Genomic DNA, 57,671 nt, shown 5'->3' on the forward strand with positions numbered 1-57,671 from the left:
TTCCAGCAGTTCCAGCACCAATTACAACAATTTTATAACTTTCTCTGGTCTTCATTATCCTCCTCCTACCTGAAATTAGTTTTCAATTTAACTCATCGGAGTAATAATATTATTATAAGTTAAAAACACTCTTGTTTTATCTGATTTAAATGAATATTTTGTTAATATTACCCATCGACATTACTATATGGGGTAGCACCACATGGTCATCAACTTAAAAAATTAATTGTCACCCAAAACGAAAAAAATGAGACGAATTCTTATAAATAACTGTAAAAAGGTAGAATTCTCGTTATGGAGATGTCTAAGAATATCAGCTTGATGGGCATGGCGTGCTACCACAAGATTCAAAAATATTAACAAACTGAAAGAGCATGTTTTTAAAAACGTTTATTAAAAACATGCTCTTATTGTATTAAATGGCGAACTTTTTCACTTCTTATTGAACAGCTTCGTTCAATTTATTATTAAAATTTTTTCTCTAACGCCCGATATTAATCTGCAATTCTTGTTACCACTAAAGATGGATTTCCATAAGAAGAAACTTCACCTTGTGCAACATCAATTATAATACTTAATGAATCATTTGCATTTAATCTAATTAATACTGTTTTCCCGATGGTATACGCATTCAAAACGTTTGCAGGGACATCTGTACTTATAGATGTCGTACCTTCAAATTCACTTTCTTGAACAGGTGTAATGTCATTAATATATAACCTAAATTTTAAAACTGTATTTGCAGGGGTTAAATCACGATTAAAGACTCTTGCTGTTAAATCCATATTAATTTCATATATTCCACCACTCAACACTTGGATACTATTATTTAATAAATCTAGATTTGTTCCCAAAGATGGACCAAGATTCTGGAAAACTACTTTTTGGCCTACATTTGCTGTACGAAGTGTATTAGATCTATCATACAATGCTCCATAAGCTACAGTACTTCCAATTCCTGTTGGTCCCGTTAATCCGGTTTCTCCGGTTGATCCAGTGAATCCTGTAGGTCCTGTTATTCCAGTCGGACCAGTAGGACCTGTAGTCCCAGTCGAACCAGTGGGTCCTGTTGGCAATGTAAAAGGCGGGATAGGTGGCAATGTAGGACCCAGTAAGTTCGGATCAAATGCTGCTCCAATCAAAAATTCATTTTCTTTATTCATGCACACATCTCCTTATGATGCTTGTACTTACCATAATTATTAAATGCTCATTACTAGACAAATGATCTTCACATAAGCGGAATTTCTCCTTTTTATTTTACAAAATATGAAAAAAAGCTTGTAGCTGGATTTATTATGCTTGGTCTAAATCTTCCGAATTGGATGTACGGAGGGAATTTCCTTTTTACAGATGGATGGTGATATGAAAGATGATGAATTTAATAAATATATAGAAACTATGAATAAGGTAGTAAAATAATTGATTTAGAATGGTGGTATATGGAGTACCGCCACATGCCCATCAACTTAAGAATTTTATGACATCCAAAAACGAAAATTTGCCCCTTTTACAGTTATTTATACAATTTGGCTCATTTTTTTCGTTTTGGTGAACAATTAATTTCTTAAGTTGATTGCGATATAGTGATACCCCAAAATACAAAAATCTCCTTCAAAAAAAGGCACCTACGCACCTTTTGTAATCCACTTGTACTTTATTCTGCATCCAAAATCCCTTCTGAATCACTTTAATGCATCATTGTACGGACCTAATTGCTTTTTAGAAAAATAATAATTTGTCTCCTTACTTTTCAGTAACATATTTCCTTTTATAATTAAAAAATAGGTAGCTACTAGAAAATAGATTATCCCTAATATCCAATCCAAATTTGTAGCTAAATTGTGTAAAAGAACATATCTCATATATGCATAACCAATCGGAACATGTAGTAATACAACCGCACCTAATCCTGGGTTGTATATTGTTTTAGCTTTTATATTCGCAAAAATACCATGCCATATGAATTGAAAAAATCCCATTAAAATAGGGGCCAACCCAAGCCATATAATATTTGGAAAGAAAACCGGAAGTAAATAAAAAACATACGCAATCAAAATATTTATTACCATAGCAGATTGTGTATTTAATGGATAGCGATCTGGTATATCACTTTTAAATATAACTACATTAAACAGACCAGCAAAATAACCTGGCCAACGATACTCTTCAAATTGATGCACTAAAATGGCTACAAAACTTAACGCTAACAGTACTTTTATTTCACTCATTTCTCCAAAATTGGTGACCAAACAACCTACGACAACAATTGCCATAACTAACCCTACATCACACCAATGCTTTCTAAAGAAACTAATCATCTCTATCACCCACTATCTCAATTTTTATAAAAATAGCGTTCAAATAGGAAATCAATTTGCTTTTCTACAGGCAGTATTCTTATATCTGCCCCTGATTCAAGAATTGGCATCATTAATGCTGGAAGAAAAATGGATCCGAATATTTGCACTGTCATCATCATTAAAATTTCCTGATCCGTTTCATTTGTTATTTCACTCAAAATATTCTTCACTTTACTAAAACCGAGCCTCTTCAAAAAATCTCCATATTCGTATTGAGATGTAAATACCGTAGTTCCCATTGCAATAATTTTCCTAACTAACTCGGGGTATTGCCGAATTACTAGTACATAATCAAGTAAAAATATTTTTAATCTTTCTTTTGCTGGCACTTTAATATCATCTAAAATAGAAAAAGTGTATTGAAAGCTAATTAATAAGACTTTAATTGTTTCACTAATCAACTTTTCTTTTGAGCCAAAATGGTAATTGATAAGCGCAATATTAGTATCTGACAATGCCGCAATTTTTCTTATTGTTACACTTTCGAAGCCTTTGTCTTTAATTAACTCTAATGTTGTATTTAAAATCTTTTCTTTCGTAGATATGTTTTCATTTCCCCTCAACTTATCTCCTCCTCTAAAATTTATCAATTAAACAACGTTTTAAACATTGTTTAAATTTATAGTATCACCTTCAATTTTTAATATCAATTTAATCCTTTCGACATTTCCGATTCCCTATTCTTTTTTATCTTTGTTATTAAAGTTTATATATACATTTGAGAACGTCTTTGTTGTTTTCCAGTCCCTCCATAATGTGAGCAGTCAGTAATTTTAATAATTGAACTGTTGTGTAAATAATCAAATAAATTAACATTATTTTCCTTAACTAAAAAAGATGAACACAATTTTTTATACATCATATTTGTTGGTATCTAGTGTATTACTAAGACCTAGCTTGGACTGAATCCCCTTGTTGTAGATTTTTATTTTATTATTAATAATTACGGTATATGAAATTATTAATAATAAAATAAAAAAAAGCTCCCCTGAAAGGAGCTCCTCACCTTACAAAACATTTAAGAAATCCTTCTATTACCAGCTCTACTTAAGATTTGGAGCATGGTTATAACTTATTCATCCCTGTTTGTTACGATAAATCATTGATCGAAGACTATTCTTTTTCTGTGTATTATTTCAAGCTCTTTAGATGTTTTCTTTTTGTGAAATTTACCTCAAAACAAATTAACTAGATAACAAAACGTAAAATAACAATGCTGCTGCCTCTTGTCGTTTCATACTTTGTTTTGATAGATAATCTGCTGATCCATCTTCATTATATATAACCTCAGGCCCTACTAAACGATGACCTACAATGTTTTTCACGGATTCTATTGCCCAAACATCAGTTTCTCCTTTTAATGTTGCATCTGCAGATGGCGCTCCTAACATTTTTAAATACTGCCAGGTAATCCATGCTGCTTCTTGTCTAGTAATTGCACGGTCTGGAGAGAATTGTTCCCCTTCTTTTTCATATAAAATACCAAATTCATATAACTTTTGAATATGTGGTGCATACGGATGATTTTTCACATCAGAAAACACTGGTTCTTTTTTTGAAGGTGGTGAAAAGTAAGCAATTTGAGATAACCAATATGCAAATTCTGCCCGTGTAAGAGAAGATTCTGGATTGAAATTCCCCTCCTTATTTGCTTGTAATACCTCGTATTGATGTAAAGGATTTATAAACTTAGCATACGGATGATTTTCATCTACGTCTTTAAATCTCTCGGGCTCACTTAACTTCACTGCTGAGCTGCCAGAGTTCCAATGTATCATTTCTTTCACAGTACCATCTTTGTGAAGTTTAAATGCCATATAATTCCCTTTTTCATCCTCAAATAGTAAAGGGTCTATTTGTTTTAGCTCCTGTTTACCATATACTTTATCACTTACATATAACTTTCCTTCACTTATGGTTACATGTGACATTAGGTTTTTTAATCTCAAATCACGATAAACACCTTCAAATTTCTTTAATTCTTCTTCATTAGGGGTTAAATATTCAGGCTTTGTTTTATCTGGAAAATAGTGATTCATAAAATCATCAAATACTTCAACAGGAAGTGCTGAACTATCTTTATTTGTAACAACAAAAACTCCAATTTTATGCTCTGGAATTAACCACATTAAAGATGAAAAACCTGGTATATTTCCACCTTTACCGAACACATATTGCCCATTATGACTTTGTGGTGAAAAGAACTCAAATCCGTATGTCATGTTAGGGTATTTGGGATGTAAAGCAAATTTTGTTTTTTGCATATCTTCTACAGTTTCTTTTTGTAGTATTTGGTTATTTTTAAATTTACCATCATTCAATTGAGCAATCATGAAATTGGCTACATCACTCCCTGTAGAAAACATACTCCCTTGTGGCATATCTGTTGGTCTAGTTTGGTAAAATGGGATGGCATTACCTGTAGCATCATATCCTGTTGCTAACTTTTCTTTAATAAAATTAGTCATAACAAAACTACTATTATGCATTTCTAGAGGGTAAAAAATATTTTTGGCCATATATTTATAAAAAGGTGTGTTTGTCAGATTTTGAACAATATACCCTTGAAGCATAGAAGCAAAATTATCATATGTATATGTATCTCCTGGCTTTCTCACTACAGTGGGCATATTATCTTCTACATAATCTTTAAGCATTGTATAATCATTTTCTTGATAATGGATGTCCTCGGGTCTAGGATCTACGTAATCAAACCCTGTTGTATGGGTAAGTAAATGCTCCATTGTAACTGGTTCACCCATGTTATTTTGGTACTTTAATCCCCCCATATAATTTACTATATCTTTATTTAAATCAATTTTTCCTTGTTCAACTAACTGCATGACAGCACTAGCAGTAAAAACTTTTGATATTGACGCTAATCGAAAAACTGTTTTTTTAGGATCGATGGGAGTATTCTTTTCTTTATTGGAAAATCCGAATCCCTTTTGAAATAGAATTTGATTATCCTTTACAACGACAAGAGCTACACCAGCCGCGTTTTCTTTTTTCATTTTCTCTGGGATTACTTTATTGGTGAACGCTTCTATATCTTTAGGATTTAATGTTATTGGTGCAACAGTTTCGGCTTTTGAATAATTGCTCCCCAAAAAAACTAACAAAAAACAAACACTTACAGCTACTAACCTTTGAAAATAAATTTTCATTCTTTTGTTCCTATTCCCCAAATTATTTCCCCCTTTAAAACTAGATTTATTGATTATTCATCTATAGGTTTACCAACCATATTCTACCATTATATAGGTATTTTTTCTAATTTTATTTCTATTCTGCTATTTATTAACCGTTCCGCTTTTGAATTAGTATATATATATCATTAGGTCTTAGTTGTAGAGTGTGCTATAGCATACAAAAATGCGGGATAGTCTTTAATGTAGACTTTCATCGACAGTTTTTTCATAACATCCTATATGAAGAAAACACCCATCCTCTATAATCAATAAAATTGGATGGGTGTTTTATAACGCATTACTTATTCTATTCTTACTGGGTATTAAGATATCTAAAATGATATTATAGTTTTTCAATTCTCATTTAAAGTCTATTGACTGTATATATCTTTCTCTATATTCTTTAACAACATTTCCAACCTGTCCCTAGTAACTTGATTAAAATGTGGATTTAATTCCTTTATTATGAATTCAAGTAACTCATAGCTTATGTATTCACCCAATTCCAGTGAATATTGTTCAGCTAAAAAAGACTTTAATTTTTTAGAGATAACAATCTTATCCTTTTTACTAATCTTTATCTCCATTCGATAACAAACCCCTCTTAGATTAATCTGAAAAGCTAATTAAAATAACTTTTTATTACTTATGAAAATATGTTCTTTACCACCTTATTGTATATACAACAAGGCATTCTTTTCATATCATGACATTCAATCACCTGAAAACTGTTCACTATTGCATATCATTTTTATTTTTGAAGTAACTCTGATTTCTATATTACACATTACAATATATAAAACAAAGCCCAAATACGGAATTTTTAACTTTATCAATTTTTTTAGAGATTCCACATAATATTACCTTTTTCACATTATGAAAAATTTTTTCTATAAATTTTTCATACTTTCTACTTTTTTGGTACTTTCATTACTGTAAGTTGAAATTTTCCTCATTTTTAAAATAATACAACCTAGACTAAATGCAAAAAGAGAAAATATCCCAAAAGTAACAGTGATAGTATTTAATGATAGACTCCAGCTAATTAGGAAAGATACTAATGCCCCCCCTAAACTGGCCGATGCAATAAATAGACTAGTCACTTGATCAATATTATTTTCCATAATACGGGAAGCTAGGATTAATGTTATTGGAAAAACACCCGCTATGACTAAACCAATAATAAAGATGATAAACAAATACATACCTGTACCTCGAACAAAGGGAAATAGAGATAAAAGAATCACTAATGTAAAGCAACTATATGTAATGTATGTCCAATAATTAAATTTATGGGCTAGCTTACCTACAAGTAATCTTCCTATAACTATTGCTAGCCAAAAACAAGATATACTTACTGAACTGATTAATTCATTATTGGTAAGAATCATTATTGTAGATAAAAAATTTGCAAGATTAGTTTCTATGCCTGCATATAAGAATGCAAAAAGTGAAATAAATAATATAACTGTAATCTTTTCACTTTTAAATTTTAGAGTAAATGAGGAAAGGGATACTCCTCCCTTTTCATTATTTTGAGGAGAAAAATTCAGAAATTTTGTACGTCCAAACATGTACCAAACAAATAGTGTAAAAATAAAGAATAGTAATATCCCATAAAGAATAAAATACCATTCATAAAATTTTATAATATAATTAACTAGTAACGGAAACCCTAGCGCCCCAACCCCAAACCATACTTCGAGAATGCTAAATTTAGCAGCACTATTCCTTTCTGCTGAAATAATAAAGGAACCCACCGTAGTTTCTAACAAACCTGCTCCATAGCCTAATACAAAGCAAATAACGGCTAAATATGCCCATTCTTTAATATATATAAAACCTCCTAGAACAATGGACATTACTAAAACACCTAATGTTATAGTTTTAAAATAATGATACTTTCTTACTAGTATGGGTGAACTTAGAACACCGAATAAAAAACCTGTGAATTGAAAAAATATTAAAACACCTAATTGATCAGGGGTTCTTCCATAATATTGTATTAATGAAGGAATTAAACTACCTATGCAAACATGTATTATTCCTACAATAAAATAAAACAAGCAACCATAATAAAACATTAACCGCATCTTTTCTCAACTCCAATCCAAAATAAAAACAGGGATTTAAGTAAATGTTCTAAACCCCTGTTTTTACCATAAAACTAAATAGTTGCTACAGATCGTTCTTTATTACTACTGCTCTTATCAAAAAACATATCCAATATAACTTGTGAACGAAATCCATCTTCAAATGTTGCTACAGACTTTTTAGGTCCACCTTCCGCAGCCTTTGCCCATTCTATAATTTCACTTCTAAAAGAATCAGACCATTCAAAAATCTCATTTTCTGGATCGACTAGTAAAGGTAATGGTAATGGGATTTCATGTTTTTCCAATCCATCAAAGAGTACATATTTATTTGGCTCTTTAGAAGAATACTTATATTCTTTCTTCGTACCTATTACCTCTATACTAAAACCACAATCGTCAAGAAACGAACTTTTAGATGTTGTAATATTAACAAAAACCTTATTTTTCAATTGGCCATACACCTCAGCATAGTCATCAACAAATACTGGTTTGCTTTCTTTTTCCTTAACATTTGTTTTAATTTTAGTACGAACGGTATCCTCTCTAAAATCACTCTCGAACAAAAACCATAGTAAGTCTATTAGATGGATCCCCAAATCTCCCAAGGCCCCACTAGTTTTATTACTTTGAAAATCATCTCGCCAAGTAAACGAAGTTCTTCTAAAAGCGCTATTCTTTTTAAAATGCAATCTTATCACTACTATATCCCCTAATTCTTCATTTTGAATTAATTGTTTTAAAGCCTTTACATAAGATAAGTAGCGATAGTTAAAACCCATTGAAGCGACTAAATTAGTATTTTTTGCTATTGTCATCATATATTTTGCTTCTTCACAAGAGATTGCCATTGGCTTTTCACATAACACATGTTTGTTTTTTAATAGCGCTTGAACAGCTTGAGATTTATGACAAAAATTCGGGGAAGATATTATTACCCCCTCAACTACTTCTAGTAACTCTTCATAGCTATTAAAAACCTTCCCACCAAAATCCCCTATCAATTTATCGGCATTCTCATAATTAACATCATACACTCCAACTAATTTACAATTATCAACAGTTGATAATGCTCTAGAATGAGCTCTTGCAATACTTCCTGCACCTATAATTCCAATATTCATTATATGAACATCCCCTTTTAATTAATAATGTGCTTTAGAGTATTTAAAATTCCAATCGAGTATTCACCTTGAGCTAACATTGAGTGTATTTTTTTAGCCTCTTCTGTTGCATTTTCTACTAAATAACCATGTCTTACAGCTTGTAGCATTCTTAAATCATTCCCACTATCTCCAAAAGCTATTGCATTTGTTTTATCTAGTTCGTACTTGTCTAAAATAAATTTCACTATCTCATCTTTACCTGTTCCAAGTGGAATAAAATCTACATCATAGCAATTTTCTGGATCACCAGCTAATGGATTACATTTGTTAATATTAACTCCAACTTGGAATATTTCTCCGATTTCTTCTATCTTTTCTAAATTCTTTGCATCAATAAATTCATTTTGCTCTTCATAATAAAAATTAAATTTGTACTTAGAACTTCCTAATTGTGTCTGAGGTCTTAAAAAAATTTCATATTTTATTTCTAGCAATTTAAGAATTCTTTCAATCTTTGAAGAATCAAAACCACCCTCTATAATTCTCCCTTCCCAAATTTGATCATCTATAGTAGTCCCATTACTATCAAAGTACGTTATTTCTGTACCTAATCCACTCGCCACAAAATGAGGGAAATACTGCATACCACCCTTTTTCATTTTTTCAACAATTGATTCTAAACTACTTCCCGTTACCCAACCAATTACTAAATCCCCTTTACTTCCGTGTTCATACAAATACTTTTCTAACAATTTCATATTGCTTCTTTTAGAATCATCCATGTTATGAGGATAATAAGTTTCATCAAAATCACAGAACACTACATATTTAGGCTTTTTAACCTGCGGTAGTCTTTCAAAATTTAAAGACTTTAAAACTTCATTATTTATTGACATTGAATAATCCCTCCAAAACGAAATTTTGCTCTTCTAACATCATGTTTGGGTGTAAAGGTAAATGTAATATTTCTTTATGAACTTGCTCTGTATTTAATATATTTTTTTGCAAATCATTTTCCTTTACCCACTTAGTATTTTGTTTATGAGATAATACCGGATAATAAATATCTGTTTCAATGTTATACAATTGGTACAATTTATTTTTCAACTCGTCTCTTCTTCCATTTTCAACTCTAATCGGAAAAAGGTGCCAGACATTATCTTCTGTCATCTTAGGTAGCTTAATTAATTCTCTATCTTCTAATTCCTTTAAATCACGTATATATCGTTGAGCTAAATACGCTCTTTTTAAATTGTTGTATGATAAATACTTAATTCTTTCCAAACCAATCGCTGCTTGCAAATTATCAATTTTAGAATTGAATCCAAAGTCTAATACCTTTTTATTTTTTTTATCAATTTCAAATCCATGATAACTATATTGATTGCAACGTATTGCAAGAGTTTCATTATCGGTAACTATTGCACCTGCCTTACCACATACACCAAAATTCTTATATGGGTTAAAACTAAGAACAATAATATCTCCATATTCTCCAAGATTTGAAGAACCAATAGCTTGACATGCATCTTCAATAACTCTTAATTGATATATATCCGCGATTTCACGAATTTTTTTCATTTCACATTGTTTACCATACAAATGTACAGGCAAAATGCATTTAGTTTTTTGGGTGATAGCTTCTTCGATTTTAGAAGGATCAATACAATAACTCTTCTGATCTATATCTACAAATATAGGTTTTGCTCCGACTGCTAACACAGCATTTTCAGTAGCAGCAAAACTATTAGCTGGCATAATTACTTCATCCCCCGGCTGGATACCAATAGATAACAATGACACCATAAGAGCATCTGTGCCACTACTTGTTGCAATTACAAACTTTTTATTTAAATAACTTCCGATTACTTCTTCTAGTTTTTTTGAAAATGGTCCACTTGTGAATTGACCTGTCGGTAAAACATCTTTTAAAACCCCTATAATTTTTTCAACCTCATCTTGAGAAATCAACCGATTAACTGGCATAAATTCTATTTTCTGTATATTTTTTCTGCTATAATTGAAAATATCTTTTTCTATATCAATATCTATTTTCAATTTGTTTTCCCTAAATAATTTCTCTTTCATCTTGTGATTCGGTAATATATTACTAATTTCAAATTCTTTTTCTTTTGTTTCCCCCTGGAGGCACTTTAATAAAGCTAAATTGTCTTTACTATGTCCAGAAATTGTAGTAAGAGTTTTCACGTTAAATCACCTCTAAGAAATTATTTTGAAAATCATGAGTAGACTATATTTTATGTTATCGATTACATGTCAACATATTTTTTACGGAGGGTTTCTCTATGGTAACAATTAATGAAATAGCTAAATTATGTAATGTATCAAATGCTACGGTTTCAAGAGTTCTAAATAATCATCCTTATGTAAATTCAGAAAAACGTGAGAAAATAATAAAAGTAATGCAAGAATTCAACTATACTCCTAGTTCTATTGCAAGGAATCTTAGGATAAATAAGACACAAACCATTGCACTATCAATTCCCAATATAGATCATCCCTTTTTCGGAAAATTAGCTAGAGAAATTTCTAAAGAATTATTAAAGCATAATTACAAATTGCTAATTTATCAGACTTTTTATGAGAAAAAAATTGAACTTGAATTACTTTCCTTACTAAAGAATAAAGCTGTAGATGGTGTAATTCTCGCATCCCTAGAAAATAGTTGGGAAAATATAGAGCATTATTTAGCATATGGGCCCATAATACTTTGTAATGAGTATGAGGAAAATGCACCTATTCCGGTAATTTGTTACGATGAATTTGAAGCTGGATACAAAGCTGTTAAACATTTAATAAGCAAAGGTCATAAAAAAATTGGCTTTTGTTTTGATTCTCTTAATAGTCAAGCACAATTAAAACGCCAACAAGGTTATCTGCATGCCTTAAAAGAAAAACAATTACCATTCAATAAAAAATGGCTATTTGGAGATGCAATTACTATTAATGATGGGTTTAGAATTTTTGAGAAGCTAGATAAATTAAAAGATAAACCTACTGCATTATTTACAGGAAATGATCAAGTTGCTGCTGGAGTCATTAAAGGAGCTACTATTAAAGGATATTCTATTCCAACTGACTTAGCTGTTTGTGGTTATGATAATCAATTAATTTGTACAGTTACAACCCCAACAATTAGTACTATTGATATTCCAATTGTTAAACTGAGTAAACGAACCGTTAACGAGATACTACTATATATAAATACAGATGAATCTATTAAACGTAAAATTATCGAATATCCTACTAACTTAATTATTCGTGAATCTACATAATTAAAATAAATGTTTCTGCTTAAATTTATCTATTATATAAAAAGAGGACGTAAATAATAATGCGTCCTCTTTTTATATTAAGCTAAAACAATCCATTAAAATGCTTTTCACGAAGCCAAATATATAATGTTATTAAGAAAGAATGGGAATATGTTGTCGAATACGCTGAATTATTTGCTACAAAATGTAGACAATTAGAGAACCACCAAAAGGTAAGTGACTATTTCCATATTTGTTACCAAGCAAGAAGAAAATCAATTGAAAAAGGAGTGTTCAAATAATGAAAAAAATCAGCCTATTATTATCAGGTGTTGCTTTTATTGGGGTTCTAACGGTGGGAATTTCTCAGTTTTCTAAAACAGATCAGCTTGCTACCCATGGGCATTATCCTGCTCCTTCATATAGTGTTGGCGATCATGGTGGTGCACCACAACAAAATTAATATAAGTGTATTTAAAGACCCTCCATTTGGAAGGTCTTTAAATATCAAAATATGTATTGTTCTTTTTGGCTACGCCAAACCAAAATTCTTCTCTCATCTATCATCCAGCACTCTCTTAAGACAGGAGAGCTCTTTCGGAAAATCCGTTAAATAATAGAAATAGACTAACTATTATATCTACCAACTCTTCATATGCAATATTACATGCGAAGAGTCTTAAATATTTTGTTATACTATGTATGTGGATTTTTCATCCAAAAATCCTCTTAAACGCATATTTATGTATATGCCACCCTAATTGATGAAAGTGAGAAAAATGTGTATCATTTTTCTCACTTTTTTTATTTAAATTGTGGTCTTGTACTTGATTCTTTAGTTATTTTATATGATAAAAACTCAAAAAGAGAATCCACTTTTCAAAATCATCCTATCGAATCAATTATTGTCTAATAATACCACATCATCTTTATCAACTCATTTTAGAATATTTGAACAATAATTTTATATACAAGATCTGCATAAATTATTCATTTTCATTTATATAAGGCCTACATTTTCACTTCTGATAAATTCTTGAACATTGAATTATTATTCACAAACCAAAAAACACGAAGTATTTTGTAGAATTTTGTCTATCAATATGTATGTACACCCTTATGTAGTGGATATAGACTGTGAGGTGTAAGGAGGTACCTTGCAAAATAATGAAAAGGAGATTATAAAATGATTAGATTAACAAATTTCTCAAAGTTAGCATTTGCAACTTTAATTGTGGGAAGTAGTTTAAGCGTCTTTGTGTCGTCACACAGTGTACAAGCTGACACCTTAGATCATAATTACCAAGACACTATAAGTTTCATACCACCTTCTAGTGCTAGGCAAACATTGGAACAAAAAAACACTATTGTTCCAGAATCAAAAGTTATTAAAAACCATTATGTAAAATACTCTAAAACACATTTCCAATCTAAAGAAAGTATACCAAAAGAAATTTATTATTCTTCAGAAGGTTTTAAGGGCTATATACAGGCAAGTACCGTTTTGGATATGGGAAATCATTTCGTAACGCTATATTCTGGAACCGTTATTCGATGTTAGATTTTTAATCCTACCTCTTATAATGATCAATAGCGCACTGCCAATACTGTAATATCTATTGTTCAAAAAATAAACCACAAAATCTTTTGATTTCATGGTTTATCAAATATAAAGATAATGCTAAACGAATACTCTAACATTACCTTCCCCAAAGTTAATTATAGAGTATTTTCCCCAAAAAGACACTCTTGTAGTGTCTTTTTTATAATATTTTGATTTACTCTCATCTTACTTTTGTTAAATTAAGATATGTAATAATACATATTATTTCGATTGCATATTATGATATACTTTCGTTGTGAGCTGATACGTAATTTCTTTAAATTAAAAAACTAAAACCTCATTTACCCAATTGGGGGCGCCTTATGGCGTCTTTTTTTATTCTCTTGAAGTAAAAAACAGGACCGTAATATCATTGTTCAAAAAAATTGTATACTTTAACAAGAATTCCACCTACTAACACTTATTTTGGGGGCTAAATATTTGTTTCAACATAATAATTTTCCATCTCGTATATGCAATAAACAATGATAGCTAAACTCCAACTGACACCATAATAATCATGTGTGTAGAAGTCATAACCTGCCTTAATACCTTTTTCTATTACAACCAACGTAAATCCTAATGCCATCCATTTGTTAATTTTCATCTTAATAAACGTTTTAGCTATAAGTATTAAAAATAAAATATTTATAAGGCAGTTTATCATTAGCTCATACTTTTGAATGTATACTGCCATTATACAAGCAGTGATATTAGTCGCAATACCAAAGGCAACCACGGCTCCCCAAATCCTGTCCGAAATTCCCACTCCTGATTCAGTCCCTTCCCTAATAACATTACATTCTTTTCCTTAATTCGTTCCTACACCCTATTCAAGGTATGCTGTATTATCCTTGTCTGATGAATATCTATTTATCTTTTCATATAGTGCAAACAAAATTTCCTCTCATAATTTTCTCTTTATTAGGCAAACTAGGTTTAAGCCGTTTGAACTAGCGGCTTCACTCTTCTGATATGGGGTTGCAATTTATAGTAATTGACTAACTCATTCAGTCCATTGGCAATGGCAGGCAACAAAATTGTTGTCTGCCATTTTCATGTATACTTTTTCTAATTTCATTCCAAACCATACGTTTGCTTTACTGATTTTGAAAAGGACGGAATTTGATTTTGAATAAGTAAAAAAGATAAAGCTCAGTCCACTTTTGGTATAGGACATTTTCTTTTTACATATACTATTTTTGAGCCTTTTTACCATTACTTGTCCTATTGGTGTCTTAAATTCCTCCTAAAAAAGGGCGGCAGATACGACTGCATGCCCTTTTTTATTTATATTGCTGTTCTCTATCCAATAAACCAAATGAAAACTAAAAATGTACTATTACATATTCTGTTCAGTCCAGATTATGTTAAAATTTCTTATGTTGTTTATTTCATAGTCGAATTATGGTTTTGTATCTAATTCAACAATATGTGAGCTGTATACCAAAAGAAAAGACACCCGAAAGGTGTCTTTTCTTCTTATAATCTAAAAACATTTTTCTTTTTCAGGAAGATTCAATGATCTCACAAACCTAAACCTCTTATTTAAAGACATTTTGATCAGTATGCTTAAGAATTTTCATCAATTTCAACATGTTATTAGTTCACTTCCAAATCATATTTCCACTACTATATTTGCTTTCTCAAAGATTTTCTGTCTTGTTCTTAATTTTGTCAAAATCCTCATATAGCTATACAAAAAATATATGCTATTATGTTTTTAAGAAACTATGTGTTCCCTTAACCCTGTATCCGGCCCTGTATTTTTTACAGGGTCTTTGTTGATTTTATTTACTTTCATTGGCTTATAAGAGTTAATACACACGCAATTTCAATTAAAATCGTTTAAATCTTAGTTAAAATTTGAAATGATAAATCTATTAGCTTTTTTGAAAATTGTAATCTAATACTAGATATCTCAATGTATACTTCACTAAACACCGGTTAACACTATAAGCATAGTGTTAACTATCTTAATTGAATATTAATAATAGTAAGTATAAACATTATCAATTTACTATATCTTACATTTATGTAAAAATAGATGTATGTTAAGCTTTTTCAAAATCTTTCCCCTAATAAAGATTTGAAGTAGCATTTCATGATTCTCCTTACAGTTAATATGCCTTGAAAAAGAACCCTATAGGGTTCTTTTTCTTCTTATTACATCTACAGCAGTTACTTATTTAACATACAAAAAGGACTGACAATTACTTGTAGTCCTTTTTGTACCTAAATATACACTTGTCTTAAGTACTTAATCCTTTATTTTATTATGCATTATTATTAACTAAACATGTCATTATCATTTAGAAATATAACACTTCCAAATTTAGAAGTACACAATAACAAATCTTTCCCAGCTTCCAGCTACATAACTATTAGCTGTTAATTCTCTACCACCATTTGCTGATATAAATCTACCATTACTTAACGCTTGTAATACATATATCCTATTGTCTCCACCATTATATAAAATAAATTTTTCCCACGCCCCAATTGATGTACGATCTGCTACTACTCTACCATTTGGCTCAAACGAAACGTACTTTCCATTACTTTTCGCTTTTAAAGCAAACGTATATAATTCCCCAGTCGGAATTAATTCAAATTTCTCCCATTCATTAACTACACTACGATTTGCTACTACATTTCCCGATGGCTCAGCAGACACATATTGTAAATTTGCAGCTTGTATAGCAACAGTCCAGCTTCCATTAAATAGATTCACACCTTTTAGTGAACTTGCATTTGATTGGTTGGCTGCCGATGCATCATTCGATGGGGTTATCATTATTATCATTAGAACCATTGGCAACACCATTAAAACCAACTTTTTAAAGATCTTATTACCATTTGCATGAGTTATGAACCTCTTCATTCCCATTCCTCCCTTAATATATAACACTCATATACATCATACCAAATATGTAAAATATTGTAATACAAGAAAGTCTTTATCAACAAATACCTTATTATTCTGTTTCTTTTTTCTCAAATCTATAGCACCTAAACATCACTCGGTCCTCAAACATATTTTTAAAATTAATTTCACTTTATTTTAAATAAAAGCCAAATAGCCGTTCATAATGAACGACTATTAAGCATCTAACTAAAAATTTGAATATTTTTCATGTTAATCTATTTTGTTTAATCCCGTTGAAGTAACTTGATAGATTCTTTTTTTGCCTATATATTCTTGCTTATTATTCTCAAGGTTAGTAAGTGTAGCCCAAGTCTTTTCATTCACTGCTTCCCCTTCTATATGGGTAAACTCTTATAATCTCCCATTTTGACTGACACAGTTTGGCTTTCAGCCGTTTGCTGTCTATTTCCCACTATTTCTTTATTGTACACAACACTACCGGATGAATTCTGTACTTTGATACTCGCATACGTATTATTAAAATAACAAACTATTATGTTTTGATTTAACACCCTTAACTCCCATCTAGTTGTATTAATATATTAATTTTGCGAAATAAGTAAATAAATTTCAACATTTAAAGCTTATAATCTAGCGAAAAATTCATAAAAGTTTTTTAACTTCAAAGGTTTAAATAGTTGCAACCACTTTTATTTAAACTTCCTCAACTTTTTTCTAAGCTATTCTCTAAGAATCCTATTATTTATTGTAAATAAACCAGGTTGCTACTCTATATGTAAAAGAAAGGTGGAATTTTTAATATGACTCCGCCTTTTTTGATATAAAAAGCATCTAATTCTATTTGAATTAGATGCTTACATTTAGTTCTTAAACCAAGCATTCTAAACTACTTATGCCCCTGTAAATCTTTTTTTATTACATCCCATAGTGAATTATCTTGACGTATCGGTTTATCCTCTTCGTCCCATTTTATTTTTCCTGTTCCCAATTCATAATTCATTCCCGTCCATGTGTCTTCGCGGAATGCATAGAATGATTTATGCCAACCTTTTTGGTTGAAGATAGAAATAAGATCTTGCATGTATTGGGTAGCTCCTGGAACGGTACGGTTAATTCCAAACTCCTCTGCAATAATTCGATTAGATGGTACATGATTTTTCTTAGACCATTGTTGAATCGGCTTTAAAAATTTCTCTAATCCATGTTTATTCCACATTACAGGTTTCTCTAAATCCCCTACTTTTACTAATCCTGGATATTGATATTCCTTATTTTGTTTTTCACCTTGACTCGTTAATTCATATGGTTCATACATATGAAATGCGTAAAGTGTTTTTTTATCCTCTACTGGGTTTAAATATTTAAAGGCCCATGGAGTAGCATATAAACCTGAATCTAAAATAATCGGTGTTTCTTGGTCCACTTCACGGATAGAATGAATCACCTTTTCATAAAATTTGTTTAAATCTGCTGTCGTTCCTTTCACTTTTGCATACCAATTCTCGTAATCTTCCGTCCAAAAGTCATTATATCTATTATTTTTAGCTGTTTCTGGATGCGGTTCATTTATAATATTATAACCCACCACTGCAGGGTGATCTTTTAGCACCAATGCAAGGTCTTTCCAAAATTGACTTGCTTGATCTTGATATTTCTCTTCTTCCCATATTCTGTCGTCATTCTTGTTATTATTAAATTGGCGCCATCGATCACCAGGCAAGGATAACATTGTAAGAACAACTTTCATTCCCTGCGATTGCGCAGCATCTAAATCCGCTTTTAATTTTTCTAAATCCTCCTTTACTAATCCCTGATAGTTATCTGCATTCCCTATCAGAAAATCCTTTCCAGAGGTATCTGGTTTATCCTCAAATAAAAAATCTTTATCCTTTGCCCATTTATCAGGTGCTAAACGAACATATTCAATATTAGCTTCTTTTGCACTTTTATAGTTCTCAGGTAATGACGTACTATTCATGAAATTAGTACCCTTCCTTTTTGAATCCCAAAAACTAATTTTTGAATCGCTCTTGTAATAGGTATCAGCTCTTACATTCATTTCCTGTACTCCAAAACTCATCATGCCTAACAACGCAACAATTGGTAAAAATTTTTTCACAACTTTTCCTTCTTTCTCTTTATATTTTACACACATAACATACCTGTGTTTTGTTACAGGAATATGGCAATTTTCCAAAAATATCTTTTATGTTTATAAAACGGAAGGTCATTCACTCATAAATAAATAAGAAATAATTAAGAAGTTGCATCATTTTCTAAAAAACAAAAAAGAATCCTTTACGGATTCCTTTTTGACTTGCACTCTTTTTCAAATAGTGCATTTTTGCACCTACTTTTAGTATATCTTACAATTCTTATAAAATAAATAAGATTAAATAAATTTTATTTCTATATTTTCAAAAAATGTCATATTCCCTTATAATTTTACAAATAAAATAGCGTATTATTAAAACTCATCTCTTGAACATTCCTTTAGTTGTTCCATAGCAATTTTACGCGCATGTTCCTCACTATCTATCAGAGTCAATCCTTGTGATATATAACTCCAAAATTCATAACCACAATCCTCCATCCATCTATTAACTTCTGTTGTATATAGCCCATCTTTTCTTCTAATGATTTGAACCTTATAGTTTTTACCTGGAGAAAAAAACTCTTGTATAACCTGCTCCATTTATGAAATATCCTCCTTAAATCTATGTGAAATTATTTTTTTACATAAACTCGTAATCGCAACCTCTTTTACGATAAATTACTGTAACTTTTTGAAAGGATAATATACCTTACATACTCCTATCATTTTCTTACTGTACTACCTAATATAAATGATACAGTTTATATCCTAGAAATTCCAAAAACATTAGGCTGTTACTTCTCTCTGTCGTTCAACATATTTCTACTACATATAATTAAATATTTTTTCAAAAACCACTTCATAAAAGAACATAAGTTCGTGTATAATAAGAACGAGAGCGAGAACAAATGTTCTTGTTATTATTAGGAGGAGTTATAGTGTATGACTATTCAATTTTACCGAATAGAATCATTTTATATGTTGATCTTCGTAGCTTTTATGCTTCTGTTAGTTGCATCAAAATGGGATTAGACCCACTTCATACAAAATTAGCTGTAGTTGGTGATGTGAATAGGAATGGATCCATTGTTTTAGCCGCAACTCCACCTTTAAAAGCAATGGGAGTAAAGAAGTTGGCAAGGCTATACGAGATTCCTCGGCAAAAAGATATCCTTATTGTGAATCCAATTATGGGAACCTATATTAAGTGCTCCAATTACATAACGAAGTTAGCTCTACAATATGTTCCTATTGAAGACTTTCATCAATACAGCATCGATGAATTTTTTATGGATATTACCGATAGCATCCATCTATTTGCCCGAAATCCAAATGAATTTGCATTACAGTTTAAACGTGAAATATATGAACACACACGAATTGAATGCACAATCGGGATTGCCCCTAACCTATTAATGAGTAAGGTGGCCTTAGATATTGAAGCAAAGAAAAATAAAGACGGAATCGCTTATTGGAAATACGCAGATGTACCTACAAAATTATGGAGCATACGGCCGCTTAGTAAGTTTTGGCGGATTTCGCATAAAACAGAAACAAAATTAAATCAAAAAGGAGTACATTCAATTGGTGATTTAGCTAATTATCCTCTTAAATATTTAAAACAAAGCTTCGGCGTGATTGGCGAAGAATTACACTTACATAGTAATGGGATTGATTTTAGTCGGATTTCAGAAAAATATGTTCCGGTTACAACTTCTATAGGAAAAAGCCAAATTTTAATGCGTGATTATACAATAGAAGAATTTCCGATTATCCTATTGGAACATACCGAAGAAGTTTGCTATCGATTAAGACAACAAAACAAACTTGCTCAAACCGTTCAATTTTCAATTGGATATAGTAGTAAAAGTTATTCGGGTGGCTTTAGCAAAACACATACCTTAAGCCGTCCCACAAACTTAACTATGGACATTTATCAAGTTTGTCTATATTTTCTACATCAACAATATACTGGAGAACCAATTAGAAGTATTACTATTTCTCTAACAAAACTAATTGGTGAAGGAGAAGAACAAATTTCCCTTTTTGATAACATCATACAACGAGAAAAAGAAATAAAGCTAACGAAAGTAATGGATGAAATACGCACAAAGTTTGGAAAAAATAGCATATTAAGAGGAATTTCCTAAACAAATAATGCAACAGCAAGATACAGAAACACACTGTTAGGGGGACACAAAGCATGAACAACGCTAATATGCCAAAAGGCAGAGGAATGGTAAAATGGACGCCATTTGCAGCAATGCCAGAACAATTCGTTGGAATACGTGAAATGATCAAAGAGAAAAATAAAGTAGCACGTCCCATTTTAACTTCTGAAGAGAAAGAACTGATTGAGAACATGTTACTATGTTCATTGCTATCTGAAGAAGAGATATTAATTACATATTATGAAGATGGTTATTTACTCACCAATTATATGACCGCTATCGATATAGATCCATTACATAGCTCTATCATATGTACTGATGCTTTCTATAATAAGTTGACAATACAATTTACGAATATAATAGACGTAAAATAGAATAGATTTAGGTGATTATCTTTGGAGTATTATAAAGGAGTATATAGAATGCAAGGGAATCAGATAAGAAAGAATACAGCGAGAGCAATTACTCATAATGATATAAATAACTATCCCTATTTAAATATACCTATGATTATCAATGAGAAAGATGGACTTACTTACGAGGTTTTAAGTGCTGGTTTTCATAATAATGATGCAGTAGCGATGATAACAACAGATGGTTTCGCTACAACTAGGGCAAATACACCGATCGTAACAGTAAAAAACAATGATGGTAGTATCCAAGCATTCCGCTTACCTTTAGAATTGGAATATTGGGTACTTTTATGTATGTGTGCTGCTTCAACAGGGAGAAATCCGTTCCCATGTAAAGTTTCTTTTGGAATCATTGATACTACATTCCATGTAGAATTCAAGTGAAAAAGGAGCAAATTAATTTGCTCCTTTTATCGTTATGTATGTCCTTTTCTTTTTACATTGTTTGCATACAGTTTTTTTGATAATTATAGGAGCGAAACCCTGAAATAGCATTCAACTGGATTCCTTCTTGCTTTGCAAATCAAATAACTTTTCTAGTGCTTCTGCTGCTTCTTTACGAAGGGGACTCTATTCTAACGTTCCACTCAATGAGAATGGTAAATTTGGTACAACTAGATCCTATGGTTTCTAGCCTTCGGGCAATCCATTCATTTTGCTAAGAATTAAATACAAGGCGCAAAAAAACGTCCTGATTTAATTCCTTATTATCCCTTTCATTTAAGTAATATCCTTGTATATAGGAAATTCCTTAGTTAATTCTTTTACGATAGAGCATGCTTTTTCTTTAGCTCTTACATTCTGGGGATTCTTTAATACTAAACAAATGATTTCAGCAATTTTAATCATTTCTAGTTCACCCATTCCTTGTGTTGTAACTGCTGGTGTCCCCAAACGAATTCCACTCGTAATAAAAGGACCCTTTTTATCAAAAGGAATGGAGTTCTTATTAACCGTTATCCCTACTTCCTCTAATAATATTTGAGCCTCTTTTCCTGTTAGGTTCATATTACAAAGATCTATAAGTAGCAAATGATTGTCCGTTCCACCTGTCAACACATTAAAGCCTAACTCTCTTAGTTCTTTTGCTAGCACCTTAGCATTCTTTATTGTATTTGAAACATATTTTTTAAATTCGGGCTGCAACGCTTCATTAAAAGCGACTGCCTTGGCCGCAATCATATGCATAGCTGGCCCTCCTTGTATACCAGGGAATACACTCTTATCTATTGTAGCAGCCCAATCTCTTCGGCAGAGTATAATTCCCCCTCGAGGACCACGCAGGGTTTTATGGGTAGTGGTAGTAACAAAATCAGCATATGGAACTGGGCTCGGATGCATTCCAGTAGCTACAAGCCCAGCAATATGGGCTATATCTGCCATAAAAAATGCATTTACTTCTTTTGCGATGCTCGATAATTTCTCAAAATCAATAATCCTTGAATATGCACTTGCACCAATTACCATCATTTTAGGTTGATGTTTCAGCGCTAAAGTTCTAACTTCATCATAGTCAATATTGAAATGTCGCTTATTTACTCCATAAGATATAAAATTGTATAATACACCCGAGGAATTAACAGGGCTCCCGTGTGTAAGGTGACCACCGTGGGATAAATCCATTCCTAATACTGTATCTCCAGGCTTCAAACAAGCAGAGTAAACAGCCATATTTGCTTGTGCCCCGGAGTGAGGCTGCACATTCGCATGGTCCGCTCCAAATAATTGTTTTGCTCGCTCTATAGCTAAATTCTCTACAATATCTACATATTCACATCCACCATAGTATCTCTTTCCTGGATATCCTTCAGCATACTTATTAGTCAGCACTGTGCCCATTGCCTCTAAAACGGCTAGACTTACAAAGTTTTCAGAAGCAATTAGTTCAATATGTTTTTGCTGGCGTTGTAATTCATAATCAATTGCCTCAGCTACTTGATAATCTTTTTCCCTTAATTTCTTCATTATTAACTATCCCTTCTAATGAATTAGTAGTTTTTTTGTATGCACTATGATTTGTTGAGCCAACATATTGATTGAGAGCGAATGAACTGCGTATTGCTTCTGTAATAAATAACTTTGCAATGCTTACTGCCTCTATAACAGACTTCCCTTTCGCTAGTTCAGCAGCAATCGCTGCAGAGTAAGTACATCCAGCACCATGTATATGGTCGGTTTGAAATCGTTCTGATTGTATATATTTAAAATTTTCTCCATCATACAGTAAATCTAATGCTGTCTCATGTTCTATGCGGCTTCCACCTTTCACTAAAACATATTTTGGACCTAAAACGTGAATAATTTTTGCTGCTTCTTTCATCCCTTTAATGGATTTAATTGGGGGCATTTTACTTAAATGTGCCGCTTCCAGTAGATTAGGTGTGACAATTGTAGCTTTTGGTATGAGCAAATCTCGTAAACTATCCACTGTTTCTGGATGCATTACTTCTGTTACACCTTTGCAAACTAAAACCGGATCAATAACAATATTTTCGAGTTGATGTTGATCAATTACCTTGGAAACCAGCTCAATTAGTTGGACCGATCCAAGCATTCCTGTTTTTACCGCATCAATACCGATTCCTTCAATACTAGTTCTTAATTGCTCCTTTACTGTTTTAATTTCTTGTGGAAATGTACGATGCTCCCAATAATTTTTAGGATCCATCGTAACAATAGTTGTTAATGCCGTCATCCCATAGACATTTAACTCCTGAAATGTTTTCAAATCGGCTTGGATTCCAGCACCTCCACTGCTATCCGAACCAGCTATAGATAAGACCTTATTTTTTACCATAAGAAAAACTCCTTTTTAACTGCTAATAGTGATGAACGAAATTCGTCAAAGCGAGTATCTAGGATTGTAATTCACCTAGATACTTTTCAAGACGATTTAGAGCTTCCTCTAACACATTCATTGGCTGAATATAAGAAATCCTCACATACCCTTCTCCATATTCCGTGAATGAGTCTCCAGGAATGAGTGCAACCTTAGCTTTTTTTAATATATCAGCAACAAATTCTGATGAGGTTTTCCCAAACTTTGAGATATACGGAAAAAAATAAAATGAACCATTTGGTTTGATTACATTGAGTCCCATATCTTGTAACCTCTCGTATACATAGTCACGACGTATACGATATTGTTCACGCATGATATAAGCATCGTTAATTCCTACTGTCAATGCCTCGATTGCAGCAATTTGACTAATCGATGAGACAGCAGCCGTCGTGTATTGCTGTAGCTTCTTCATTTCCTCAATCAGATATCTTGGTGCAAAAGCAAATCCTACTCTCCATCCTGTCATCGCATGAGATTTTGATAGCCCATTAATGACAATTGTTTTCTCTTTCATTCCCTCCATTTTCGCAATTGACACATGCTCCCCTTCAAAAACCAATTCGCTATATAATTCATCTGAAACAACCATTACATCTTTATCTACCAGTAAATCCCTAATTGCTTTTATTTCTTTTTGGTTCAGTGTAACTCCAGAAGGATTCATCGGAGATGGGATAATGACACACCGTGTTTTATCTGTCATCATTTTTTGAAGAGCCTCTACTGTAACCTTAAATCCCGTATCCCTTGTGTCTAGATAAATAGGTGTTGCGCCACATAAATGAATAACCGGTTCGTATCCGGGATAAATAGGAGTTGGTAGAATAACTTCGGAACCTTCGCTAAGTATAGTTCTAAGAGCAAGATAAATCCCTCCGGTTGATCCGTTAGTTACTAGTATTTCGTGGTTAGGATCATAAGTAAGTCCATATTTTACATGCATGTAGTTTGAGGTAACTTTAAGAAGTTCTGTATAACCAGAAGAAGGTGGATACGTGGTATGGTTGTTTTCAATTGCCATTTGTCCAGCTAACTTTATGTGTGCTGGAGTAGGAAAGTCAGGTTGACCAATAGTTAAATGGATAACATCCTCATATTGCGAAGCCATATCAAAAAAGGTGTCCATTTTTGAGGACTGCAATCGTGTTACTCTATTGTTTAATAAGTGTTTCATGTTTCCATAGCTCCTTTTAGAGGTGGGATGTATTTTATGTAGCGAAAGCCACCTCTCGCTGCCAATGATGGTGACCAGAAAGTTAAATATTATATGAATCTTTGATTTTTCACATTAAAATAAAGTGATTAATTGTAGCATTAGAAATTTATAGACTATTTTCTACGTTTGCAAATACCTGATATTTCATCTCCATTGCATCGAGCAAAGTAAATAGGATGATTTTTGATAGAACCAACGAGTGTGTCTCTTCAAGCATTTCATGCGGCCGTTGTACATACATCCCTTGCTCAATTTCATCAGCACAATGTACTATTAATCTCTCAATACTGGCAGCATTTGACTCTAAATGAAATTGTAATCCAATGACATGGTCTTCATATACGTATGCCTGATTAACACATCCTTTGCTATACGCAATTCTCTTTGCTTGCGGAGGAAGTTGGAATGTGTCTGCATGCCAATGGAAAGGAACAAACACTTCAGGAAATCTGCTAAAGAAATCGATTTGCTTGGCCTCCTCCGACAATTTAACAGGGAACCAACCAATCTCCTTATAATGATTTTTAAATACTTTTCCCCCAAGGACTTCTGCGATTAACTGAGCTCCAAGGCATATCCCAAGTACTAGTTTTCGATGCTGAATAGCTTTCTTAATTAACTGTTTTTCCAATCCAAGCCATGGATATATTTTCTCGTCATAAACACCCATCGGACCACCTAGTATGACGAGCATGTCAAATTCCGAATAAGAGGGTAGACAATTGCTTTCATATAATAATGTCCCTGTGACTTCATGCCCTTTTTCCTCCACCCAAGTTAAAATGTGTTCGGGTGATTCAAAAGATACATGCTGCAAATAGTGTATTCTCAAATTCTTTCCCTCCTTAAGATGTAGTTAAATTATTTAGATTTTAAGTATAATCTTGAGATTACCATTAAACAATTCAATCATTATTATAGAAACGATAGTTTTTACCTATCATTTTGTCTAATTGATGACTCATAACATACGTAAAAACCCACCTGCAGTACGGATACCTGAAAAAAACCTTTCCATTCACAATTAATCTATTAATTCACAGATTCAGCATGCATACGTACAAATGGCAAAAGACAAGTTCACCTAAAGATTGTATGAAACAAGGTGATTACTGTCATATGAACAAAACCTTTTCAATGTAAAAGAAATGACTGTATGTACGAACACAAACAATAGATATTTACTATAATTTACCCTATAATGATTATTATTTCCTATAAAAAAATAATAACTTTTGGAGGAATAACTATTGGATCTAAAGCAATTGGAATACTTCATGACCTTATGTCAGGAACTACATTTTACTCGTGCCGCCGAAAAGTTAGGAATCGCCCAACCCTCATTAAGCCAGCAGATCCGATTGCTGGAACATGAAATCGGTACGCCATTGTTTGATCGTGTTGGAAAACGAACCACTATTACCGAAGCGGGCAAAACACTGCTTCATCATAGCTATAATGTATTCCATGAGCTATCACAAGCTCGTGCCGCAATTAGTGAAATACAAGGTCTAAAAAGAGGATCATTAAAGATAGGAGCGCTCCTGACAGTTACAAATTACTTGATTCCTCAAACTGTAATCGAATTTCACCAAAGGTATCCCAATATTGAATTGGCTGTTTCAGGTATGCGAACTGGGGATATTTATAACGGCCTTTTACAAAATGAACTCGATTTGGGCATAGTATTTTTGCCAATGAAACATGATGAATTAGAAGCTATTCCACTCTTTAAACAACATCTTTCTTTAGCAGTTCCAATCAATCATTCCGTTGCAGAAGAGGAATTTGTCACGCTTGACGTTTTAAAAGATACACCTTCTATTTTATTACCTGACACATATTTTTTGCGGCAGCTAATTAATGAACAATGTAATGAGCTTGGATTCACAGCAAAACCAGTTATGGAAATGACGACTATGGAATCAATCATACAAATGGTCAGCAAAGGCGTCGGCGTCACGATTCTACCCAAAGGTTACCTTGACTATATCGACAATAAACTTATACGGACAATCCCTATTCAAAACCCGATGCTTATTACGCAAATTGGCATCGCTTACCGTAAAAACAAATATTTGTGTGCAGCAAGTCGAGTATTCATGGAGCAGTTGATTTCCACTATAAAAAGTGAACAATTTAAATAAATTGCACTTTATACACATCGAAATCAGTCTGAAGTTTAAGAATCCTTTTGACCTATTGTATTTTACTTAAACTATAATGTACATCCGATAAGAGTTGATTAAAAATCCTGTATTTATCATACAGGATTTTTTATTTTCTTATTCCACAAAATAGAGCATACTTGAACTAAATCTATTGGAACTGATATGAAATGCATAGAAAATGGAGACAGCAAAAGCTAAGAAAAAATTAGGGAATCATATATGGTATTCCTTTTCATTTTTCTTTATAAATTCATAACTGGTAGTCTTTTCCTCTCTCCTCTTCCTTTATAGATGATCACTTAAATAATTGCTTTCTTTTCAAGCTTCTAATCATACTCATTATTAGTCTGCAAAGCCTATTAACCCTTCCATCTTGAAGAATTCTCTTGCTTTATGAAGAGCAAATATGAATCGATCAATCTCCTCTTCTGTGTTATACAAATAAAAACTCGCACGTGCCGTGGAGCTGGTACCCAGATGTTCCATTAGTGGCTGACAACAATGCTGTCCAGCACGTATGGCTATTCCATATGCATCCAAAACAGTAGCAATATCATGCGGGTGAATATTCCCCACTTGAAAAGTCACCAGTCCCAAGCGCTCTTTTTCTGGACCAACTATCGTTAAATCTTCAATCTGCTTCATTTGCTCTACTGCATAGCCAGTTAAAAGCTTGTCATGCCTTGCAAGATTTTCTATTCCGACTTGTTCAAGAAAGTCTATCGCCACTCCTAAACCAATAGCCCCAGCAATAATTGGTGTACCCCCTTCAAATTTCCAAGGGGATTCCTTCCACGATGAATCATATAAATTAACATGATCAATCATTTCACCCCCAAATTCAATTGGCTCCATCTTCTCAAGGAGTGATATTTTTCCGTATAAAGCACCAATTCCCGTCGGCCCGCACATTTTATGCCCTGAAAATGCATAGAAATCACAGTCTAAATCCTGAACATCCACTTTTATATGAGGAACGCTTTGCGCTCCATCCACTACAATAACAGCTCCATGTTTATGTGCGATAGCTGCCATTTTCTTCACCGGATTAGCGACACCTAATACATTTGATATGTGTGATACAGCAACTATCTTCGTCCGTTTTGTGATTGTATTTTCTACATCCTCTAGAGTAAATGTTCCATCTGGTTGCAGTGGAATATATTTCAATACAGCTCCGGTGCATTTTGCTACTTGCTGCCAGGGAATTATATTACTGTGATGCTCCATTGCAGAAATAACAATTTCGTCCCCGCTTTTACATACTGATCGTGCATAACTGCTTGCTACTAGATTAATTGCTGCTGTGGCACCTCGAGTGAATATTATTTCTTTTTCTAATTTCGCGTGAAGAAAACGACCTCCCTTAAACCGTGCTCCTTCATAAACATCCGTTGCCCGTGAACTCAGTGAATGAACCCCACGATGGACATTTGCATTATCCCACTCATAGTAGTGTTTTAGTGCCTCAATTACCTGAATTGGCTTTTGTGCAGAGGCAGCATTATCTAAATATACTAGGGGATGCCCATTAATCTGCTGATTAAGAATCGGAAAAAGTTTACGTATTTCTGAAAAATTCATGATTACTCCCCCAATCCTTTACTTATCATACTTAATACTCGATAATGAGCCTCAATTGTTGTTTCAATTACCTCATCCGAATGAGCATTCGATATAAACATGGCTTCATAGGGCGTAGGAGCTATCAAAACACCATGATTCAACATAGCCGCATAATATTTTTTAAATAAACGCATATTTGAAAGTTGAGCAGTTTCATAATTCACAACCTCATGTTCTGTAAAATAAAAGCAAAGCATTGAACCCACTCTATTTACTTTCAATGGAATACCAGTCAGTTTGGCATTTTGTATAAAGCCTTCAGCTAACCTAGCACCTTTTCTTTCTAGTTTTTCATAGATTCCATGCTGAGACAATAATTGCAAAGTTGCATACCCGGCTGCCATTGCGACCGGATTCCCAGATAATGTTCCAGCTTGATAAATCGATCCAGAAGGGGCCATTTGTTCCATAATTTCTCGCTTTCCGCCATAAGCGCCTACCGGGAGCCCTCCTCCAATTACTTTTCCTAGACATGTAAGATCTGGCTTAATTCCGTATAAACCTTGCGCTCCATAATAGCCTACACGGAAACCAGTTACCACTTCATCAAAAATGAGTAGACTTCCGTAGCGTTCAGTAACCTCACGTAACCCATGAAGAAATCCGGGCAATGGTGGTATGACCCCCATATTTCCTGCAATCGGCTCAACAATAACAGCAGCAATCTCCTCACCAAATTTTTCAAATACAAAACGAATACTCTCTATACTGTTATAAGGTACTGTAATGGTATTGGAAGCAACACTTTTCGGGACTCCTGGACTGTCAGGTAAACCCAATGTTGCCACACCAGATCCGGATTTGATTAAAAAGGGATCCGCATGTCCGTGATAGCCTCCTTGAAATTTCACGATTTTTTGCCGTTTCGTATATCCTCTTGCTAAACGTATGGCACTCATGGTAGCTTCTGTACCAGAATTGACCATACGTATCATTTCAATAGATGGAATACTTCTACATATTAACTCCGCCATTTTTGTTTCAGCTTCTGTTGGTAAGCCAAAACTTGTTCCCTGACTTGCTGCCTCCTGTATGGCTTTAACAACTTCCGGGTGAGCATGCCCTAATATGAGTGGACCCCATGAACCAATATAATCAATAAATTCATTCCCATCGATATCAAATACGTGTGCACCCTGCCCATTTTTAGCAAAGATAGGTGCTAGATTTACGCATGAAAATGCGCGAACCGGACTATTAACTCCGCCAGGCATAATTCTTTTAGCTTTATTGAACGCTATTTCAGAATTTGTGTCTTTCCTTTTCATGTGCAATTTTTATCCCCTCCTTTTCAACGACTAATACGTCGCCATACATAAAAAAATATGAGATTATACTCTACAAATTCCCTACTACTCTATCTTTCATTCATCCTCTTATCCGAAAGCTTATTTATAACCATTTATTGTATAAATCAGCAATACATTTATCTTCCACTAAAAAAATTGCTTCACGACCACGACTTTTGCACCTGTAAAAATAATTACCAATAAAATCGACTTGTGTAAGTTACACGCTATGATGATTTTATTGGATTAGGTATTTTTACCTAATAATAATTTTAATGGGTTCTCCATTCTTTCTTCTTTCTTATGACCTTGTATATGGAAAGAAAACATTTTTCGCTTTGCATGTTCTACTAAATCTGTAAACAATGGTGTACATTCATCGTTCATAATGAAACTAAATTCCTTTCCAATAGTATTTTGTATTCCAACTTAGTTTAAAATGCAGCGATTCATAGTTCAATATAATAATAAATATGGTTTCAATAGGAATTACCTATTACAATAAAATCAAGATAGAAATTTACTTTCCTTAATTTGTGATTCATATCCAAACGGACATTATCGCTATTAATTTGATGGGTGACTATATCTGCTTTGCTGTAATAGAGCATCATACATCGCTTAATAGATTATTGGAAAGAAAAAAGCTCTGCACTTCGCAGGCTTTCTTTATGATTTAATTATTAAGTTATTCATAAAATCCACTATAGAATTCGCCTGGAATATACGGAAATAAGAAGATTGAACGTCGTAATGTTTGTCAGTAATGATTAGGATTAAAGGGAAAAATTTAGAAGCTTTCGGTTGCCAAGATTCATTGTGCCATTCTTGACTATGGAAGTATAATTCGTATCTATTTATCTTATCTTGCATTATTTTTTTACTGTATACTGACTTTTGAACTTCAATAAAAAATGGGGATCTACGCCATATCGTAAAGGCATCTGGCTCCATATACTCTTTCCCATACTTAGGTTCCACTTTGAATAGTTTAGGATTTTCGTAGTAGACAAGTTGTTTGTATACGTCCACAATACCAAGGAAATGAGGAATTTTTTGACTCGTTTTTTTGATAGAACTTGGTTGTGGAAAATAAATGTATGGGTGCTGTAATACGTTTGCATCAACATAACCATCTCTCCTTAATCGTTTCATAACCGTATTACAACAAGTTACTGCATTCTTTAAACCTTGAAAATGCAAGTCAATAATATCATCACGGGACATGCATCTAAATCGCTTCAAATCATTTAAAATTCCTATATCTCTACTCCTCATCATCTAACACCCCAAATAAAGGAATTTCTTCTTTTAAAGGCGTTTGGAGCATTTTCTCTTCTTTAGACATGCGATAGGGTTCAACAATTTGTTTCGCATTACTTAATTCCAAATAAGGTGCTTGCACTTTCTTTAATCCATTTCGTTTTAATATCATTTGGCCCGATTGCTCTAAATGCTCTGAACCAGGAGTACCCATGATATTACTATTAATCGCACTATCGCATTTAAAACCAATTCTTACGGTCATATTGAGTTTTAACTTACCATCTAGCACCTTTGCATCCGGCCTCTGCATACTAAGCATAAGAAAGACCCCTAGTGATCGACCGACTGCTGAAATTTTTTCAATTGTAGTCATACACTCTTTTTCATCTTTAAGCATCGCCACTTCATCAATAGCCAGTAAAATATATGGTTTTTGATTATCAGGATTCAATTTGTTGTACGCATCAATATGATCAACCTCGAATTGTTCCATGAGTTTTCTTCTTTCTCTGATTTCCTTCCACACCTTTTGAAGCATAATTTTCATTTCCATTTCTTCCATACAAACTTCTTTTACATGCTTCACTCTTCGCAAAAAATGAAATTCAGAGTTTTTTAGATCCCCAAGATACAAATGCAACTTATCAGGTGACATATATTGAATGAAAGTGGATAGTACAACACGCACCATACTACTTTTCCCGCTTCCCGTTTCCCCCGCAATTAATAAGTGTGGTGAATTGGAATCAAGCATATCGTATGTAATCATTTTCCCAAATTGATCCCGGCCAACCACAACAGGAAGGCGAAATTCCTTTAATAATGAATGCCACTCTTTATAATAGTACTTATAAGGTTTTAGTCCCGAATCTGAATGGAATACATGTAATACAAATTTTTTCACATCCCCTTCAATCGTAATATTCCGTCCTAATATTTGTTGGAAACAAAACCACTTCTTCTCAATCTTTTGTGGATCTAATCCGTTTGGTATCGTAAATACATACCTCACACTTTCTGTTGAAGAAGAAACATTATGTACCTTTGGATAAATAGGCACTTTCCCTCCACGTGTTTGATGCTCTGTATATAGACCTGCTTTTGCAAAAACCTCTTTAAGTCGATTCCTTAGCTTTTGTGTATGAAGCCACTCCTTTATAATCCTCATTTACTCCATTCCTCCCTAAAACATACTTACGATGCGAACAAATACGTATCCAATCAAGCTAACTCCACCAATTCGCATACCATAATAAATACTTCCACTCACAAACTTTGCAGCAAATATATGTTCATTTTGAACCAAATACTTTTCTAACAAGACTGCCCCAATTAAAACCGTCCCCATTATTCCTAATGCAATATAAGTATTTAACACTTGACCGGACATATGAAAGAATGCAAACGGACTTAATGACTTGTATTTACGAATTGTATTTTCTTTATCTTTGTATGGCCGCTCTATAAACTTACGAAAAAAAATCCTTTCTTTCCTTACTCGCATTTAAATGCCTCCGTTCTCTTTATAAACAGAATAAGAAAACTCATAAAACATAGGATTGATTCACTTATTACCTTGTTAACATTACTTTGATAGTTAATTTGGTATGTACTTTGCCAATACAAAAGCTAATTGATTTGATATCTATCTTGATAATACGTTTGCTAGCAACTTTGATAGCGACCTTGATACATCATATTGCGAACAGCTTGTACATTATTAACACTTTTGTTTAAAAAAATCAGGCTTTGGTAAAAATGTGATTAATAGAGTATCTACGAATAGGAGTGTTCGCAGTGTTTGGCTTAGGAAAACCGTTATCTAAGTTTGGTAAATTTTTAAGAAAGAATGATATTACTCAAACGGAATTAAAGGAATGGAGTGGGGTAAACCAAAATACAATTAGTCGTATCTCCCGTTCGAATCAATACAAGCCTTCATTAGGAAATGGTCAAAAGATAATTAGGGCCTTAAAAAGAAAAGGATTCGGCGTAGACTTTGAAGATTTTTGGATGTGATAATTCACTCAATATATACTACTGTATCAACACTACACTTGAATGAAAGAGATATTCAAAAATGAATATCTAATAAAAAAGATCAACTACATTTTAAGTAGTTGATCTGCATGTGCAAACTCTATAAAAAATACACATTATATTTATTTACTACATTATAAGGTTTTTAACTTCTACCCTTAAACATACTATCTAGGATTCTATCCTAGAATCTTAACTTATATCTTAAATCCACCAATTAATTCTTGAAGCTCTTCGGCCATCTGTGCTAATTGTATTGCTGAAGAATTTATCTCTTCCATAGAAGCATGTTGCTCCTCAGATGAACCGGCTATCGTTTGCATACTTAAAGAATTCTCTTTCACAGCCATAGATATTTGATTAATTGATGTATCGACTTCCATTACATCACTTGTCATTTTATTTGATAATTCCACCATACCATGTACTTTTGACACAATATCATTTGCAGATTTTGAGATTTCATAAAAACTTTGTTTTGTATCATTCGCAACCTGAATCCCCGACTGCACTTCAACTCCTACTTCATTCATAGCTTTTACAGTCTCATGTACATCTGCTTGTATTTCATTAATTAAACTTCCAATTTCCATTGAAGATTCGGATGATTGCTCCGCTAACTTCCTGACCTCGTCGGCAACAATTGCAAAGCCACGCCCCTGTTCTCCTGCTCTAGCCGCTTCAATCGCTGCATTCAATGCTAATAAATTTGTTTGTGCTGCAATATTTTGAATTACTTCTAATATACTTCCGATTTGCTGCGATTTCTTATCTAATAATTTAATTACATTATCAGATTGAGAAACAGAATGATGGATAGACTGCATTTGCGTTACAGTCTGTTCTACTAATTGTTCACCCTCATTGGCTTTTTGTTTTGTGTATAAGGATGAAGCCGATACTTCAGAAGCATTATCAGCTACGCATTGAATGTTTCGTGTTACCTCACCAATTAATGTAGCTCCAGACGCAACTTCATTATTTTGAACTTCTGCACTATTCGATATTTCTTCCATTTCTTTTGTGATTTGTTCTGTCGCAACACTTGCTTGCTCTACGCTAGCAGTTAGTTCTTCAGACGAAGCAGCCACATGTCCTGCAGATGTGTTAATTTGAGAAATTATATTACATAACGACTCTGCCATTGTATTGAAACTACCACCTAATTGACCAAGTTCATCCTTTGAACGAATATCTATTTTCTCAGTTAAATCTCCCTGACTAATTCTTTGAGCTGAAATAACTAATTGTCTTAGTGGATTAATAATAGATTTAAGAATGAAGAAAATTACAATTCCACCTAACAACAGTGAAGCCCCTATTATAGTGAGCGTTTTATAAAAAATAGGATTGGTAGCTTCTTCAATTTCTTTAATAGGCATTACACCAGCTATTTTCCAACCTGTTTTTTTGTTTGTTTTAAAGCTAATGTTTCGATCCTCACCATTAAGGCTATAAGTAATTACTCCATCTTCTTTCTTGTATAGTTTATCTGCTAATGATTTCTCTAATTTCTCACCTGGCTTAAGTGTAGGATGAACAACGATAGTCTTATCTTGACTTACTACAGATACAAAGCCTTGTTTTCCTATTTTTATCATTTTAGAAGTTTTTACGATATCATCAATATTCAAATCCATACCAATGACACCACTTTTATCAGCATTTTGCTTTGCAATTGCTATTACCATATTTCCTGTAGCCTTTGATTTATAGGGAGACGAGACAATAATCTCACCATTAGCTTTTACTGCATCCTTATACCAAGTACTTTCTAACGGATTAAATCCTTCTGGTATTTTTCCAACAGGTGCATGAATAAATTGATTATTACTGGATGTAGTATAAATTGTTTCTATCTCTGGATGTAACTGTATATATTGATCAAATTTACTTTGTACATTTTGCAATTGGTCAGCATTATAATCACCTTGTGTAAGTATCTTTGCAAAATGAGTTACATCTACATGTTTATTTTCTAATTCATCATCAACTATCTTATTTAAAATACTTACATTATCTTTCGCAGTTTGTAGAATTGTTTCATTAAGATCTGTTTTTGCTTTATCATAAGACGATACTCCTACGATAAGACTTGGTATAATTAATATTGCAATAAATGCCATAGATAACTTCGTTTTAAGCTTCATTTGTTCCAATCTCTCTTTTATTTTAAACACTTTTTACTTCTTCCCTTCATTCTTACAACTGATATAGTTTATTTAATTGTTTGCTTCTTTATTTTTTCTACATTGATTTATGGTATTATTCGAAATAAAATTACCATTATATCCTTTTACATATATCTCCTTATATTACAATTTAGTTTTTACAAGCGGAGTTTTATCTATCCACCTTTCAAATATGTTATTGTGCTATATTAAGCAATGTTAAGGCTACGAATTATTCTAAATTACCTGGATGAAACATGAACTTCATTTAAAGATTATTTTTGACTTTAATTGAATCAAAAGTTTAATCTAGAACGATTCAAATTTGATGAAATCCTTACCATAATAAACCCCTAAAACTTTATTAAGTGAATTTATTTTCTGGATAATTATGCTTAACAGCCTTTTAACCACTCTAACCGCTTCACTTCATTCATTTATCTATTTACTACAGCCACTTTTGTATTATTGGAAACTAAACCATAAATTCTAAATAGGAGAATAAAATAAAATGGAGGACTTCATTGTAACACGTATACATAAGTTTTAAATATTAAAATTAAGAAATATTTTTTATTAATCTTTACAAAAAAACACCCAAGAATTAACAAAGGTATTGTTTCGCCTGTTTAATTTCTTACAGAAACACGGTCGAAAACCCCATAGATATGAGAAGAAAACAGTCATTGTTATCTTAGGCGTCGTATATAATTTTTCTATGCCCCACAATCATGTAGCGTAATCAAAAATCTGAAACAAGATAGGGTTTATTTAGGATGCAAATTTTTAAAGAACTTATACTGATTTTCAGAAAAAATATTACATGAAATTAAACTAAAATAATGTTAGCTTGATGGGGATGGTGGACCGCCCACATTTTAAAGATTTTATAGACCAAGCGATTTAATTAATGTGCTCTGAAACACTACTCCTCTTCTAAAATAGCGTAATAATATTCATCCCACCATTCATTTCCATGGGGGATACACTTCCTGAAATAGCCTTCTCTTCTCATTCCAATTCTCTCCATCAATCGATATGATGGGGTATTTTGTGGCTGATATGTCGCTATAATTCTATGCAATTTCATTTCCTTAAACCCATATTTCAATGTAGCTTGTGCTGCTTCAGAAGCATATCCTTTATTGAAATATTTAGGATTGAATACCCATCCAATCTCATAAGTATGCTCACCAAAATATTTATGAAAAACAATATGACCAATCAGAATATTTTCATCAATCAGTACCACAGGAAAGTTCTCAGCATTTTCACCCATATTTTTATTTACAAAGTTACTTGTATCTTCTTCAGTAAAAACCCCTCCGGGTATGTATTTCATTACATTGCTATCTGATGTATACTCATGGACAGCTTGCCAATCTTTGAATTCAAAATTTCGTATTAATAATCTTTCCGCTTTTATAAACATTTACTTTTCTCCTCTCAAAAAATTGTTTCTTTACTTCAAATCCACATTCAACCCCTAAACTAAAAAGAGCCTGTAGGAATCTCTACAAGTTCTTTTTAATTTAAGATGAATATATGTGACAAACAAACTATCTTACAGATTCATCATTAAAACTACAGGAATAGTACTTTGACAAATATATCATATAACAAATATTAACATCCGTACATTTTTGAAAATTATGTTAATTGAGAACAAAAATAGCTTTTTTCTTAACTGTTCTTAATTTCTCTTACTACTAACTTCTTTTTACTTAAATAAACTGCTCGACCTGATTTTTTTGCAAATTCTTGCGAATGCGTAACAACAATTACGCACTTACCTTCTTGACGATCGAGTTCCTGAAACAACTCAATCATTTTATTTGCTGTTGGTTCATCAGCAATAAATAAAACAACATAGCAAGATAGTGCCCTAGCAATTGCTACACGTTGCCGGTGTTTGCCACTTAATTGAATTAAATGACAGTTACTGAATATAAAGAATATGTTTGTTTTTATTCTAAAAATTCTCTTCTTTAACAAGGTTTATACATTTCTTGATGATACATACGCTCGTACCCAATCAAATGAGTAATCTGGAATCCAAATTTCACGATCATAGATTTTTCTCATTACTTTTTTCAAAACATCCTCATATTCTCTCGGTTTCAATCTACTGTTATGAGCCATAATCTTCTATATATATGCCTCTTTCAACCAATTTGATATGGTTTTACGCTGTTTTGGCTTTTAGATATGACCATATCATTTTCGTTTGCAATAGTTGCCTTTTAGGACCTTTTGTATGATTTTTCACTGCCTTTCCTTCGTCGCTATTTTAAATTTATACTAATCATTTATTTTAACTTAATATGAAGAGGTATCGAACTTGGTCTGTTTTTAATACTGAATTTTCTGATAAATATTTAGAAATACAATTTAAACTAATACCATCTGTAATAATATGGATTTCACTGCTATGATAAAAACATATAGATATAAACATACAAAGGGGGAAGCTATGTGATCGTAGCAAAAGGAAATGAAAACATTACTACATTAATGAACGATTGGTACAAAGCTATGCGTTCTCAAAAGCTATTGCAAGCCAAAAATCTAAGGTCTGATGTTGAAAAACTTCTCGAAGAAATGGAACAAGATCCAACGCTTCTTATTTACTATTCTTTACTAGAGTTTAGGTATAATCTTTTGATAAATAATACATCTGGATTATTAATACCTGGAGAACATATTGAAGAGTCTACTATAGACATGCTCAATTACTACTACTATTTGTTCAATGCTATACACGCAATGAAGATTGGACAATACATTGACGCTAAGCACTTCTATCACAAAGCTGAAACACTTCTATCTCTTATTCCGGATGAAATAGAACAAGCAGAATTTAATTATCAGTATGCCCTGTTCAACTATTATCAGTTCCAACCACTAAATACAATAACATACGCTAATAAAGCGAAAGAAATCTATTCTAATGAAGTTGGGTATGAAATAAATATAGCTTCATGTAATAATATTTTGGGACTTGCAAGTACTTCTCTAAAGCAATACGAGTTAGCTGAAGAGTATTTCCTTTCCGCTTTAGATATTGCAACCAAACAAGAGCAAACACAACTTACTCATATGATTCGCCATAATATAGGGCTTCTATATTCAGATCAAAATATGCCTCAACTAGCAATCAATTATCTCTCCAAGGCACTGGAAGGTAGCTGTAAAACAATGTATTTGTTAGCTAAAGAACATGAGAAACTAGGGAATATAAATGAAGCCGCTGATTATATAAATAAAGGATTGCAAATTAGTAATGCACAAAATAATAAAGAATATTATCATCATTTATCGATTTTAAATGCAAGATTACAGCATACTCCTATAGATGAATACGAAAAGATTATTGTTGAAGGAATCCATTATCTCCAAGAAGAAAATTTATGGCACTTTGTTGAAATATATGCTGATGAATTAGCAAACAAGTATTATGATGAAGGTAACCACTTAAAAGTAAGCCAGTACTTCCGTGTGGGATACAAAGCTAAAATTGAAATGGAGAAAAGGAGTGCTTTAAAATGATGAAAAAAATACTAATTAGTACAGCAGGACTTTTATTCTCAGGTTTTATGCTAGTAGCACCAATCACTTTAAGTAATACTCACGGCGAGGCAATGATTGCAGTACAAAAGCAGGAAATTATACAATATACAAATACCCATGGTGAAGGAATGTAATAACTGAAGAAATCCTCTCCTACAATTGATACACTATTATTTGCAGGGAGGTTTTCTTCCTATATTATATATACTTACTTTGTGATAATTAGGGTGTAAGACTCTCCTCAACAAATCTATACAGTTATATTTAATAATATAAAGAGATAATAAAAAAGGTATCTTATAATAAATAAGTAAAGGTCTTTACTTCATTGTAAGGGCTTTTATTTTTTTATAAAAATCCATCCTAGAAATGTTATAATTACTCCATTCCTTTTATATTAATAAGAAAAATTTAAAAAGATTAGAATATTTAAAGAGCGGAAGAAATTATTAATGTATACACAAGACGATTTTTATAAGAAATTAATTGGGGAACAAAGAATAGTAAATATTATCCTAATTAACGGAGTTAGAATACCTGGAATCATTATTGGTGTGGATAAATTTTCAGTTCTAATCTCTAGCGATGGAAAACAAAAATGCCTATATAAGCAGGCGATTTCAACAGTTGCCGTATAAACTACCGTAAGTTTTGATGTTTCATTTTGAATATACTCCACTTTAAAATTAAATTTGAATTTTATTATTGTTTGAAACAAATAGTTAAATTGGACATTCTAATAATTAAACATAAAATGAGTATGAATTAAATAACAACTAATCTCTAACCCTTGTTTGAAAAAGAGGTCGGGTATCCCGAACTCTTTTTCATACGTAATTTTGGCCTGTGCAAACATTTTTTCTTTTTTCTTTTTTATTTGATAAAAAAGAAAAAAGAAAAAATGTTTGCTATACTAAATTCGCACAAATATATGCAAAATCACAAATGAAATAAGAGCAGCCTGACATAGCTGCCCTTGTTTCATTTTTATTCTCGTAACCTGCTCTACTATTTCGCTTAAGTTATTTATAAACCTAATACACTAACAATCTGGCATGCTTTGGAGTTTACAATATGATAGTACATCTCTAACCCTCTTCTTTCCGAACGAAGAATCTTCCCACGCATCTTAGATAAATGCTGCGAAACAGTAGATTGAGGTACCTCTAATAGCTCCGTCAATTGTGTTACATTACAAATTTTGCGATGTTCTAATTCTTTCACAATTTGTAATCTAACTGGATGAGCCATAATCTTCAATAATTCTACATCCGCCTCTGGAATTTTGTGCATTTCTTTACTTATTTGCATTTCTGTCATATTTTATTTCTCCTTTTCTACATTCTTTATTATTTTTAATATCAATTTATGAGTGTTTAATATTTGTACAAGTATATATAGTCCATAATCACCGAGCTATTTACTCTTCTTTATCTTTGTGACCTTTTGCATATAGAAGTATTATAATGGCTAAAAATCCAACAAAAGATAGCATAGGTATCTAGATGAAACCAAATAAATTCAAGTAATCTTCTGTACAAGAAACGCCTACTGAACATATCTTCATTTCACTTGTTGGGAAAGTCTGAATTGTTATCTGGTAAACGGCTATTATTAAACCAATACATGCAAATGGAAATGCATATGTACTTACGTTGGGATCTTTTCTATACATTCCTATACCCAATATTAATACTAATGGATACATGGCCATCCTTTGATACCAGCATAAATCACATGGAGGTAGTTTCATCCATTCACTAAAAACCAAACTTATGAGCATTGCACTTGTAGCTATCATCCAAGCAATTGCAATGTGATACTTTCGAATGATTGACATCTTATATTCGCCTCACCTATCTTATTAGAATGCAAAACGTTTGCTAATATATGACTAGTTTATTACCATGTTTCGAGTACCCTGTTTCAAAAGAAAATATCCAATCGTATCGCCTCTCTTTTAATTCTAAAAGGAAAAGGTTCTCAAAATCATCACGCACTTCGTACATGGTTTATAATGCTTTTTCTAGCGGACCAAAACCATATACAATATGTGTATGTACTCTTTTGTTTTTCTTTTTTACTACCGCTAAATATACATACCGTCTTTCATTCGCTAAAACAAACTTCAAAAGCCCAAGTATTTGACTCACCTTTCGCACCCCTTTTCAGCTTTCCTTACCCTTATTAAAAAGAATGGGTAAGGAAAACTATTACGTCTTACTTTACTAATTTAACAAATGTCCCGTTTTTAATTTGAAAATACAAGAAGACACTCATCATTACAATATTTATTACACCAGCTGCAGCACCAATTTTGGAGATAACATACACACATTCATTACTACTAAAAGGTAATAAACTCGCGAAAATAAATAAAATTGAAATGATAAAGGATAAGAGCATATTTCTTTTGTTTTCATTCATTCAAAAAACCTCCATTTTGTACGAATATTTATATTGCAATGGATTAGGGGGCTAAACCGCATCATTACGGTTATAATGATGTTTCTCTTCATCCTAAACCTTTTTATGCTCCACACACCAATTTTGTCGCCTTTGCTTCTGTTTCGCTTTCTAGCATTTGTGGAAGCAGTGTAGTGCTAGGTTTTAAAATGTAAGCTACAATGCCATATCCTGATTTAACTATTAATTCGTTGATATGTATCCCTTCACAAAATACATATGCCAATTTCCCGCCATACTTGTCCTCTTTAGGTCCACAATCATAGACTTATGTTACGCTTTTTCCTTTTAATTGTTTCTTTAGAAATAACGACGCTTCCTTTCCTCTTAACTGTTTCTAAGCCATGTAATTTTTCTTTATAAGCTTCTGTAATATCAACAATACTTTTCCCTTGTACTTGCTGTTGTACTCCCTTTTGTACTGTTCGGGCAGGTTTCGAACCATTTACTTGAATCGAATTGTTGTATGCTGTCATTAAAAAAACGAATGACGTAATACAAATAACCTTAATCCAAGATTTCATAATGTCTTATCCTCCAAATAAGCATTTCTCTCTACCTAATAAACAAAAAGACTATATATTGAATTGACTCCTTGATAATTAAAACAAATACAACTCTGAATCCAATTCGGATAATCATTAAAAACAGGTTTAAATGAGTGCCTTTTACATTCTGGACATTTCAATACCATGCCTCTCTCGTTCTTTTTTGCCTATATACTTTTTTAAAATGGCACATTTGTCAATGTAATTTCATTAACATACGACATTTATCTCCCCTTTTGGTTCCAAAGTTTTAAAATAAATAAAAAAGGACACACCTATAGCATATGTATGCGTAGGTGTGTCCTTTTGCAAGAAAGATTTAGAAGAATTTTGTTACTTTCATCATATCGTATTTCTTATTAGTTTTATATACAGAATTTAAGATTTTAATGTATTATTTCTTCTTATCTAAATCGTATATTGAGAAACTTACTTGATCACCTTTTTACTTTACGTGATATTCGTTCAACTACTCGGGTATACCGAGTATATTTTTGTAAATAATAAGGTTGTTAAACGTTAAATCGAGGAGGTGTTGTATGCAAGATCATAAAAAATCTATAAAAGGTACTGGTTCTGTTATGAAACCAGATTTTGCTGAAACTGATGCACATAAAGTGAAACAAGAAATTCAGAATGATGTAAGAGCGGGACAAGGAGCAATGACTTCCCGAGAAGCAGGGGCAATGCGAGATTAAGAAAACACTCCTTATTGGTTTTTTCTTTTCTAGAAATTTAACCAGTAAGGAGTTATTCCAGAACTATTTTAGCTTTTTACATTTATCATTTAAAAACATACTGCATTTCTTTTGTAGATCATAGGTTAACTTCACATCAAATTTTCACGATTAAATCTCTTTTTTCAAACTAAGATTATTTTCTTTCAGATAATTTATTGCATCTTTGTTCACCGCTCGCAAATCTATACCTTGTTTTTCCGCTGCAAATGAACAACCACAATAACATTGACGGAAAACATCATATTCATTACACATTTCAATTGAGCGTTGATATCCATTACTTTTTTTAAAATCACTTGGTAAATAACGTGAATCATAATTTTGTTGCACACCAATTCCAAGTTCATTTATTAATTGACTATTTTTATTTTTAGAAAGAGTAATTGCACTGCCGAAGTAATCAAATCCCCTTTCTTGTGCTACCTCAGCTGAACGATCCAATCTCATATCAAAACAAGCTGAACAACGAAGTCCACCTTCTGGCTCTTCTGCCAAACCTTCTTCTTTTACCATTTTAAAAAATACATTTGAACGATATTTATCCTCAATAAATCCTACTGTGTGCCCTGTACGATTATTAAACTTGTTTACAAAAATCTTTTGTTCATTAGAGCGCCGTATGTATTCACTTTTCGGGTGGATATTTGAATTTGAGAAGAAGATTGTGACATCTGAATGTTCTGCAAGAAATTCCAATGAAGCGGTACTACAAGGAGCGCAACATGAATGAAGTAACACTTTTGGTCTTTCGTTCTTTGCTTCCCAATCTTTAATCATTTTTCTTAATACTTTGTCATAATTTATTTTCTGGTTCTTTATTTTTTTTAAATACGTTTCAACATCTAACACTTCTTTCACAACTAAACCTCCTATTTATTTTCATTTATCTATTTTATCATCTGAATTCATAAATATAGTTATATACATCTATTTACAAGCCTTAAAATTGTTCTTTTGAACTTTTCATGACGGTCCTAATAATGTACGTAGTCTATTAGCTTTATGTCTACAATATATCTTTAGTCATTCTTTTTCATCACAAAATCTTTTGGGTTACCTTTTAACTGGTAATACTTCACGTTAAGACGAATAACTACTACGATGATTACCAAAAAACCTATTATATATAACATTGTTCCTTTCTCCGTTTCTTATTGTTTAGCGAATCTATTCTGTAAATACTTCACATGTTTCTTCTCAATATCCTTACCGGTAATATTTGCTCGCAAAATGGTTTGGTAGATATGCTCAACCTCATCTTTTGTTAGTCTCAGATTAATATAAGATTCGATACATTTTTTTAGATCGTTATAATATAGGACATGTTTATCTTTAGAATGAACATTTACCCTTTTTAGACTGCATTTTGGATGAAACGCGGCAATAGAGATACACGGCAACTGTTGTTCCATCACCCATTCAAATACCTTTATATGTTTATAGTTTTGTCGAAATGGGTTTTGAAAAGAGGATTTCTTACTAAAAATACCCTGTGTCCACCTGGCTGATTTCTCACTTCCATAAATCCAGCCCTCGTAGTTCTTTGTCTCTATAACAAATACACCTGTTTCCGAGATAACAATATGATCAATTTGCGTTGTATCACCATACTCCGTATGAACCGTAACATCATGTAACACATAATAACTTGTGGGATCCAATTTTCCCAATATACGTTTCACTAGTCTTTCCCCGGCTTTCCATTTCGGTACATGTTTTTTTAAAACGATGTTAAAAGGAATCAGAATCACAATGAGAATCAATTCGAATATCAATACTTTCATAATAAAAGCCTCCTTTTCACACTCTTGCGTTTCTGCGCATCAAACGATATACATACGTTTCTAACCCTAAAATAAAATATGAGATACATAAGCCTTTTATCACCATCTCTACGAATCCCAATGCTAAAGAAACAAGGAGCCCCCCACGAAACTGAAAAGGTCTAGTTACCCTTCTATTTACAGGCTTTTCAATGACACCAAAGTTAGCCCAGGTGGGTAAACGTTTTTCTACATTCTTTATTGTGCCCATTAATCCGTATTTTAGGGACAGAATGAAACAACCGATTAATAAATACACAATGGAAGAAAAATAGACAGATAGACCCATAACAATAATTGTGAGCAGCCAACCAATCAAAATGGAATTTCGCAAATTAATATATTCTCGATTTCTTTTCAAAACAAACAGTCCTTTCAAAATAAATAAGGTTATTTTTCATTGAGAAATATTCACATTTAATTGTACGCATGATGTGATACGTCTCTACTAACTTACGTACTACCCTAAAGAGGATTGTGATAGACATCTTAAAACTTATTGTAGATAATACGGTAACAAAACAAGAAACAGATTCAGCTTTTTCAAACCTTTTAACCTGCAAATATACAGCTATTTATCTAAGTGGCATACTATCTCCTATATTGCCGGAAGTACTTAAAGAATACGAAAGAAGAAATCTAATGGATAGATAAAAGGTACCGAATGCAGACCCAGTACCTTTCTATCCTTATATATAGTTTTTACATATTTTCAAATAGCCATGGAGCAAGTGCTGCTAACACACACCGCAAACAAGATCCCGTTATAACACGGTTGGACCACCGGTAATACTCAGGCTGTTTCGTACTCTCATGAATTCTTCTTAAACGTATACCTGCAATTAGCATAAATGGTGTGAAAATAAGTGCAGTTGCTTTAAACAGGTCTAAAAAATCCGTAAAGATGTTCATAAACGAAAATACATCGGAACTGAACAAGAAGTACACACTTAGTCTCAGAGACATCATACTAATAAATGAGAAAATCATACTTCCAGTTGCCCACTTCATCCATTGGCCATTCTTTGTAATTAACGCCATAACCATGACAATAATGCCTAATACGAATGAAATAGAAAAGATATTTACTCCTACCTTAAAAGCCGGAGCATACAGACCTTCAATCTTTTGTATGATTGATGAGCCAAATGAATCATCTTTTTCTTTTGTTTTCGTTCGATTGTTTAATCCCTCTTTAAAAGATGATGAAACATCGTTCCCCTTCAATTCATTAAAATCTACTTTTACAGAGGCCTGGACAGCCTGTAAGGGGACAAATAATAACACCATTAAAACAAGCGTACATAAGACTCCTATCATCCTTTTTTTTGTTTCATCACACATCACCCGCTAATTTTGGTTTAACGCTCTTTAATTTGATTTGATTTCCTTCTGCAACATAATAGAGATCTGCTGCATAATAAATATTTGCTTTTGTATATGCCCCCATAATTGCATTCGCGATTTCTTCCTTCTCTACTGCCATATGTGTTTCATTTTCATTGTAAAATCCAATTTCAATTCGATTAATATTATTATTTAATACTGTAAGATGTAACTCTTTTAAGCTATCTAAACGATTTCCTAATCCACACACTAACTTAAATACTTTATTTGCAATTGTTGGTGGTTTAACATAAGTCGTATTAAAATGAATAGTTTCATCATCTACTAATCCATCCTCCTCAACTGCACATGTCATAATGAACGAATGATTTTGTTTTTCTATTTCTTGTTGACTCAACTTGCGATCAATGACATATTTCAAACTTATTGATAGATTTTCTATATATTCATCCAGTTCGGTATTTGAAATTTTAACCTCTGAGAATTCTGGAAAAATCATGTAAGCGTGTATATTAGAACTACTTTTACTTACACGTAATAACTGAACTTGTTTCTTTTCATAGCGCACCGCTTGTTCTAATTTTTCTACTACGTTGTTGCTTATATGATCGATTGCCATATATTATCACTCCTATTTACTTTAATAAAATTTTTTTCATACAATACTCATGATTTGGTACTGTCTATTTAAAGCATTGTAAAATTACGAAGAGTTCTCAATTCTCCTGTTCTAAGACTGTTAATCACCTGAATATCAAAACATTTTAATATTACAATGACGTACAATTTTTCATTATAGTTGAATATTCTCATATGGTGAATCGTTCTATCCCACTCATTTGTACAAAAATAAAAAAATTTCATCCTTGTACAAATGAGTGAGAAAATGCTGTTTTTCATGCTATCTAAGAAAAAATAACTAGGAGATACATTCATATATTTCCTAGCTATCTACCACTCCATCTAACTAATGTATAGGAATAAGATGAATCAATTTTCAATTCTAAATACAGCAGTTGATTTTCTGGTAATATTTCTCCCCCTGTATGAATCCAATAGCGCTTGTTATTAGATATGTTTATTATGCAGGTGAGTTCTTGCTTTCGTTCTACTATTTTAGCCGTACATTTCACAACCTGAAATTCTTCCTCTTCTAATACTAAATTTTGAACAGAAGTACCATGTGCTGTTTCTTGTAGGATTTTCAGCTGTTCTAGTTTATGAAATGTATCTTCGTATCCTAATAATCCCTCTAGTGTATCCATATTGCTTGAAAATGGTATGTCCTCATCACTTAGAAATGAGGTATCATATACTGTTTCAGAATCAGGAGTATAGTGAAAACCCTTAACATGCTCTACCACTTCAGCATCAATTTCCTGTTATAACTTGTTACTGAATTCTTCATCCAAATTCTTTTGAACAGTAATAGCAACTAGATCATATATACCTGCTACATCTTTTTCTAAGGTGATTTCTTTTGTTAGGACAGTAATACGCTCTTGTTCCCTACCAATAGGTCTATTTTCTCTCGGGCACCAATAAACGGGACGTTCTACCGGTGTATTTCCTCTTTCTTCCTTCTTGGCTTCTTCTATTAGAAATTTTTTTCTTGAATTACGAACTACAAAAAATACATAATAAAATAGACCGATAAAAATGTTTGTAAACATATTATTCCCCTCTCGATTATGCAAATAAATCGAATTCAAATTGCCCATCAATTACTTTGCTTTTTCGTTCCCTTTCCTTTGAGAAGTATCTACTTCAACAATCCATTTATCCTAGAATGCAAAATCGAGTTAATGAACAAGCATACGCTTATCCGTATTCAGTGTTTCCCTACTGTTAGTGAGGGTGGATAAAATCTCACCGCTAAAACATTTTCTACACGCATTATAATTGCCCCCCAGTTCTTTTTTGCAATAAAAAAGGAAGATCTAAGTATATACCTCACTCAGTTCTTCCTTTTCCCCTCTGTAAACTACCTAGATTTTATTAAAATTTTAGTTCTTCACCTGTAATTTTAGATAGCACATCCCTATACCAGCAAATATATCATCCGGCTCTTTTGAATCATCTAATACTGTCCAAATGTTATCTTTTTTCATTTTTATATCTCCTCTTTCTTATAATTTGTTAAGATTCATAACCCGGCTTGCGAACTTGAAAACAATACAAAAAGGGCTTCTTCAAGTCGATTAATAATGTGCATAGCAAAATAAGCTATTTATACACTAATCGGCTCAAAGAAGCCCTTTCACAATTGAAACAAGATGCAACTTGCTTCTACAACTCAACCACAACACAAGAAGGTGTGGGAATAAACGGTATCAAATAAATCAACAATATAACCATACATTACACAATTAGGATAGATGAATCAAGATATTTTCTAAGTTTAAAACAAATCTAATACTGGGAATATATATATTAATTTTACTCTCAAAAACAGAAACCTAGCAGCATATCTTTTGAAAATAAACATAAGAAAAACGTTCTATTCCAAATTGATAGAACGTCTTCTCTCTTTACTTCATAATATATCTTTGGGGACTTATTTATTTTGTGGCGTATTTAAAAAATTGATAAATTCATCTTCATTTATAGGTTTACTGTAGTAATAACCTTGAATTAGATAACATGAATTACTTTGTAACACTTTTAACTGTTCCTTCGTTTCTACCCCTTCTGCTATTACTTTCATATTTAAAGTATGAGCTAGCGAAATAATCGTTTGTATAATTTCATCTCCATCATTTGAAGTTCCAATCCTATTCACAAATTCTCTTGGAACTTTCAAAGTATCAATTGGATACAAAGGTAGATATGCTAATGAAGAATATCCTGTACCAAAATCATCAATTGATAAATGTACACCATATGATTTTAATGCTTTTAACTTCGATAAAGTTTCTTTTTCATCTACCATGGCAATTCGCTCTGTTAATTCCAAATCAATTAAGTTAGCTGGTACTCCTATTTCTTCTATGGTAGAAATAATCGTTTGAACGAAATCTTTCTTTTCAAACTCTATAGCTGATAAATTTATCCCCATCTTTAAATTTGAATAGCCCGCAGAATGCCATTCTTTTAGTTGCCGACACGCTTCCTGTAACGTCCATTTCCCAATTGAAATAATCTGCGACGTCTCTTCCGCGATAGGTATAAACTCAAAAGGTGAAATTAGCCCGAACTCTGGATGTTGCCAACGTATTAAAGCCTCTGCACCAATAACCTTTCCTGCCTTACTATCAACTTGTGGTTGATACAATAAAAACAACTCATTATTTTCTATTGCATTTGGTAAATCCTGCTCTAATCGTAAGCGTCTTGTTATTTTTTGAGATAATGTCTCGTCATACATACAAACAGCATTGTTACCTTTTTCCTTCGCGCTATACATGGCGATATCAGCATGTTGTAAAAGTGTTGTGGCATTGGTTCCTCCAAATGGATACAACGCTATTCCTATACTAAGGGATAAATAAAAGCTGTGTTGATTTATTACAAATGGTTCTTCAGTTATACGAAAAAGTATTTCGCACAAATCTAATAGCTGTTTCTCTGTTTTATTATGGACAATGATTGCAAACTCATCTCCCCCTATTCTTGCTAAAGGAATAGTTGGTGACAGACATGTCCTAAAACGTTTGGCAACTTCTTTTAAAACCCTGTCACCAATTGCATGACCTAGTGTATCATTAATGGTCTTAAAGCGGTTTAAATCTATATACAGGAGTCCAAACTTATCCTGTGTTTTTTGTACACGCTCAATGGATCTGTCTAATTCTTGTTGGAAGAATATTCGATTCCCAATCTCCGTCACCGTATCATGAAATGCTAGATAGTTTATCTCATCCTGTTGTTGCTTCAACCTCGTTATGTCTTTTACGATTACATAACTCCCAAAAGTTTGTCCTTCTATCATAATAGGAACAATAGTGACATACCAAAAATGTATATCCTTCTCATTATTATCTTTCACACGTAACTGTAACGAAGACGAACTACATCGTTTCCCTTTCTTTAGAGCTGCTGCCAATTCAGGTTTATCTTCATCTAAAAAAATAGAGAGGCACTCTTTTCCTATTAATGCAGCACTTTCTTCCCCTAATAACATACTTCCAGACTGGTTTATATTTAATACGGTACCATTTGAATCAATTGTTAATATAGGATCTGGATGATACTCATATAATGACTTAAACCTCTCTTGATTTTTTACCAAATCATTAGATTTTTTTATTAAATCCGCTGTTCTTTGAAATACTTTTTGCTCTAATTGATTATTAAACACTTTTAATGTTTCGGTTAAATCTTTGTTTTGCATGCGTACAATTATATGACGAATCAGTACAAATACAAAGGCAATACAATTTCCCGTAATCAGTGTAGATGAAGAAGTTTGCTCTTTCAAAGTAAAACCAATTAAGATTGCAACTGCAAGATAAGGGAATATGACAAGAAGTTTCTTTCCAAATGTCGGATTAATAATAAAATAATTTCTTTTAGAAGATGTACTCCTTGGAATAGCGGCAGCAATGGCAATAAATAATAGAAAAACTCTATACAAACACCTTAATAATATAAGTGAACGTTGTGATAAATCATCTTGTAAATAGAAATATAAGTAATCCGTAATGGACAATCCAGTTAATACTAAGATAAAAATAAATAATTTACTTTTCGCATTAAAAATTGCTGGTCGAAAAATCAGGCTAACTCCTAGTAAAAGAAGCAATAAATCTATAATTGGGAAAATAAATGAAAGAAAGACATCTCCAATTGATAAGAATAAGATATTTGCAGAAGGTTTATTAAATAGGTACCACTCTAAGGTGAAAATAGCAGTAACAACAATACATAAATCACAAATTAAATACGCTTTTTCCCACTTGTTACATTCCAACATGATTTTATAAAAGAACGCAAAGAGAAAGAAGAATAAGAAAAACAACAAAAATACATCAGAGATATTAAAATTTTGTATTGGTAATTCTACATTAAGTACTTGAAAAGCAGATATAAAATTCCCTATCAAGAAACACCCTATTGCAATAGTAATACAAACCCAAAAGACTCCTAGTTTAATTTTTCTTGATGCTATCGAGTAAAGTAATGAGATAAATACAGTAATTTCAACAACTAAGGATGATAGTCGTATATTAAAATCTGATACAAAATACTCATTCGGAAAAACAAATAAAAATATAAAGCAAAAGCTTAAATAAGCTACTAAAGCCAATATCAATACATAAAATTGCACATGTGAATGTTTACGCAATGGACTCACCTTCTTAATTTTTTCTAGACTTTTACTAAAAATGACTTGATACGGCACAGCTCGTATTCATTAAACTGAGTGTTACCTATCATTCCATATTATGACCTTTTTAAAAGATTTCTTTCTACATACCACAGTCTTATTTGCTGCCCGCAGATATTCCCTATTTTCAACTAAGGATTCCCAAAAGAATAAGATGTAAAATGTGTTTTTAAGTATTCGCTCATCGTTAATTTGAATGATACAAATTAACTGTTCTTTGAATATGAGATAGAATCTAAGCTTTAATTGCAACATAGCTAGTCGCTTATTATCGCACTTAGAAAAAAGGAAAATATGCTATCATTAACTTAGAAATTCGAATTAAAAGACCAAACTTACTGTAACTATTGTAGTTACAGTAAGAAGTGATGTCAATTTCGAATAACTCCCCTTTTAAAGAACAAACGAAAGAACTACTTATCGCTAAAAGTTTATGTGAAAAAGCCCATATATATATGTGCTGAACCATTAAACATTATAGACATTTATTCACGAATATAAATTGAAGAGCTGATTCAACAATTTAATCTCACAATGGTTATTGTTTAGCATGATAAGGCATTTCACCAAAATGTTGCAACTAAAACTATATCTATGTAACTTCACTCGAATCACTAATAAATCAAGCCATTAGTTTATAAAGTCTTTGAATATAGTGTCGAAAAAAGCCTAATTTCTCTACAATACATTGAGAAATTAGACTTTTTAATAGGAAAATTATGATCCATAAACAATGAATAATTTACCTGCTAGGCTTATCTGTTAAAGCAGAAATAATCCTGTTCACTAAGTCTTCTGGCATCCATTCATAATTTGTATCATTCGTTTCATTTGGTCCTAAAGAATCAATGAACTTTTTAAATTTTGGAAACAGAACAATAGAAGTGATCCAATGTATCGTATGATTTATGGAGAAGAAATGAAAAACCCCTTGTTTTTCACCCTCCTTTAATATTTCTTTTAACTGTTCAAAATTACCTATGAAATATGGTTTAATCTTTTCTAATCGTTCACTTTCCTTAATAATCTCCTCATATGCCAATGCTCCAATTTCAGGATTTTCTTTTATATGTGCAGTAAAGACTGTTAAATATTCTTTAAGAGCATTGATAGGATTAAATTGATTCTTCTCAAGGAAATTAGGTAACTCATTAGCAAGGCCATATTTCTTAAATACTTCATAATACAGGTTTTCTTTCCCATTAAAATAGTATGAAGCCATAGCGACATTCACTTTCGCTTCTTTTGCAATTTCTTGTATGCTCGTACCTTCGTAGCCACGCTCTCCAAATTTTTTCTTAGCAGCCTTCAAAATTTTTTCCATCGTCTGCTCTCGAGATTTCCCCATTTCACACACCTCAAATAATATATATTTCACTTCAAAAATCCAATAAGGACTTTGAATAGAGTATCTTTTTAATAAAATTTAATTATATATTTAAAGTAGTAACTTAACAACCGATGAGGTCTTCATTACTTTAAACAATTCGCCACACTACGTACGCCTCAAAAAGAGACAGCTCTTCAATCTCTCCTATCCTAATTAAACGTCATGCTTAAAAAAATATCCCCCTGCGTGACATGAATAGCTTTCAAATATTTTACGCTCTTTTCTACTTGAGCAAAAGAATGAACAAAAAATAATAAGGATCAGAGTTTATCTGTAAAAACAGATAAACTCTGATCCTTTCATTACGTTATACAGATTTTATAAAACCTTTATACTCATATTTTGATGAAATAATTACCCATCAATTGTACCTTATTTACTGATTAGATTTGTTTAATCTCAATATAAGGTCCTTTGATGCTTAATTTGTTAATGTCATTTGAAATATTACCTACAGTTGTTTTTTCATTAAACGTGTAGACCTTTTCACCATTTACAAAGATACCCCAATTTTTATCTTCGTAACTGATACCATAACCAGCATTGCTAGATGTAGCTTTAAGCTGATCCCCATTCATTGAAAAAGATAATTTTCCTTTTCCTTTGTTAAGCTGGTTATTCACGTTGTTGATACCAATCATTTGTTCTTCAAGGGCTTTTTGGTTATCAAGAGTAACTTGATGGTTTTTCCAGTCTAATTTATAGTTGTTTGTAAAGAACTCATTATATGTATCCTTATTATTTGTTCCCCACCATTTTGAACTCACCCATTCAATATTATACTGATCTGAAATTCTACGATTTGTTATTTTTAAATCTGATGTAGATTCTGTTTTATCAGCAGTGATAACCGCTACTACATTAGGAGAAAAACCATATCCTGTTAAAGCTGGTACTGTGTCTTTTGAAACAAAATTATTGGTTCCTTCATTATAACTACGCGATTTCATAAATAGTTGATTACCATAGAAAGTATTGAATGAATCACGATTATAAATTCCCCACTCTGGGAAATTAAACGATTGGAATCCTACTTTCCAATTTAATTTTTTATCTGTGTGAGTCTCTAATACCGTTTTATAATCTACCTGATCATAAGATACACTTTCTTTCCAAGCAAAGCTACCTGTAATACTTGCATCGGCATTTGGCCCTTTATCATTTACCCCAACTTTAACACTTCCACCAAGTGTATATCCTACCTCAGAAGTAACCTTTGCTGAAGTCATTGTATTAACTGGGGCAACTTTATGGAATTGAGCGCTATCACTACTAGTTATTTCTGCTTCAGTATGATAAGCCGATGGCCATTTTAAACCTGCGTTATAGTATCCGCTATTAATTGTATATTTAGCATCTATATTACTACCATCAGTTGTAACAATTGCAATTTTTTTATCCGCGTAAGGATCCTCGATAAAAGAAACCTTTATTGAATTTTTGATATTCTGCTTCATGTCATAAGTAGTCTTAAAACTATTATAGACTTTTCCACCATTTTGAAGATTTTCTACAGTTCCTTTAGAATCTGCAAATGCGGATGTTGCTTGTATACCAAGTGATCCAGACATAATAACGGACGCTACGGCAACACTTTTAGCTATTCCCTTTGCTTTTTTCATACAGACAGCCACTCCTTCTTAAACATTTAAAAAATATAAACGTATTATTTTTAGCTCTCAATACTAGAGATAGATTTATAACGTTACAATGTAGAAATTTATTAATCTTTATGCCAATAACTATCAACACTTGATTTGCTAATTTCCATCTCTTCTTTACTGATAACTATTATCAATATCATTAAAACACAGAATAACGATTTAAACAACAATTTTAAATATGTATTTAAAATTGTTGTTTAAAAAAGTGCAAAAAAATTTTAGAATTCTTTATTTCGAGAATTACTATATTTTCATTTACTTATTGCAACCTATATTCAGATACATTATTCCCTTTCCATTCATAATAATCTAAAATACCCTCATAAATGGCTTCTGCTGCGACCTGCCTTCCGTTTTCTGTAGATAACTTACTGTAATCAATACCATTATCTATAAAAGCAAGTTCCGTTAACACAGCTGGCATGTCATTTTCCCTTATAACATGGAGATCTCCATGTTTAACGCCTCTATCACGTGTTTGAAGAGCGTCTACTAATCGAGTTTGAATTTTTTCAGCTAAAACACGACTTTCTTCCACATGAGGATTTGTCTTTTTAGATTCAGAAGATTTATAGTAGTATGTTTCTGTCCCTTTTGCATTACCATTATAAGCATTTGCATGAACACTTATAAAGATATCCCCCTGATTTTGTTTAGCAAATTTCACACGTTCCTGTAAAGAGCTTTTTTGATCATGTCCTGGTCTAGTATCAGATTTACGAGTTAATAAAACTGTAAATGGTGTATGTTTTTCAAGCAATTTTTGTAGACGTAAAGAAGTGTCTAGTACAATCTTACTTTCAGGTAATCCCTTTGTGTCTTTTCCAGGATCTTCGCCACCATGTCCGGGATCAATAATTATGGTTTTACTTTCTAAGGGATTACTATGACTATATTGAAGCATATCTGTTTTTGCAGTTAGTTGTGCAGCTTCAGCGCGTGTTATGAATTTATTTGGTTGCCAACCATTATCTGTACCAACTGAAATTTTTAAATCAATTAAAGTATTTGCGAACTTTTCACCCCAATGGCCCTTTAAATCTTCAAATTTACTTTGTCCATTGCTAGTGTTTTTATTTTGTAGTTTATATGCATTCACTAGCATAGTAGCCATAGCAGCACGAGTAACTTTTCCAGAAGGATTAAATATTCCATTTCCTTCACCTTTAATGATTCCTGCCTTTTCAGCTGCGGCAATATAAAGGGTTCCCCAGTGGTTTTGTGAATCTTTAAAAGATGGTTTTGCATTTAAATCAATGTGTATACCAAGAGCCTTTGTCATAATTGTTGCTGCAGAAGCTCTATCTAGTGTATCACTTGATCCAAAAGTCCCATCTGGATATCCACTCAATACTTGTTTATCAACTAAATAAGTAACGGATTTGTCAGCCCATGCGGGAACATCTGGGAATCTGTGAGTATCTGCAACAATACTAGTAGAATATGATAGTAAACTTCCAGCAAGAATTCCTGTAGCAATTAATTTGTTCTTCAAAATTTAGCACCTCTAAGAAATTATTACAAGTTGGTAAATTATATAAATTATAGTTAATCTTTAAATAATATGATTCCGAATAAAGTATAGATTAAGTTGGTGTCATCACTATATTACAGATAAAGAATCTTATATCGAACTATTATTTCGAGAAGAACCCTTCGACATACACTTATAGATTGATACTATTAAATATATTCACCAACATCGTGTAACTAGTATAGTTACTTATATATACGAGTGTCAATTAAAACAATCTTACATTTTTGTAAGGTAACAGCATAAATAATTACTTTATATTATTAAATAGTGGTCTTATATTTTAAACAAAAATTGATTATTTGTTAGGAAAACAACTTATAATAACTACCCTTTCGACGATCCCTTTAAAACTTACTTACACTTCAATTCTCCGTTAAATACCACTGTGAATGCTCCTCAATTAGCAGCCATGATTACTAGAATTTTCAAGAATTATGCCCCTCGAAATAACATATCTAGAAACCACCGAAAGCGGCCACGAATGTATTTGCTAGTATAAAAACACAATTCACCTTTTTACTCCCTTAAGGCACCTTTGAACTTTAGAAGGAACAAAAAAAAAGAGGGATTTCTTCCCTCTTCACCAATAAAGTCGAACATATTTACAATTAAGGAAGGGTATCCATTCATCAGGAGATGAATGAAATAATAACAGTTCACCTAGTGAATTATAACATAATTACACTTCCATTAATAGATTATTTTTACATTTATGGAATAATTGTGACAGAACTGTTAAACATCTTAATATTAAAAGGCTTTATATGTATAGAACTAGAAAATGGCTAGTGTAGGGATAAAATATAAGGGGGATATATAATTATGTTTACAAAAAAACAAAAATTAGTAACAACCGTAACAGCTTTAACATTAGGATGTGGATTTACTTTTGGATTAACACCGGCATTTGCAGATTCTAATAAGGCGTCTGTAAGCACTACACCTATTCATTCTATTCAAAAACAAGAACAAGAGCCGTTTACTGGATATGTCATTTCAGTAGAAAATAATTATTTAGTGGTTGCTGCTACATCTACAAAAGATGAAGCTCTCGCTTTTCAAAATGATTGGTGGGAGTTAGTTTCTCAAAATAAAATTTTAAGGGTTCCTATTTCAGATGGTGAAAATTACACTATAGGTGAACAGATAAATGTTTATGCTGCTGCATGGACCAATTCTTTACCGCCAATTGCTGTAATGCCTAAAATTGAAAAAGTAATTCAATAGATTATGCTAAAAATAACAGGGCATCATTCTAATTAGAATGATGCCCTGTTATTTAGTAAAAAACCGAATACATAATATTTATATTCTTTTTCGTTACTCTCTGATTCCCATTATATATTAACCTAATATTTATCAAACTATGCCTGACGTAGATCCTACATCTCACATTACTGTAAAGATATAAATGGCTCCTTTTAGTAGTTTCGTTT

48 protein-coding genes and 12 pseudogenes are annotated in these 57,671 nt (G+C 32.3%); 16 read left to right on the plus strand and 44 right to left on the minus strand.

Annotation, left to right across the window (positions count from 1 at the left end):
* Positions 1 to 494: 494 nt before the first annotated feature.
* From ILS93_RS26680 to ILS93_RS26720, 9 genes are all read right to left on the minus strand, one after another.
* Positions 495 to 1,163 (minus strand): exosporium leader peptide-containing protein, encoded by a 669-nt coding sequence (locus tag ILS93_RS26680; RefSeq protein WP_222661619.1) that lies wholly within the window; start codon positions 1,161 to 1,163, stop codon positions 495 to 497.
* Positions 1,164 to 1,685: 522 nt separating this feature from the next.
* Positions 1,686 to 2,330, minus strand: coding sequence for an HXXEE domain-containing protein (locus tag ILS93_RS26685; RefSeq protein ID WP_222661620.1), 645 nt, complete (start codon positions 2,328 to 2,330; stop codon positions 1,686 to 1,688).
* Between the two features lie 8 nt (positions 2,331 to 2,338).
* Complete coding sequence (locus ILS93_RS26690; protein ID WP_064474052.1) at positions 2,339 to 2,926, minus strand: TetR/AcrR family transcriptional regulator; 588 nt, start codon at positions 2,924 to 2,926, stop codon at positions 2,339 to 2,341.
* Positions 2,927 to 3,547: 621 nt separating this feature from the next.
* Positions 3,548 to 5,530, minus strand: coding sequence for a serine hydrolase domain-containing protein (locus ILS93_RS26695; RefSeq protein WP_222661668.1), 1,983 nt, complete (start codon positions 5,528 to 5,530; stop codon positions 3,548 to 3,550).
* Positions 5,531 to 5,925: 395 nt separating this feature from the next.
* Positions 5,926 to 6,141 carry a DUF2164 family protein gene (locus ILS93_RS26700; protein ID WP_046954493.1) on the minus strand — a complete coding sequence of 72 codons (216 nt, stop codon included), beginning with the start codon at positions 6,139 to 6,141 and terminating at the stop codon, positions 5,926 to 5,928.
* Positions 6,142 to 6,444: 303 nt separating this feature from the next.
* Complete coding sequence (locus ILS93_RS26705) at positions 6,445 to 7,647, minus strand: MFS transporter (protein ID WP_222661621.1); 1,203 nt, start codon at positions 7,645 to 7,647, stop codon at positions 6,445 to 6,447.
* A 74-nt stretch (positions 7,648 to 7,721) separates the two neighbouring features.
* Positions 7,722 to 8,771, minus strand: coding sequence for a Gfo/Idh/MocA family protein (locus ILS93_RS26710; RefSeq protein WP_064474049.1), 1,050 nt, complete (start codon positions 8,769 to 8,771; stop codon positions 7,722 to 7,724).
* Positions 8,772 to 8,788: 17 nt separating this feature from the next.
* Positions 8,789 to 9,649, minus strand: coding sequence for an HAD-IIB family hydrolase (locus tag ILS93_RS26715; RefSeq protein ID WP_088047397.1), 861 nt, complete (start codon positions 9,647 to 9,649; stop codon positions 8,789 to 8,791).
* A complete protein-coding gene (locus ILS93_RS26720) occupies positions 9,636 to 10,961 on the minus strand; it encodes a DegT/DnrJ/EryC1/StrS aminotransferase family protein (protein WP_016135571.1) in 1,326 nt (441 codons plus the stop codon). The genes ILS93_RS26715 and ILS93_RS26720 overlap by 14 nt, the downstream gene beginning before the upstream one ends.
* A gap of 98 nt (positions 10,962 to 11,059) precedes the next feature.
* Between ILS93_RS26720 and ILS93_RS26725 the strand changes: the two genes are divergently transcribed.
* The 4 genes and pseudogenes from ILS93_RS26725 to ILS93_RS26740 all read left to right on the plus strand — a co-directional run bounded on the left by ILS93_RS26725 (position 11,060) and on the right by ILS93_RS26740 (position 13,589).
* Positions 11,060 to 12,049 carry a LacI family DNA-binding transcriptional regulator gene (locus ILS93_RS26725; protein WP_088047399.1) on the plus strand — a complete coding sequence of 330 codons (990 nt, stop codon included), beginning with the start codon at positions 11,060 to 11,062 and terminating at the stop codon, positions 12,047 to 12,049.
* A 140-nt stretch (positions 12,050 to 12,189) separates the two neighbouring features.
* Positions 12,190 to 12,330 (plus strand): annotated as a pseudogene (locus ILS93_RS26730) (tetratricopeptide repeat protein); the annotation flags it as partial.
* A complete protein-coding gene (locus tag ILS93_RS26735; RefSeq protein ID WP_081339476.1) occupies positions 12,330 to 12,491 on the plus strand; it encodes a hypothetical protein in 162 nt (53 codons plus the stop codon). The pseudogene ILS93_RS26730 and the gene ILS93_RS26735, both read left to right, overlap by 1 nt.
* Positions 12,492 to 13,214: 723 nt before the next feature.
* Complete coding sequence (locus tag ILS93_RS26740) at positions 13,215 to 13,589, plus strand: hypothetical protein (RefSeq protein WP_222661622.1); 375 nt, start codon at positions 13,215 to 13,217, stop codon at positions 13,587 to 13,589.
* A 475-nt stretch (positions 13,590 to 14,064) separates the two neighbouring features.
* On the opposite strand, the gene ILS93_RS26745 is transcribed toward ILS93_RS26740, so the two are convergent.
* The 5 genes and pseudogenes from ILS93_RS26745 to ILS93_RS26765 all read right to left on the minus strand — a co-directional run bounded on the left by ILS93_RS26745 (position 14,065) and on the right by ILS93_RS26765 (position 19,216).
* Positions 14,065 to 14,400: a hypothetical protein gene (locus ILS93_RS26745; RefSeq protein WP_222661623.1), complete on the minus strand. Its 336-nt coding sequence runs from the start codon at positions 14,398 to 14,400 to the stop codon at positions 14,065 to 14,067.
* A 1,566-nt stretch (positions 14,401 to 15,966) separates the two neighbouring features.
* Complete coding sequence (locus ILS93_RS26750) at positions 15,967 to 16,515, minus strand: fascin domain-containing protein (protein ID WP_222661624.1); 549 nt, start codon at positions 16,513 to 16,515, stop codon at positions 15,967 to 15,969.
* 255 nt (positions 16,516 to 16,770) lie between these two features.
* Positions 16,771 to 17,045 (minus strand): annotated as a pseudogene (locus ILS93_RS26755) (putative mucin/carbohydrate-binding domain-containing protein); the annotation flags it as partial.
* A gap of 362 nt (positions 17,046 to 17,407) precedes the next feature.
* On the minus strand, positions 17,408 to 18,676 hold the full coding sequence (locus tag ILS93_RS26760; protein WP_222661625.1) for a glycoside hydrolase family 5 protein: 1,269 nt from the start codon (positions 18,674 to 18,676) through the stop codon (positions 17,408 to 17,410).
* A 312-nt stretch (positions 18,677 to 18,988) separates the two neighbouring features.
* Entirely contained in the window at positions 18,989 to 19,216 is a 228-nt protein-coding gene (locus ILS93_RS26765; protein ID WP_222661626.1) for a hypothetical protein, read from the minus strand.
* A 338-nt stretch (positions 19,217 to 19,554) separates the two neighbouring features.
* Between ILS93_RS26765 and ILS93_RS26770 the strand changes: the two genes are divergently transcribed.
* The 3 genes from ILS93_RS26770 to ILS93_RS26780 are packed head-to-tail and all read left to right on the plus strand — an operon-like array spanning position 19,555 to position 21,584.
* Entirely contained in the window at positions 19,555 to 20,766 is a 1,212-nt protein-coding gene (locus ILS93_RS26770) for a Y-family DNA polymerase (protein WP_222661627.1), read from the plus strand.
* A 53-nt stretch (positions 20,767 to 20,819) separates the two neighbouring features.
* Positions 20,820 to 21,161, plus strand: coding sequence for a YolD-like family protein (locus ILS93_RS26775; protein WP_222661628.1), 342 nt, complete (start codon positions 20,820 to 20,822; stop codon positions 21,159 to 21,161).
* A 48-nt stretch (positions 21,162 to 21,209) separates the two neighbouring features.
* Entirely contained in the window at positions 21,210 to 21,584 is a 375-nt protein-coding gene (locus tag ILS93_RS26780; protein WP_222661629.1) for a hypothetical protein, read from the plus strand.
* Positions 21,585 to 21,625: 41 nt separating this feature from the next.
* Here the strand turns inward: ILS93_RS26780 and ILS93_RS26785 are convergent.
* The 5 genes and pseudogenes from ILS93_RS26785 to ILS93_RS26805 form a co-directional block, all read right to left on the minus strand.
* A pseudogene (locus tag ILS93_RS26785) lies at positions 21,626 to 21,821 on the minus strand (D-alanyl-D-alanine carboxypeptidase family protein); the annotation flags it as partial.
* 99 nt (positions 21,822 to 21,920) lie between these two features.
* Complete coding sequence (locus ILS93_RS26790; protein ID WP_222661630.1) at positions 21,921 to 23,165, minus strand: serine hydroxymethyltransferase; 1,245 nt, start codon at positions 23,163 to 23,165, stop codon at positions 21,921 to 21,923.
* Positions 23,128 to 23,997, minus strand: coding sequence for a pyridoxine/pyridoxal/pyridoxamine kinase (gene pdxK, locus ILS93_RS26795; protein ID WP_222661631.1), 870 nt, complete (start codon positions 23,995 to 23,997; stop codon positions 23,128 to 23,130). Before pdxK ends, ILS93_RS26790 begins: the two co-directional genes overlap by 38 nt.
* A 58-nt stretch (positions 23,998 to 24,055) precedes the next feature.
* A complete protein-coding gene (locus ILS93_RS26800; protein ID WP_222661632.1) occupies positions 24,056 to 25,216 on the minus strand; it encodes an aminotransferase A in 1,161 nt (386 codons plus the stop codon).
* Positions 25,217 to 25,364: 148 nt separating this feature from the next.
* A complete protein-coding gene (locus ILS93_RS26805) occupies positions 25,365 to 26,090 on the minus strand; it encodes a type 1 glutamine amidotransferase (RefSeq protein ID WP_222661633.1) in 726 nt (241 codons plus the stop codon).
* 418 nt (positions 26,091 to 26,508) lie between these two features.
* Between ILS93_RS26805 and ILS93_RS26810 the strand changes: the two genes are divergently transcribed.
* Positions 26,509 to 27,405 (plus strand): LysR family transcriptional regulator, encoded by an 897-nt coding sequence (locus tag ILS93_RS26810; protein ID WP_097817265.1) that lies wholly within the window; start codon positions 26,509 to 26,511, stop codon positions 27,403 to 27,405.
* A 366-nt stretch (positions 27,406 to 27,771) separates the two neighbouring features.
* Here the strand turns inward: ILS93_RS26810 and ILS93_RS26815 are convergent, their stop codons facing one another.
* The 6 genes from ILS93_RS26815 to ILS93_RS26840 form a co-directional block, all read right to left on the minus strand.
* Positions 27,772 to 29,013 (minus strand): cysteine desulfurase, encoded by a 1,242-nt coding sequence (locus tag ILS93_RS26815; protein ID WP_222661634.1) that lies wholly within the window; start codon positions 29,011 to 29,013, stop codon positions 27,772 to 27,774.
* Positions 29,014 to 29,015: 2 nt separating this feature from the next.
* Complete coding sequence (gene hemL, locus ILS93_RS26820; protein ID WP_222661635.1) at positions 29,016 to 30,323, minus strand: glutamate-1-semialdehyde 2,1-aminomutase; 1,308 nt, start codon at positions 30,321 to 30,323, stop codon at positions 29,016 to 29,018.
* Between the two features lie 267 nt (positions 30,324 to 30,590).
* Complete coding sequence (locus tag ILS93_RS26825; RefSeq protein WP_222661636.1) at positions 30,591 to 30,731, minus strand: hypothetical protein; 141 nt, start codon at positions 30,729 to 30,731, stop codon at positions 30,591 to 30,593.
* Positions 30,732 to 31,013: 282 nt separating this feature from the next.
* Positions 31,014 to 31,589, minus strand: coding sequence for a replication-relaxation family protein (locus ILS93_RS26830; RefSeq protein ID WP_222661669.1), 576 nt, complete (start codon positions 31,587 to 31,589; stop codon positions 31,014 to 31,016).
* A 22-nt stretch (positions 31,590 to 31,611) separates the two neighbouring features.
* The gene (locus ILS93_RS26835; protein ID WP_222661637.1) at positions 31,612 to 32,778 is read right to left on the minus strand and encodes an FtsK/SpoIIIE domain-containing protein; all 1,167 of its coding nucleotides are present in this window, start codon (positions 32,776 to 32,778) and stop codon (positions 31,612 to 31,614) included.
* A 15-nt stretch (positions 32,779 to 32,793) separates the two neighbouring features.
* A complete protein-coding gene (locus tag ILS93_RS26840) occupies positions 32,794 to 33,114 on the minus strand; it encodes a hypothetical protein (protein WP_222661638.1) in 321 nt (106 codons plus the stop codon).
* Between the two features lie 293 nt (positions 33,115 to 33,407).
* Between ILS93_RS26840 and ILS93_RS26845 the strand changes: the two genes are divergently transcribed.
* Positions 33,408 to 33,629: a helix-turn-helix transcriptional regulator gene (locus ILS93_RS26845; RefSeq protein WP_016090024.1), complete on the plus strand. Its 222-nt coding sequence runs from the start codon at positions 33,408 to 33,410 to the stop codon at positions 33,627 to 33,629.
* Positions 33,630 to 33,847: 218 nt separating this feature from the next.
* On the opposite strand, the gene ILS93_RS26850 is transcribed toward ILS93_RS26845, so the two are convergent.
* Positions 33,848 to 35,830, minus strand: coding sequence for a methyl-accepting chemotaxis protein (locus ILS93_RS26850; protein WP_222661639.1), 1,983 nt, complete (start codon positions 35,828 to 35,830; stop codon positions 33,848 to 33,850).
* Positions 35,831 to 36,401: 571 nt separating this feature from the next.
* Here ILS93_RS26850 and ILS93_RS26855 point away from each other — a divergent pair.
* Positions 36,402 to 36,563: pseudogene (locus tag ILS93_RS26855) on the plus strand (IS4 family transposase); the annotation flags it as partial.
* A 183-nt stretch (positions 36,564 to 36,746) separates the two neighbouring features.
* Here the strand turns inward: ILS93_RS26855 and ILS93_RS26860 are convergent.
* The 3 genes and pseudogenes from ILS93_RS26860 to ILS93_RS26870 all read right to left on the minus strand — a co-directional run bounded on the left by ILS93_RS26860 (position 36,747) and on the right by ILS93_RS26870 (position 38,090).
* Complete coding sequence (locus tag ILS93_RS26860; protein WP_222661640.1) at positions 36,747 to 37,253, minus strand: GNAT family N-acetyltransferase; 507 nt, start codon at positions 37,251 to 37,253, stop codon at positions 36,747 to 36,749.
* Between the two features lie 251 nt (positions 37,254 to 37,504).
* Positions 37,505 to 37,756, minus strand: a pseudogene (locus tag ILS93_RS26865) (ATP-binding cassette domain-containing protein); the annotation flags it as partial.
* A 63-nt stretch (positions 37,757 to 37,819) separates the two neighbouring features.
* Positions 37,820 to 38,090, minus strand: a pseudogene (locus ILS93_RS26870) (transposase).
* Positions 38,091 to 38,296: 206 nt separating this feature from the next.
* Here ILS93_RS26870 and ILS93_RS26875 point away from each other — a divergent pair.
* The 3 genes from ILS93_RS26875 (at position 38,297) to hfq (ending at position 40,029) form a co-directional block, all read left to right on the plus strand.
* On the plus strand, positions 38,297 to 39,370 hold the full coding sequence (locus ILS93_RS26875; protein ID WP_222661641.1) for a response regulator aspartate phosphatase: 1,074 nt from the start codon (positions 38,297 to 38,299) through the stop codon (positions 39,368 to 39,370).
* Entirely contained in the window at positions 39,367 to 39,525 is a 159-nt protein-coding gene (locus ILS93_RS26880; RefSeq protein ID WP_173602309.1) for a hypothetical protein, read from the plus strand. Before ILS93_RS26875 ends, ILS93_RS26880 begins: the two co-directional genes overlap by 4 nt.
* A 318-nt stretch (positions 39,526 to 39,843) precedes the next feature.
* Positions 39,844 to 40,029 carry an RNA chaperone Hfq gene (gene hfq / locus ILS93_RS26885; protein ID WP_222661642.1) on the plus strand — a complete coding sequence of 62 codons (186 nt, stop codon included), beginning with the start codon at positions 39,844 to 39,846 and terminating at the stop codon, positions 40,027 to 40,029.
* Between the two features lie 388 nt (positions 40,030 to 40,417).
* On the opposite strand, the gene ILS93_RS26890 is transcribed toward hfq, so the two are convergent.
* From ILS93_RS26890 to ILS93_RS26910, 5 genes and pseudogenes are all read right to left on the minus strand, one after another.
* Positions 40,418 to 40,711: an ArsR/SmtB family transcription factor gene (locus ILS93_RS26890; protein WP_098585287.1), complete on the minus strand. Its 294-nt coding sequence runs from the start codon at positions 40,709 to 40,711 to the stop codon at positions 40,418 to 40,420.
* A gap of 100 nt (positions 40,712 to 40,811) precedes the next feature.
* Positions 40,812 to 41,231 (minus strand): annotated as a pseudogene (locus ILS93_RS26895) (disulfide oxidoreductase).
* A 43-nt stretch (positions 41,232 to 41,274) separates the two neighbouring features.
* Positions 41,275 to 41,544: pseudogene (locus tag ILS93_RS26900) on the minus strand (hypothetical protein).
* Between the two features lie 75 nt (positions 41,545 to 41,619).
* A pseudogene (locus tag ILS93_RS26905) lies at positions 41,620 to 41,818 on the minus strand (hypothetical protein).
* A gap of 51 nt (positions 41,819 to 41,869) precedes the next feature.
* Positions 41,870 to 42,381 (minus strand): annotated as a pseudogene (locus ILS93_RS26910) (thermonuclease family protein).
* Between the two features lie 563 nt (positions 42,382 to 42,944).
* Here ILS93_RS26910 and ILS93_RS26915 point away from each other — a divergent pair.
* Positions 42,945 to 43,103 carry a hypothetical protein gene (locus ILS93_RS26915; RefSeq protein WP_222661644.1) on the plus strand — a complete coding sequence of 53 codons (159 nt, stop codon included), beginning with the start codon at positions 42,945 to 42,947 and terminating at the stop codon, positions 43,101 to 43,103.
* Between the two features lie 150 nt (positions 43,104 to 43,253).
* Here ILS93_RS26915 and ILS93_RS26920 read toward each other — a convergent pair whose 3' ends face one another.
* The 7 genes and pseudogenes from ILS93_RS26920 to ILS93_RS26950 all read right to left on the minus strand — a co-directional run bounded on the left by ILS93_RS26920 (position 43,254) and on the right by ILS93_RS26950 (position 51,602).
* A complete protein-coding gene (locus ILS93_RS26920) occupies positions 43,254 to 43,994 on the minus strand; it encodes an epoxyqueuosine reductase QueH (protein ID WP_374987934.1) in 741 nt (246 codons plus the stop codon).
* A 302-nt stretch (positions 43,995 to 44,296) separates the two neighbouring features.
* The gene (locus tag ILS93_RS26925; protein WP_222661646.1) at positions 44,297 to 44,929 is read right to left on the minus strand and encodes a nuclease-related domain-containing protein; all 633 of its coding nucleotides are present in this window, start codon (positions 44,927 to 44,929) and stop codon (positions 44,297 to 44,299) included.
* Positions 44,930 to 44,945: 16 nt separating this feature from the next.
* On the minus strand, positions 44,946 to 45,329 hold the full coding sequence (locus ILS93_RS26930) for a hypothetical protein (RefSeq protein WP_222661647.1): 384 nt from the start codon (positions 45,327 to 45,329) through the stop codon (positions 44,946 to 44,948).
* 341 nt (positions 45,330 to 45,670) lie between these two features.
* Positions 45,671 to 46,288: a hypothetical protein gene (locus ILS93_RS26935; protein WP_222661648.1), complete on the minus strand. Its 618-nt coding sequence runs from the start codon at positions 46,286 to 46,288 to the stop codon at positions 45,671 to 45,673.
* Between the two features lie 16 nt (positions 46,289 to 46,304).
* Positions 46,305 to 46,934 carry a hypothetical protein gene (locus ILS93_RS26940; RefSeq protein WP_222661649.1) on the minus strand — a complete coding sequence of 210 codons (630 nt, stop codon included), beginning with the start codon at positions 46,932 to 46,934 and terminating at the stop codon, positions 46,305 to 46,307.
* A 328-nt stretch (positions 46,935 to 47,262) separates the two neighbouring features.
* A pseudogene (locus ILS93_RS26945) lies at positions 47,263 to 47,988 on the minus strand (hypothetical protein).
* A gap of 884 nt (positions 47,989 to 48,872) precedes the next feature.
* The gene (locus ILS93_RS26950; protein WP_222661650.1) at positions 48,873 to 51,602 is read right to left on the minus strand and encodes a sensor domain-containing protein; all 2,730 of its coding nucleotides are present in this window, start codon (positions 51,600 to 51,602) and stop codon (positions 48,873 to 48,875) included.
* A 443-nt stretch (positions 51,603 to 52,045) separates the two neighbouring features.
* Here ILS93_RS26950 and ILS93_RS26955 point away from each other — a divergent pair.
* Positions 52,046 to 52,193: pseudogene (locus tag ILS93_RS26955) on the plus strand (Lsa family ABC-F type ribosomal protection protein); the annotation flags it as partial.
* A gap of 193 nt (positions 52,194 to 52,386) precedes the next feature.
* On the opposite strand, the gene hlyIIR reads toward ILS93_RS26955, so the two are convergent.
* The 3 genes from hlyIIR to ILS93_RS26970 form a co-directional block, all read right to left on the minus strand.
* Complete coding sequence (gene hlyIIR, locus ILS93_RS26960) at positions 52,387 to 52,992, minus strand: hemolysin II regulator HlyIIR (protein ID WP_222661651.1); 606 nt, start codon at positions 52,990 to 52,992, stop codon at positions 52,387 to 52,389.
* 425 nt (positions 52,993 to 53,417) lie between these two features.
* A complete protein-coding gene (gene hlyII / locus ILS93_RS26965) occupies positions 53,418 to 54,656 on the minus strand; it encodes a hemolysin II HlyII (RefSeq protein ID WP_222661652.1) in 1,239 nt (412 codons plus the stop codon).
* Between the two features lie 301 nt (positions 54,657 to 54,957).
* Positions 54,958 to 56,193, minus strand: coding sequence for an N-acetylmuramoyl-L-alanine amidase (locus ILS93_RS26970; protein ID WP_222661653.1), 1,236 nt, complete (start codon positions 56,191 to 56,193; stop codon positions 54,958 to 54,960).
* Positions 56,194 to 57,057: 864 nt separating this feature from the next.
* Between ILS93_RS26970 and ILS93_RS26975 the strand changes: the two genes are divergently transcribed.
* The gene (locus ILS93_RS26975) at positions 57,058 to 57,462 is read left to right on the plus strand and encodes a DUF3221 domain-containing protein (protein ID WP_222661654.1); all 405 of its coding nucleotides are present in this window, start codon (positions 57,058 to 57,060) and stop codon (positions 57,460 to 57,462) included.
* Positions 57,463 to 57,671: the final 209 nt, after the last annotated feature.

Source organism: Bacillus sp. 16GRE42 (assembly GCF_019837435.1).
Classification (GTDB): domain Bacteria; phylum Bacillota; class Bacilli; order Bacillales; family Bacillaceae_G; genus Bacillus_A; species Bacillus_A wiedmannii.

Bases quoted from the DNA above. Each gene is read 5' to 3' on its own strand.
- ILS93_RS26735 (WP_081339476.1), top strand. From the start codon at position 12,330: ATGAAAAAAATCAGCCTATTATTATCAGGTGTTGCTTTTATTGGGGTT.
- ILS93_RS26780 (WP_222661629.1), top strand. From the start codon at position 21,210: ATGCAAGGGAATCAGATAAGAAAGAATACAGCGAGAGCAATTACTCAT.
- pdxK (WP_222661631.1), bottom strand. From the start codon at position 23,997: ATGGTAAAAAATAAGGTCTTATCTATAGCTGGTTCGGATAGCAGTGGA.
- ILS93_RS26825 (WP_222661636.1), bottom strand. From the start codon at position 30,731: ATGAACGATGAATGTACACCATTGTTTACAGATTTAGTAGAACATGCA.
- ILS93_RS26725 (WP_088047399.1), top strand. From the start codon at position 11,060: ATGGTAACAATTAATGAAATAGCTAAATTATGTAATGTATCAAATGCT.
- ILS93_RS26750 (WP_222661624.1), bottom strand. From the start codon at position 16,515: ATGAAGAGGTTCATAACTCATGCAAATGGTAATAAGATCTTTAAAAAG.
- ILS93_RS26700 (WP_046954493.1), bottom strand. From the start codon at position 6,141: ATGGAGATAAAGATTAGTAAAAAGGATAAGATTGTTATCTCTAAAAAA.
- ILS93_RS26695 (WP_222661668.1), bottom strand. From the start codon at position 5,530: ATGAAAATTTATTTTCAAAGGTTAGTAGCTGTAAGTGTTTGTTTTTTG.
- ILS93_RS26800 (WP_222661632.1), bottom strand. From the start codon at position 25,216: ATGAAACACTTATTAAACAATAGAGTAACACGATTGCAGTCCTCAAAA.
- ILS93_RS26815 (WP_222661634.1), bottom strand. From the start codon at position 29,013: ATGAATTTTTCAGAAATACGTAAACTTTTTCCGATTCTTAATCAGCAG.
- ILS93_RS26975 (WP_222661654.1), top strand. From the start codon at position 57,058: ATGTTTACAAAAAAACAAAAATTAGTAACAACCGTAACAGCTTTAACA.
- ILS93_RS26760 (WP_222661625.1), bottom strand. From the start codon at position 18,676: ATGTGTGTAAAATATAAAGAGAAAGAAGGAAAAGTTGTGAAAAAATTT.
- ILS93_RS26925 (WP_222661646.1), bottom strand. From the start codon at position 44,929: ATGAAAGTATTGATATTCGAATTGATTCTCATTGTGATTCTGATTCCT.
- hlyII (WP_222661652.1), bottom strand. From the start codon at position 54,656: ATGAAAAAAGCAAAGGGAATAGCTAAAAGTGTTGCCGTAGCGTCCGTT.
- ILS93_RS26790 (WP_222661630.1), bottom strand. From the start codon at position 23,165: ATGAAGAAATTAAGGGAAAAAGATTATCAAGTAGCTGAGGCAATTGAT.
- ILS93_RS26765 (WP_222661626.1), bottom strand. From the start codon at position 19,216: ATGGAGCAGGTTATACAAGAGTTTTTTTCTCCAGGTAAAAACTATAAG.
- ILS93_RS26740 (WP_222661622.1), top strand. From the start codon at position 13,215: ATGATTAGATTAACAAATTTCTCAAAGTTAGCATTTGCAACTTTAATT.
- ILS93_RS26715 (WP_088047397.1), bottom strand. From the start codon at position 9,649: ATGTCAATAAATAATGAAGTTTTAAAGTCTTTAAATTTTGAAAGACTA.
- hfq (WP_222661642.1), top strand. From the start codon at position 39,844: ATGTATACACAAGACGATTTTTATAAGAAATTAATTGGGGAACAAAGA.
- ILS93_RS26710 (WP_064474049.1), bottom strand. From the start codon at position 8,771: ATGAATATTGGAATTATAGGTGCAGGAAGTATTGCAAGAGCTCATTCT.
- ILS93_RS26940 (WP_222661649.1), bottom strand. From the start codon at position 46,934: ATGGCAATCGATCATATAAGCAACAACGTAGTAGAAAAATTAGAACAA.
- ILS93_RS26890 (WP_098585287.1), bottom strand. From the start codon at position 40,711: ATGACAGAAATGCAAATAAGTAAAGAAATGCACAAAATTCCAGAGGCG.
- ILS93_RS26915 (WP_222661644.1), top strand. From the start codon at position 42,945: ATGCAAGATCATAAAAAATCTATAAAAGGTACTGGTTCTGTTATGAAA.
- ILS93_RS26860 (WP_222661640.1), bottom strand. From the start codon at position 37,253: ATGTTTATAAAAGCGGAAAGATTATTAATACGAAATTTTGAATTCAAA.
- ILS93_RS26840 (WP_222661638.1), bottom strand. From the start codon at position 33,114: ATGCGAGTAAGGAAAGAAAGGATTTTTTTTCGTAAGTTTATAGAGCGG.
- hlyIIR (WP_222661651.1), bottom strand. From the start codon at position 52,992: ATGGGGAAATCTCGAGAGCAGACGATGGAAAAAATTTTGAAGGCTGCT.
- ILS93_RS26775 (WP_222661628.1), top strand. From the start codon at position 20,820: ATGAACAACGCTAATATGCCAAAAGGCAGAGGAATGGTAAAATGGACG.
- hemL (WP_222661635.1), bottom strand. From the start codon at position 30,323: ATGAAAAGGAAAGACACAAATTCTGAAATAGCGTTCAATAAAGCTAAA.
- ILS93_RS26880 (WP_173602309.1), top strand. From the start codon at position 39,367: ATGATGAAAAAAATACTAATTAGTACAGCAGGACTTTTATTCTCAGGT.
- ILS93_RS26835 (WP_222661637.1), bottom strand. From the start codon at position 32,778: ATGAGGATTATAAAGGAGTGGCTTCATACACAAAAGCTAAGGAATCGA.
- ILS93_RS26935 (WP_222661648.1), bottom strand. From the start codon at position 46,288: ATGATAGGAGTCTTATGTACGCTTGTTTTAATGGTGTTATTATTTGTC.
- ILS93_RS26705 (WP_222661621.1), bottom strand. From the start codon at position 7,647: ATGCGGTTAATGTTTTATTATGGTTGCTTGTTTTATTTTATTGTAGGA.
- ILS93_RS26680 (WP_222661619.1), bottom strand. From the start codon at position 1,163: ATGAATAAAGAAAATGAATTTTTGATTGGAGCAGCATTTGATCCGAAC.